This window comes from Nocardia carnea NBRC 14403 (genome assembly GCF_000308515.1).
Taxonomy (GTDB): domain Bacteria; phylum Actinomycetota; class Actinomycetes; order Mycobacteriales; family Mycobacteriaceae; genus Nocardia; species Nocardia carnea.
This window is the reverse complement of record NZ_BAFV01000029.1, coordinates 57,259-114,929: the sequence shown is the minus strand read 5'-3', so window position 1 is coordinate 114,929 and position 57,671 is coordinate 57,259. Positions and strand designations below refer to the sequence as shown.

Annotated in this window: 49 protein-coding genes, 5 pseudogenes and 1 riboswitch (2 of these 55 only partly in view); of the genes and pseudogenes, 17 read left to right on the top strand and 37 right to left on the bottom strand. The window is 67.2% G+C overall.

Annotated features, from left to right (window positions below; all coding sequences use genetic code 11):
- Positions 1-46, top strand: partial view of a LysR family transcriptional regulator gene (locus ON22_RS34575; RefSeq protein WP_051157452.1) — the 3' portion only. It extends 872 nt beyond the left edge of the window; 46 of the gene's 918 nt are visible here — the last part of the coding sequence; the start codon falls outside the window, past its left edge; its stop codon occupies positions 44-46.
- Between the two features lie 220 nt (positions 47-266).
- On the opposite strand, the gene ON22_RS11115 is transcribed toward ON22_RS34575, so the two are convergent.
- Genes ON22_RS11115 through ykgO form a run of 5 tightly spaced genes read right to left on the bottom strand, consistent with a single transcriptional unit; the run spans position 267 to position 4,651 of the window.
- On the bottom strand, positions 267-1,547 hold the full coding sequence (locus ON22_RS11115) for an MFS transporter (RefSeq protein ID WP_051157451.1): 1,281 nt from the start codon (positions 1,545-1,547) through the stop codon (positions 267-269).
- Positions 1,544-2,533 (bottom strand): ABC transporter substrate-binding protein, encoded by a 990-nt coding sequence (locus ON22_RS11110; RefSeq protein ID WP_174375571.1) that lies wholly within the window; start codon positions 2,531-2,533, stop codon positions 1,544-1,546. The genes ON22_RS11115 and ON22_RS11110 overlap by 4 nt, the downstream gene beginning before the upstream one ends.
- Before the next feature lie 17 nt (positions 2,534-2,550).
- Positions 2,551-3,369 carry an ABC transporter ATP-binding protein gene (locus tag ON22_RS11105; protein ID WP_051157449.1) on the bottom strand — a complete coding sequence of 273 codons (819 nt, stop codon included), beginning with the start codon at positions 3,367-3,369 and terminating at the stop codon, positions 2,551-2,553.
- On the bottom strand, positions 3,369-4,484 hold the full coding sequence (locus ON22_RS11100) for a FecCD family ABC transporter permease (RefSeq protein WP_033242077.1): 1,116 nt from the start codon (positions 4,482-4,484) through the stop codon (positions 3,369-3,371). The genes ON22_RS11105 and ON22_RS11100 overlap by 1 nt, the downstream gene beginning before the upstream one ends.
- Positions 4,485-4,528: 44 nt before the next feature.
- Positions 4,529-4,651, bottom strand: a complete 123-nt coding sequence (ykgO, locus tag ON22_RS11095) for a type B 50S ribosomal protein L36 (protein WP_033242076.1) — start codon at positions 4,649-4,651, stop codon at positions 4,529-4,531.
- A 497-nt stretch (positions 4,652-5,148) separates the two neighbouring features.
- Between ykgO and ON22_RS11090 the strand changes: the two genes are divergently transcribed.
- Positions 5,149-5,835, top strand: coding sequence for a TetR/AcrR family transcriptional regulator (locus ON22_RS11090; RefSeq protein ID WP_033242075.1), 687 nt, complete (start codon positions 5,149-5,151; stop codon positions 5,833-5,835).
- Positions 5,836-6,746: 911 nt separating this feature from the next.
- Here ON22_RS11090 and ON22_RS11085 read toward each other — a convergent pair.
- The 4 genes from ON22_RS11085 to ON22_RS11070 all read right to left on the bottom strand — a co-directional run bounded on the left by ON22_RS11085 (position 6,747) and on the right by ON22_RS11070 (position 10,038).
- Entirely contained in the window at positions 6,747-7,169 is a 423-nt protein-coding gene (locus ON22_RS11085) for a DUF302 domain-containing protein (protein WP_033242074.1), read from the bottom strand.
- Positions 7,170-7,173: 4 nt separating this feature from the next.
- Positions 7,174-7,458 (bottom strand): YgaP family membrane protein, encoded by a 285-nt coding sequence (locus ON22_RS11080; RefSeq protein WP_051157447.1) that lies wholly within the window; start codon positions 7,456-7,458, stop codon positions 7,174-7,176.
- 41 nt (positions 7,459-7,499) lie between these two features.
- Complete coding sequence (locus tag ON22_RS11075; protein ID WP_033242073.1) at positions 7,500-7,766, bottom strand: metal-sensitive transcriptional regulator; 267 nt, start codon at positions 7,764-7,766, stop codon at positions 7,500-7,502.
- A gap of 82 nt (positions 7,767-7,848) precedes the next feature.
- Complete coding sequence (locus ON22_RS11070; protein ID WP_043740011.1) at positions 7,849-10,038, bottom strand: MMPL family transporter; 2,190 nt, start codon at positions 10,036-10,038, stop codon at positions 7,849-7,851.
- A 158-nt stretch (positions 10,039-10,196) separates the two neighbouring features.
- Between ON22_RS11070 and ON22_RS11065 the strand changes: the two genes are divergently transcribed.
- Positions 10,197-10,805: a mycothiol-dependent nitroreductase Rv2466c family protein gene (locus ON22_RS11065; RefSeq protein ID WP_033242071.1), complete on the top strand. Its 609-nt coding sequence runs from the start codon at positions 10,197-10,199 to the stop codon at positions 10,803-10,805.
- Positions 10,806-10,819: 14 nt separating this feature from the next.
- Here ON22_RS11065 and ON22_RS11060 read toward each other — a convergent pair whose 3' ends face one another.
- Both ON22_RS11060 and ON22_RS11055 read right to left on the bottom strand, forming a co-directional pair.
- Positions 10,820-12,178, bottom strand: a complete 1,359-nt coding sequence (locus ON22_RS11060) for a wax ester/triacylglycerol synthase family O-acyltransferase (protein ID WP_051157445.1) — start codon at positions 12,176-12,178, stop codon at positions 10,820-10,822.
- An 88-nt stretch (positions 12,179-12,266) separates the two neighbouring features.
- Positions 12,267-13,649, bottom strand: a complete 1,383-nt coding sequence (locus ON22_RS11055; protein WP_033242070.1) for a wax ester/triacylglycerol synthase domain-containing protein — start codon at positions 13,647-13,649, stop codon at positions 12,267-12,269.
- Positions 13,650-13,893: 244 nt separating this feature from the next.
- On the opposite strand from ON22_RS11055, the gene ON22_RS11050 reads away from it, so the two are divergent.
- Positions 13,894-14,820 carry a universal stress protein gene (locus tag ON22_RS11050; RefSeq protein WP_033242069.1) on the top strand — a complete coding sequence of 309 codons (927 nt, stop codon included), beginning with the start codon at positions 13,894-13,896 and terminating at the stop codon, positions 14,818-14,820.
- A 39-nt stretch (positions 14,821-14,859) separates the two neighbouring features.
- On the opposite strand, the gene ON22_RS11045 is transcribed toward ON22_RS11050, so the two are convergent.
- From ON22_RS11045 to ON22_RS11030, 4 genes are all read right to left on the bottom strand, one after another.
- The gene (locus tag ON22_RS11045) at positions 14,860-15,771 is read right to left on the bottom strand and encodes a universal stress protein (protein WP_033242068.1); all 912 of its coding nucleotides are present in this window, start codon (positions 15,769-15,771) and stop codon (positions 14,860-14,862) included.
- A gap of 16 nt (positions 15,772-15,787) precedes the next feature.
- Positions 15,788-16,675 (bottom strand): universal stress protein, encoded by an 888-nt coding sequence (locus ON22_RS11040; RefSeq protein ID WP_033242067.1) that lies wholly within the window; start codon positions 16,673-16,675, stop codon positions 15,788-15,790.
- A gap of 55 nt (positions 16,676-16,730) precedes the next feature.
- The gene (locus ON22_RS11035) at positions 16,731-17,708 is read right to left on the bottom strand and encodes an Acg family FMN-binding oxidoreductase (RefSeq protein WP_033242066.1); all 978 of its coding nucleotides are present in this window, start codon (positions 17,706-17,708) and stop codon (positions 16,731-16,733) included.
- An 89-nt stretch (positions 17,709-17,797) separates the two neighbouring features.
- A complete protein-coding gene (locus tag ON22_RS11030; RefSeq protein WP_033242065.1) occupies positions 17,798-18,334 on the bottom strand; it encodes a flavodoxin family protein in 537 nt (178 codons plus the stop codon).
- 333 nt (positions 18,335-18,667) lie between these two features.
- Here ON22_RS11030 and ON22_RS11025 point away from each other — a divergent pair, with 333 nt between their 5' ends.
- Positions 18,668-19,120, top strand: coding sequence for a CBS domain-containing protein (locus tag ON22_RS11025; RefSeq protein WP_033242064.1), 453 nt, complete (start codon positions 18,668-18,670; stop codon positions 19,118-19,120).
- A 63-nt stretch (positions 19,121-19,183) separates the two neighbouring features.
- Here the strand turns inward: ON22_RS11025 and ON22_RS34570 are convergent, their stop codons facing one another.
- The 3 genes and pseudogenes from ON22_RS34570 to ON22_RS11015 all read right to left on the bottom strand — a co-directional run.
- The gene (locus ON22_RS34570) at positions 19,184-19,528 is read right to left on the bottom strand and encodes a hypothetical protein (RefSeq protein WP_051157443.1); all 345 of its coding nucleotides are present in this window, start codon (positions 19,526-19,528) and stop codon (positions 19,184-19,186) included.
- A 131-nt stretch (positions 19,529-19,659) separates the two neighbouring features.
- On the bottom strand, positions 19,660-20,220 hold the full coding sequence (locus tag ON22_RS34565; protein WP_051157441.1) for a hypothetical protein: 561 nt from the start codon (positions 20,218-20,220) through the stop codon (positions 19,660-19,662).
- Positions 20,217-21,990 (bottom strand): annotated as a pseudogene (locus ON22_RS11015) (putative PEP-binding protein); the annotation flags it as partial. The gene ON22_RS34565 and the pseudogene ON22_RS11015, both read right to left, overlap by 4 nt.
- Positions 21,991-22,470: 480 nt before the next feature.
- Between ON22_RS11015 and ON22_RS11010 the strand changes: the two are divergent.
- Both ON22_RS11010 and ON22_RS11005 read left to right on the top strand, forming a co-directional pair.
- Positions 22,471-23,223, top strand: coding sequence for a hypothetical protein (locus tag ON22_RS11010; RefSeq protein ID WP_063820571.1), 753 nt, complete (start codon positions 22,471-22,473; stop codon positions 23,221-23,223).
- Positions 23,224-23,943: 720 nt separating this feature from the next.
- A complete protein-coding gene (locus ON22_RS11005; RefSeq protein WP_033242063.1) occupies positions 23,944-24,615 on the top strand; it encodes a DUF2267 domain-containing protein in 672 nt (223 codons plus the stop codon).
- Between the two features lie 288 nt (positions 24,616-24,903).
- Here the strand turns inward: ON22_RS11005 and otsB are convergent, their stop codons facing one another.
- Positions 24,904-28,890 carry a trehalose-phosphatase gene (otsB, locus tag ON22_RS11000; protein ID WP_033242062.1) on the bottom strand — a complete coding sequence of 1,329 codons (3,987 nt, stop codon included), beginning with the start codon at positions 28,888-28,890 and terminating at the stop codon, positions 24,904-24,906.
- A 437-nt stretch (positions 28,891-29,327) separates the two neighbouring features.
- On the opposite strand from otsB, the gene ON22_RS10995 reads away from it, so the two are divergent.
- Positions 29,328-30,191 (top strand): universal stress protein, encoded by an 864-nt coding sequence (locus ON22_RS10995; RefSeq protein WP_033242061.1) that lies wholly within the window; start codon positions 29,328-29,330, stop codon positions 30,189-30,191.
- A 77-nt stretch (positions 30,192-30,268) separates the two neighbouring features.
- Here the strand turns inward: ON22_RS10995 and ON22_RS10990 are convergent, their stop codons facing one another.
- Positions 30,269-31,270 carry a zinc-binding alcohol dehydrogenase family protein gene (locus tag ON22_RS10990; protein WP_033242500.1) on the bottom strand — a complete coding sequence of 334 codons (1,002 nt, stop codon included), beginning with the start codon at positions 31,268-31,270 and terminating at the stop codon, positions 30,269-30,271.
- A 26-nt stretch (positions 31,271-31,296) separates the two neighbouring features.
- Entirely contained in the window at positions 31,297-31,683 is a 387-nt protein-coding gene (locus ON22_RS37920; RefSeq protein ID WP_051157437.1) for a pyridoxamine 5'-phosphate oxidase family protein, read from the bottom strand.
- Positions 31,684-32,035: 352 nt separating this feature from the next.
- On the opposite strand from ON22_RS37920, the gene ON22_RS34560 reads away from it, so the two are divergent.
- The 4 genes from ON22_RS34560 to ON22_RS10965 all read left to right on the top strand — a co-directional run bounded on the left by ON22_RS34560 (position 32,036) and on the right by ON22_RS10965 (position 36,334).
- Positions 32,036-32,947, top strand: a complete 912-nt coding sequence (locus tag ON22_RS34560) for a DUF302 domain-containing protein (protein ID WP_051157434.1) — start codon at positions 32,036-32,038, stop codon at positions 32,945-32,947.
- A gap of 120 nt (positions 32,948-33,067) precedes the next feature.
- Positions 33,068-33,715: a response regulator gene (locus tag ON22_RS10975; RefSeq protein WP_033242059.1), complete on the top strand. Its 648-nt coding sequence runs from the start codon at positions 33,068-33,070 to the stop codon at positions 33,713-33,715.
- A 76-nt stretch (positions 33,716-33,791) separates the two neighbouring features.
- On the top strand, positions 33,792-35,531 hold the full coding sequence (locus ON22_RS10970) for a sensor histidine kinase (protein ID WP_033242058.1): 1,740 nt from the start codon (positions 33,792-33,794) through the stop codon (positions 35,529-35,531).
- Positions 35,532-35,563: 32 nt separating this feature from the next.
- Complete coding sequence (locus tag ON22_RS10965; RefSeq protein WP_231508049.1) at positions 35,564-36,334, top strand: universal stress protein; 771 nt, start codon at positions 35,564-35,566, stop codon at positions 36,332-36,334.
- 147 nt (positions 36,335-36,481) lie between these two features.
- Here ON22_RS10965 and ON22_RS10960 read toward each other — a convergent pair whose 3' ends face one another.
- The 9 genes and pseudogenes from ON22_RS10960 to ON22_RS10930 all read right to left on the bottom strand — a co-directional run bounded on the left by ON22_RS10960 (position 36,482) and on the right by ON22_RS10930 (position 44,372).
- Positions 36,482-37,471, bottom strand: a complete 990-nt coding sequence (locus tag ON22_RS10960) for an Acg family FMN-binding oxidoreductase (protein ID WP_033242497.1) — start codon at positions 37,469-37,471, stop codon at positions 36,482-36,484.
- Between the two features lie 430 nt (positions 37,472-37,901).
- Positions 37,902-38,486 carry an Rv1733c family protein gene (locus ON22_RS10955; protein WP_156052216.1) on the bottom strand — a complete coding sequence of 195 codons (585 nt, stop codon included), beginning with the start codon at positions 38,484-38,486 and terminating at the stop codon, positions 37,902-37,904.
- Positions 38,487-38,497: 11 nt separating this feature from the next.
- Positions 38,498-38,944 carry a DUF7144 family membrane protein gene (locus tag ON22_RS10950; protein WP_051157430.1) on the bottom strand — a complete coding sequence of 149 codons (447 nt, stop codon included), beginning with the start codon at positions 38,942-38,944 and terminating at the stop codon, positions 38,498-38,500.
- Between the two features lie 79 nt (positions 38,945-39,023).
- Positions 39,024-39,431, bottom strand: a pseudogene (locus tag ON22_RS10945) (hydrogenase maturation protease); the annotation flags it as partial.
- Positions 39,432-39,847: 416 nt separating this feature from the next.
- Positions 39,848-40,243 (bottom strand): annotated as a pseudogene (locus tag ON22_RS37915) (nickel-dependent hydrogenase large subunit); the annotation flags it as partial.
- Positions 40,241-40,771 (bottom strand): annotated as a pseudogene (locus ON22_RS37910) (ABC transporter permease); the annotation flags it as partial. The pseudogenes ON22_RS37915 and ON22_RS37910, both read right to left, overlap by 3 nt.
- Before the next feature lie 58 nt (positions 40,772-40,829).
- Positions 40,830-41,045: pseudogene (locus tag ON22_RS38370) on the bottom strand (ATP-binding cassette domain-containing protein); the annotation flags it as partial.
- 10 nt (positions 41,046-41,055) lie between these two features.
- On the bottom strand, positions 41,056-41,397 hold the full coding sequence (locus ON22_RS10935; RefSeq protein ID WP_051157424.1) for a chromate resistance protein ChrB domain-containing protein: 342 nt from the start codon (positions 41,395-41,397) through the stop codon (positions 41,056-41,058).
- 797 nt (positions 41,398-42,194) lie between these two features.
- Positions 42,195-44,372, bottom strand: coding sequence for a malate synthase G (locus ON22_RS10930; RefSeq protein ID WP_033242056.1), 2,178 nt, complete (start codon positions 44,370-44,372; stop codon positions 42,195-42,197).
- A 578-nt stretch (positions 44,373-44,950) separates the two neighbouring features.
- On the opposite strand from ON22_RS10930, the gene ON22_RS36650 reads away from it, so the two are divergent.
- The 4 genes from ON22_RS36650 (at position 44,951) to ON22_RS10915 (ending at position 48,227) form a co-directional block, all read left to right on the top strand.
- A complete protein-coding gene (locus ON22_RS36650) occupies positions 44,951-45,109 on the top strand; it encodes a hypothetical protein (protein ID WP_156052215.1) in 159 nt (52 codons plus the stop codon).
- A gap of 64 nt (positions 45,110-45,173) precedes the next feature.
- Positions 45,174-45,722: an HNH endonuclease gene (locus tag ON22_RS10925; protein ID WP_051157422.1), complete on the top strand. Its 549-nt coding sequence runs from the start codon at positions 45,174-45,176 to the stop codon at positions 45,720-45,722.
- 27 nt (positions 45,723-45,749) lie between these two features.
- Positions 45,750-45,998, top strand: a complete 249-nt coding sequence (locus tag ON22_RS10920; RefSeq protein ID WP_033242055.1) for a WhiB family transcriptional regulator — start codon at positions 45,750-45,752, stop codon at positions 45,996-45,998.
- Between the two features lie 561 nt (positions 45,999-46,559).
- Complete coding sequence (locus ON22_RS10915; RefSeq protein WP_063820570.1) at positions 46,560-48,227, top strand: VWA domain-containing protein; 1,668 nt, start codon at positions 46,560-46,562, stop codon at positions 48,225-48,227.
- A 7-nt stretch (positions 48,228-48,234) separates the two neighbouring features.
- On the opposite strand, the gene ON22_RS10910 is transcribed toward ON22_RS10915, so the two are convergent.
- Positions 48,235-48,948: a response regulator gene (locus ON22_RS10910; RefSeq protein ID WP_033242054.1), complete on the bottom strand. Its 714-nt coding sequence runs from the start codon at positions 48,946-48,948 to the stop codon at positions 48,235-48,237.
- The gene (locus tag ON22_RS10905; protein ID WP_051157474.1) at positions 48,945-50,495 is read right to left on the bottom strand and encodes a sensor histidine kinase; all 1,551 of its coding nucleotides are present in this window, start codon (positions 50,493-50,495) and stop codon (positions 48,945-48,947) included. The genes ON22_RS10910 and ON22_RS10905 overlap by 4 nt, the downstream gene beginning before the upstream one ends.
- Before the next feature lie 127 nt (positions 50,496-50,622).
- On the opposite strand from ON22_RS10905, the gene ON22_RS10900 reads away from it, so the two are divergent.
- Positions 50,623-51,981, top strand: a complete 1,359-nt coding sequence (locus ON22_RS10900) for a cation:dicarboxylate symporter family transporter (protein ID WP_033242052.1) — start codon at positions 50,623-50,625, stop codon at positions 51,979-51,981.
- A 75-nt stretch (positions 51,982-52,056) separates the two neighbouring features.
- On the opposite strand, the gene gcvP is transcribed toward ON22_RS10900, so the two are convergent.
- The 5 genes from gcvP to odhI all read right to left on the bottom strand — a co-directional run.
- The gene (gene gcvP, locus ON22_RS10895; protein ID WP_086007710.1) at positions 52,057-54,873 is read right to left on the bottom strand and encodes an aminomethyl-transferring glycine dehydrogenase; all 2,817 of its coding nucleotides are present in this window, start codon (positions 54,871-54,873) and stop codon (positions 52,057-52,059) included.
- Positions 54,874-55,023: 150 nt separating this feature from the next.
- Positions 55,024-55,123, bottom strand: a riboswitch (glycine riboswitch).
- Positions 55,124-55,226: 103 nt separating this feature from the next.
- Positions 55,227-55,805, bottom strand: a complete 579-nt coding sequence (locus tag ON22_RS10890; RefSeq protein ID WP_051157420.1) for a MerR family transcriptional regulator — start codon at positions 55,803-55,805, stop codon at positions 55,227-55,229.
- A 175-nt stretch (positions 55,806-55,980) separates the two neighbouring features.
- A complete protein-coding gene (locus tag ON22_RS10885; protein WP_033242491.1) occupies positions 55,981-56,454 on the bottom strand; it encodes a bifunctional nuclease family protein in 474 nt (157 codons plus the stop codon).
- 199 nt (positions 56,455-56,653) lie between these two features.
- Positions 56,654-57,457: a transcriptional regulator FtsR gene (gene ftsR, locus ON22_RS10880; RefSeq protein ID WP_033242049.1), complete on the bottom strand. Its 804-nt coding sequence runs from the start codon at positions 57,455-57,457 to the stop codon at positions 56,654-56,656.
- 62 nt (positions 57,458-57,519) lie between these two features.
- Positions 57,520-57,671, bottom strand: partial view of an oxoglutarate dehydrogenase inhibitor Odhl gene (gene odhI / locus ON22_RS10875; RefSeq protein WP_030520553.1) — the final stretch only. 334 nt of this gene lie beyond the right edge of the window; only the last 152 of its 486 coding nucleotides appear in the window; the start codon falls outside the window, past its right edge; its stop codon occupies positions 57,520-57,522.

Here is a 57,671-nt window from a genome sequence, read left to right as displayed (position 1 = left end):
CCGAGACCGGCCCGCGAACATGGCGCCGGTATCTGGGCGGCGCTAGACAACGTGGACGGCAACCGGCACGCCAACCAGCAGCACACAGTGTATTTCCGAGTCCGCAACGCCGGAGCCCGGGCCGGACAGTACGTGCTCGCACAGACCGAACCCCGACTCGGCACTGCAGCTGGACCTCCGCCCCGGGCACGCGCACCCCCATTGTCGGCGCAGTACCGTCGAAACCCGGTTCGGGCCTGCGAGTTCGGCGTATTCCAGTCGTATCGTTACCCGGGCCGCGTGCCAGTTCTTGTCGTCACCGGAACGAGGGTCAGCGCAAGAATCGTCGGCAGGCTCAGCGCGAGCGCGAGACCGGTATGGCCCCCGGCCGCGAGGCCGAGGCCGCCGAGCACCGATCCCGCGAACACGCCCAGACTCATACCGGCCGCATTCAGGCTGAACGCGGTCGCGGACAGGTCGCCGCTGCGGCGCGCGAGCGACGTGGTCACCTGGGCGGCCACCACAGCATGACCGAACCCCATCAGGGCAGTCGCGGCCAGTGCGGGCAGCAACGCGGTGGTATGGAAAACTCCGAGCACCGCGAGCAACGCGCCGAGCAATCCGGTTGTGAGCACCACTGCGGGGTGGCGGCCCGTCATCGAATCGGGATCGCGTATCCAGCGGCCGGTCAGATAGTTGCCGAGGAAGAACGAAGCGCCGCTCAGGGTCCACACCAGTGTGAACGCCGATGCCGTGAGGTCGAACCGGTCGTTGTAGAACACCGCGAGGAACGCCAGGTATCCCATGAACGAAGTGGTGCGTAGTGCTGCGACGGTGATGAGCGCGAGTAGGTCCGGCTGCACCCGGAGTGCGCGAAAGGACGCAAAGTAGCCGAGCGAAACCGGGGGCGCCGGCGGAGTGGTTTCACGCGCCCGGGAGCGCAGCAACCCCACCGCGATGAGCACACTGGCCGCCGCGGTGAGCCACAGGGCGCCCTGCCAGCCCTGCCACGACCCCATCACACCGATCACCGGCCCGGCGAGGACCGCGGCCAGCGACTGGATCGCGGTGACCATTGTCGCCGCCCGGCCGATATTCCCGGGGCCGGAGAACCGTGCGGTCGCCAGCGTCAGCAGGGCCGGTGTGAGCAGAGCGGTCGCGATGCCGATGCCCAGGCAGAAGACGGTGAGCGCGGCAAAGCTACCGGTGGTGGCCAGGACACTCGCCGCGGCGAGCAGGATCAGTGCCGCGACGGCCACATACTGCTTCGACCATCGCGCCAGCAACGGCGCCACCGCGATTCCCGCCACCAGCGCGGCCAGGCCGCCCAGCCCGCGCAGAAACCCGATTCCCGACTCCGGTGCACCGGCGGTGGCCGCGATCGGCACCAGGAACGTGGAATAGATCGTGAAGGGGAAGAGGCCGATGATCGCAGCTGTCGACACGGGCCACAGTGCGCGGACCATACGGGAATCGGATATCTGGTGCTCACCGGACGTTTCGAGTTCGGTTGCCCGTGAGAGGTTCGCCGCATCGGCGGCGGAGGTGTTCATCCGATCGTCGATCATCCGGCCGCCACATGGTCACGCAGATAGGCGGCGAACTTCTCCAGTCCGTCGATATTGCGTGGGCTGGATATGGCTTCGTTGTAGTCGAGGACGAAGAATTTGTTGCCGGTCACCGCCGGCAGCGATGCGGTGGCCGGATTGTTCTTCAGGAAATCGATCTTCTCCTGTGCCGGCGCATCCTGGTATTCCAGGATGATGATGACCTCCGGCGCGGATTCCACGACAGCCTCCCAGCTCACCTCGGTCCAGCGCGCGTCGATATCGGCGAAAACGTTCTCCCCGCCTGCGAACCCGATGATTTCGGTCGGAGGCACCTGGCTCGCTGCGGTGAAGGGTTTGTCGGTGCCGGAGTCATAGAGGAATACCTTGACCGGCTGCCCTGCCGGTGCCTGCTGCCGAACCGCGGTGACGCGTTTGCGATAGTCGGCGATCAGATCGGCCGCACGATCTTCGACGCCGAAAATCTGTCCCAGCCGCTCGAGGTCGGTGTAGAGACCTTCGAAAGGCGTATGCCGCTCGGGGAATCCGGGGTAGTTGAAACAGGATTCGGCGTGCATGAAGCTCTGGATACCGAGCGTGTCGAGGATTTCGGGGGTGATCCCGCGGGAATCGGAGAACCCGGAGTTCCACCCGGCGACAACGAAATCTGCTCTGGCGTCGACCACGAGTTCCCGGTTGAGCAGATCATCGCTGAGGAATTCGACCTTCTCGTAGTCCGCGGCCCAGGGTGATTCGCTCACCGGCGGGTTCGCGGGCGGCAGCACGTATCCGTGCACATGGTCGGCCAGGCCGAGCGCAAACATCTTGTCGGCGCTGCCCCCTTCGTAGACCACCGCACGTTGCGGCACGGTGTACTCCACCTCCTCGCCGCACCGCTGCACCGTCGTGCGGCGCCCGGCATCGCCGGCGCCATCGACCTGCGCGCCGCACGCCGCCAGCAAGAATGCACTGGTGACCAGGAGAATCGCACCTCTGTACCGGGGCATGCCGGTCCTGTTCGCCTTCATCGTGTCGGCTCTTTCGTGATCGTGTCCGTTGTGGCCATGGGCACGGTTGCGCCCGGGAGCGTGTAGAGGATCTGCGGCGTGCCGGTCAGCGGATGTGCGACCACGGCGATATCGACACCGAACACCTCGGCGATCCGCTCCGCGGTCAGCACCTCCGCCGGCGGCCCCACCGCCACCAGCCGGCCGCCGGCGAGCACGCCGATCCGGTCGCAGGCCGCGGCAGCGAGATTCAGATCGTGGAGTACGATCAGTACGGTCGGCGCGGCGGTCCGCAGCAATCCGAGCAACTCGATCTGATGGCGCAGGTCGAGGTGATTCGTCGGCTCGTCCAGAATGAGGATTCGGGGCTGCTGGACGAGGGCCCGCGCGACGAGCACGCGCTGCCGTTCACCGCCCGAGAGGCCGAGTATGCCGCGGTGCGCCAGATGCTCGATATCCATCTGTGCCATCGCCTCACGGCACAGTTCGCGCTCGGCCGAGGTCAGCGGCTGGTTGCCGTATTTGAACGGCGCCCGGCCCAGCGCCACGACTTCGGCGACGGTGCAGTCGAACTCCGTGCCGCTTTCCTGGGTGAGCGCGGCGATCCGCTGCGCCGACTCCCGCCGCGACAAGTCCGCGAGAACCTGCTCACCGATGCGTATGGTGCCACCGCTGGGCGCGAGAGCGCGGTAGAGACAACGCAATATCGTGGACTTCCCGGACCCGTTGGGCCCGATGAGACCGAAGACTTCGCCCGGCGCGGCCTCGAGATCCACGCCCGCGACGATCTCGCGGCCGTCGACCGTCACCGCGAGATCGGCTATCCGTACCTGCACTATGCGCCTCCGAAAACGTAGCCTCTGCGGCGCATCAGGACGATGAACACCGGGACCCCGATCAGCGCGGTCAACACCCCGACCGGGAGTTCGCGCGGAGCGGCGACGGTCCGCGCCAGCAGATCCACCCACACCGTCAGGATCGCCCCCGCGAACGGCGCGATCAGCAGCAACCGAGTGTGCCCGGCTCCGACGATCATCCGAGTGATATGCGGAATGATGAGCCCGACGAATCCGATGGTGCCGCTGACCGCAACCATCGCGCCGGTCATCACTGCGGTCGTCGCGAACAAGCCGCGGCGCGCCCCGGCCGTATCCACGCCGAGACTTGCGGCGGTCTCGTCGCCGAGGGACATGATGTCCAGCACGCGGCTGTACCGGAACAACAGCACGGCACCCATCACCGAGATCGCCGCCACCACCGGTAAAGAGCCCCAGGTCGCGGCACCGAACGAGCCCATCGTCCAGAACAGCACGGTGCTGGTCGCCTCACTGCCCGGTGCGAAGTAGATCAGCACGCTCATCACAGCCTGGAAGCCGAATGCGAGTGCCACGCCGGTCAGCACCAGCCGCAGCGGGGTCACCCCCATACGCCGGTAGGCCACCGCGTACACCAGCGCGGTCGCGCCCAGCGCACCGAGGAAGGCGCCGGCCGAGACGGCGTAGATCCCCAGGCCCGCCAGCGCGCCGAACAGCGAAACCGACACCGCGCCGACAGACGCGCCGGAAGAGACGCCGAGGATGTACGGGTCCGCCAGGGAGTTGCGGACCAGTGCCTGGATCACCGCACCGGCGACGCTCAACCCGGCACCGACGACGGCGGCGAGCAGCACGCGCGGCGTACGGATCTGCCAGACGATCTGATACCGGGTCGCCTCCTCGGCGGCCACGGCCCCGTTGGTCACCGAGGCCCAGAGGAAGCGGGCGGTCTCGGCGGGGTGGATCGACGCGGACCCCAGCCCGATCGCCACCAGTATCGACACTGCCAGCACGACTGTGAGCAGCACCAACAGTGCCGTGGCCCCGGCCCTGGTCTGCCACCGTCGCACGGTATCCGGAACAGCCGTTTCTCCGGCCCAGGGGGTCACCGCGCGATTCGCCGCCAACTCACACATCCAACGAACTCGAAGAACACCTGCGCGCCTACCCCGCTCGCCACTCAGCCCTGGCGACCCTTGAAGCGCGGATTCTTCTTGTTGATCACGTAGAGCTTGCCGCGGCGCCGCACGACCTGCGCTCCGGGCTGGTTCTTCAACGACCGAATCGATTTCCGGACCTTCATCGACGCTCCTTACGAAAACGGTTTTCATTACAATATAGGATTCGAGCGGTCGAGTGGCTACGAGAGGTCCGGGTGGAGCAGGTGGACGCAACAGCGGTAGTCGGTGGTGGACCTCGGCTGCGGCCTGTCCACTCGCTTCGACCGTCTCGACAACGGCCGCCTGTGTTGGTTCGACCTCGACCTGCCCGACACCATGGCCGGCGAGCGCTGGCCTCGGGTGATTGAACGAGCCTTTCAGCGCCGGGCATGCGACGCGATCCGTGCCGCGCCCCGGCTACCTGCACCGCTCACTTCACCGCTCGCCACGGGTAGCGCGAAGCACAGGACTTCGGCAGAAGTCCGGCAGAAGTGGCGTGAGAAGCCGCCGTCGACCAGGTTGCCGCCGGAGGAAGTTCCGGTCGTCACCAGCGTTGCCCAATTCGCTATCAGATGTCTCCGGTGCAGTAGGCACACCCCAACCCCTGCTGCCGGCAGCGCCCTGCGCACAATGGACACTCGTGACGAACCCCCCGCCCCGCAGACGCGGCCGACCGGTTCGCCTCGACCGCGAAACGATCCTCGCCACCACCCACCAGATGCTGTCCGATGACGGCGCCGAGACGTTCAGCATGCGGCGGATCGCCGGTCGCCTCGGCGTCAGTACGGCCGCGATCTACCACCACTTCCCCACCAAGGGCGCGTTGTTCTTCGCCGTTCTCGACGCCCGTGCCGAGGAACTCCGGCGCCCGGAACTCCCCGCCGACCCGCGAGACCGGCTGGCCGCGATCATCATCTACCTCGTCGACACCCTGCAGGAACTTCCGTGGGTGGTCGACATTCTCGTCACCGGCGAGACCTACGGTCGCGCGGCGATGTGGATCCTCGACGAATTCGTTGCCACTGCGCGGACGCTGGGAGCCACCGATACCGAGGCGGCCTACATGTACTCGGTGTTGTGGCGTTTCACGCTCGGCGAGCTCAGCGCCCGCAGGTCGGCCGAGGAGCGCTCGGCTGCCGCCGGCCGCGGCAGATCACCAGCGCATTGGACGGAATCCGCCACATCGGAGCAGCTCGGCGACTTCCCCTCGGTGGTTCGCCTGATGCCTCAGTGGACGGCCGCGATGGAAAGCTACGACTCGGCGAAAGCCGCCCGCGACATCATCGACGGCTTGGTCGCCAACCTCGGCAGGCCGAACACCTACTGACACCTGCCCGGCCGCAACGCGCGGCGGACCGAACAGGCCGACAGCCGACCGTACAGACGTGAGGAAGGCTCAGCCCACAAGCGCTCCCCGGGGCCCGCGAGGTCGGTAAGAGGACAACACCACGGTTTCTGGACGCGCGACCGGCCACGCCGAAGGGCAAGGGTTTCATCGGGCATCGCCCCGACTCGGCCGCAGTACGGACTCCCGGCGAAAGCGGCAAAACCCCTACCGAGAGCGGAATATGGAGCCGCAGCAGCAATCCGCGGATCTTTTTCGGCCGAGTCGGTGCCCCCCGCTGGGCAGCGGATCACGATGGCTGAGCATGGCAGGGGGGCGGCCATCTCGGCACCTACCCCACGTAGTCCATCATCAATCGATATAGAGCGAGTGCTGGCCGACAGAGCGCGTGGACGTAGTGGTCCCACTCCCCCTCCCGTCTCGAAGACATGTCACGCCAGCCGGTCCTCGCCCCCGCTACGGTCTTTGGGGGCCGCCCGCCAAGGACGCTCCAGAATGCCCAGAAACCAGGCAGCACCCCCGCTCCCGAAGATTGCGAATGATTAGCTGCCACGAAAATTCGTCGGCGTGTCGTCGCGACGACACGCCGGAAGAACATACTCGGTGAGTTGCGCGGCCACATAGTGAGCCGGTAGCCGGCCTGATCGCCAGTGATTACGGAGGCCCCTCACCTGGCGTTCCATGTGAGGGGCCTCTGTTCGAAAAGAGCTGCCAGAAGCTACTTTTCAATCACTGAACATCACTCACTCGAACTTGGCCTTGGCCTCGCGGCGGCGGTGCAGGATCGGCTCGGCGTAACCCTACCGGCTCTGTTTCCCCGCCTGACGGCGGTGCCGGGTTCTGCCCACGGTCATCCGGCCGGGGAAGGCACTGGATAAGAAAGGTATGTCTTGTCAGTGCGGGGTTACGTGCAGCGAGTCGATGGCCGCCCGGAGTTTCGTCGAGGCCTCGTCGGCAACGGCTCCCAGCGATGATTCTCCGGTGACCTGGACCATGACGTTCGGATTCATCGCTTCGACGAATACATCGGTGGCGTTTCCGGGGACACGGCGAACGATGACGTTACAGGGCAGCAGAAGCCCGATCTGGCGATCGATTTCGACGGCGCGGTGGGCCAGCGGCGGATTGCACGCACCGAGGATGAGGTAGTCCTCCATCTGGTGGCCGAGTTTGGCCTCGAGGGTGGCGCGCATATCGATTTCGGTGAGTATGCCGAACCCTTGCTCGGACAATGCTGCGCGTGTGCGTTGCACGGCGTCGTCGAAGGTGGTGGCCAGGGTCGTGGAAATCGCGAGTGCGGTGTTGGTGTCGGTCATCTGCTCAACTCCTGTTCCGGTGGGTGGCTGTGGCCGCGCGGATTCGAATGCGCGGGTTCGGGCAGGTGGTGGAACCCGCGGGAACGCCGAGACGTGTCATTATCAAGGTGGCCGGGCACCAGCCGACCCCGCTGTAGAGCAGCAGGTTCCCTCCGACGAGCATGGTCAGGACCAGCCACCACGGCGACAGCGCGGCCGCCAGGGCGGTACTCACCAGGACCAGGATTCCGGCAAGCAACGGGACCAGGCGGTCGATGGTCCATTCGTGGTGGTGTACAAGGGTCGGCATATGTTCGTCCGTCCTCTGCTGGGGTCCTGGGCGCGCTGGGGTCAGGCCAGCGCGAGGAACAGTTTCTCCAGTTCGTCGACTGTCATCGGGTTGGTGTCCGTGTCCTCGCGATCGAGGCATTCGCGCAAACCGGTGGCGACGATCTTGAAACCGGCGCGGTCCAGCGCACGGGAAACAGCCGCGAGCTGCGTGACCACATCTTTACAGTCGCGCCCGGCCTCGATCATCGCGATGACACCCGCAAGTTGTCCGTGGGCGCGTCGCAGCCGGTTGAGTACGGGAGCGATGGTGTTCTCGTCGCCGATCATGGTGTGTTTCTCCTTTTCACTTTCCCCACCCGATGATACCCCCAGGGGTATTACACCGGGGTGAGGTAGGACGCACGGGCCGTCAGTGGTGCGCGAAACTGATGCGCGGCAGCGATCTGCGCAGCCAGCGAGGCGACCACCAGGCACCGTGGCCGGTCAGTCGAAGAATGACCGGTAGCAGCACCAACCGCACCACGAGAGCGTCGAGCAGGACTGCGACGCCGAGGATGATGCCCATCTCCTTCGGGGGCAGCGGCTGCGCCAGGGCGAAGGTGAAGAACACCGCGACCATGACCGCGGCCGCCGCGAAGATCACTCGCCCGGAGTGTGCCAATCCGTCGATATGGGCGGCTTTCGGGTCCTCGGGGTGCTCGTAGTGTTCTTTCGCGGTGGCCAGCAGGAACACGGTGTAGTCCATGGCGATCGCGAAGATCATGGCGAAGAAGAACACCGGGCCCCAGCCGTCGAGGAATCCCTGCGGGGTGAAGCCGAGCAGACTCGCGCCGTGACCGTCCTGGAAAATCAGTTTCGCCACACCGAAGGCGGCGGCGGTCGACAGCAGACTGACCAGGGTGCCCAGCGCCGCGATGAGCGGAGCCTGCAACGCGACCAACAGCAGTACGAAACCGAGTACGAGAATCACCCCGACGATGATCGGCAGGTAGGAGTCGAGCGCGTGCTGCAGATCGAGGTTCTCCGCGGGAGCGCCACCGACAATCGACTGGTCGGGTAGCCGTTCCCGCAGGTCGCCGAGGATTGTGCTCATGCGGTTGTCGGAAGGGTCGACTTCCGGCAGGGCCTGCAGCATCACCAGACCCGATCCGTCAGCGGCGGGCTGGGCGGGAGTGACCATCGCCACGCCGTCGATAGTCGCGGCCAGGCGCCCGGCTTCGGCCGCGTCCTCGGCGGGGGCGATGATCTGGAGTGCGCCCGGTGCGCCGGGGCCCAGCTGCCGTTGCACGAGTTCGTACCCCTGACGCACCGGGGCGTCCGCCGGCACGACCTGGATCGAAGGCATCGCGACCTTCAGCCCCAGCACCGGGATCGACAGCCCGATCAGCACCGCGAGCGCGGCGACCGCGAACGGCCATGGATGGTTGTGCAGCATCTCGCCCCATCGGGCGAAACGCGGGGACCGGTGCTGCTGCTTCTTGGCGTAGGGGAGCGAACCTGCGTTGATCTTGGCGCCGAGAGCACCCAGCGTCGCGGGAAGCAACGTCAGGGTAGCGGCGAGTACGAACACCACCGCCAGCATGATGCCGACAGCCATCGTGCGTACCGCCGGAGCCGGAACGAGTAGCACCGCCGACAAGCTCACCAGCACTGTGATGCCCGACAGCACAACGGCTTTTCCGGCGGTGTCCATGGTCTCGGCGACTGCCCGCCGGGTATCGGCGGTTCTGGTCAGCGCGTCCCGGAAGCGCGCGACGATGAACAGGGCGTAGTCGATCCCGAGCGCGAGGGCGAACATCATCGCGAAGTTCATTGCCCACACCGAGATGGGCGTGATCTGGTTCAGCAGCACCAGCCCACCGGCCGAAGCCACCAGACCGGCGACGGTCAGCAGCAGCGGCAGCCCCGCCGCGACCAACGACCCGAACGCCAGCACCATGATCGCGAGGGTCACCGGCCAGGAGAACAACTCAGCCTTGATCATCGCGTCGTGGTTCGCTTTGTTGAAATCACTCCAGAGTGCCGACGCGCCCGTCGGATAGACCTCCACTCCCCCGCCGGACAACGCCGTCAGAGCCGCCTTGTGGTCGTCGACCGCACGGACCATGTCATCTGTGGATGCGTTCGCACCTGCGATGAGGATCCCGGTGTGACCGTCGGGGCTGATCGTCATTCCCGGCTGCGGTGCGATCACGGGCCCGAATCGGTCGTCTCCGGCGAACACCTGAGCGACCTCGGCGATCACCCCGGCCATCACCGGACCGTCGACGGTCTCGGTGCCGGAATGCACGACCACCTGCACAGCGGCCGAGGAGTTCCCACCGAAATGCTGCTCGGCGACTTCACGTACCCGCACCGACTCCGACCCGTCGGCCTGCCAGCCTGCGCCCGCGAGCGAGGTGAACACACTGGGTGCAGCCGCGCCGAGTGCGATCAACACAACCAGCCACACCCCGAAAACCAGGCGCGCGCGCCCGGCCATGGTGGCCCCCAGTCGCGCGAGCGGTCCGCCCGCGCGCGGGAGCGATGGTTGCGGGGCGACCGCGGTCACAACGTACGTCGACGCATCGACTCCCCGGTTCTCGGTTTCTTCACTCATCGGCACCCACCTCGTCTATATACCCCCCGGGGTATTTATCGCAGCCAACTATACCCCAGGGGGTATAGTTGGGTCATCGGGCTACTCGAGCGTCACGCTGCGCGGACGCACCGAACGAGCTGTTCCGGCCCACGAGCCGCACTGAAGGAGGAACGACCATGATCGCGATCGATCTGTATCTCGACCCGGTGTGCCCGTTCGCTTGGGTTACCTCGAGCTGGCTGCTCGACAGTGCGGCGAGTACACATCAGGTCACCCTGCGGCAGATGAGCCTGGCGGTGCTGAACGAAGGCAACGATGCCGAAACCGGCCACCGGCCTATGATCGAGCGCTCGCGCCGGGTCGGCAGAATATTCGCCGCGGCGGCAGAAAAATACGACGAGGCCGTTTTCGCCACGCTCTATCGGGAATTCGGGGTACAGCTCCACCTGAAAGGCCGACCGGCGGAAGCCGCCTCGATCAATGCATTGTCCTGCGCCGGACTCGATCCGGCGTTGACCGGCGCACTCGACGACGCGGCCTACGATCCCGCGGTGGCCCGCGCTCATCGAGCGAGTCAGGACGCGCTCGGTGGTCCGGGCGGCAGCCCGATCATCTCGATCGCCGGGCGCGGGTTCGCCGGGCCCGTCCTCACCGCGCCGCCGCACCCAGACCAAGGCCGCGCCCTGCTCGATGCTCTCCTCACCACAGCCACAGTCCCGGAATTCGCTGCTCTCCAACGCCCCTACCAGGGATCTCCGTCCTTCTCGCCCGCCGCAGACCGGTGAGTCGCCGACCGGTTCTATCCCTCTCCATACGGCCGACCGGAGAAATCGCCACCACGGCCGGCACGGGCGGCGAGTTCACCGACGGCGCCTCGGATCCCGTCCGCCAGCACGTCGATATCGGGGGTCGTATCGTAATCACCGGTAATTCCGAAAACCAGGTGATCGTGGTAGCTGAGAATTGCGATCGCGGTGCGCAAGCGCATCGCGATCGGCACGGCGGGCACCAGTTCCAGCACTTTATGGCCTTGAAGTGTGAGCTCGTGCCGCGGACCGGGCACATTGGTCGCGACCGCGGCGATACCACGCTGCGGAAACCGCGTGGCGAGCCGCAGCGTCCACGCCACCGCGGCGAACGGAAGCCATTGCGCCAGCCCCAGAACCGTATGCTCGGCGCCCGCCGCTCCACCGGATTTCTGGGCCTGCATGGTCGTGTGGATGGCGCGGAGGCGGTCGACAGCGTCGGTTCGGTCGATCGGCAAGTACGGCAGAACCGCCGAGACCCGGTTGTCCAGGACATATTTCGCGTGCTCGGCCCGCATGGACACCGGCACCAATATGCGCAGTCCGTGCGCGGCCGGTGTCTCCCCGCGCCCCAGTAACAGATCCCGGTAACCCGCGGTGATCGCGGCAAGGACTACGTCGTTGACAGTGACCCGGTACTTCGCGCCGATATCGGCCACCCTCGGCAGCGACACCCGCACCGCGGTATACCGGCGCCGATGCCCGATCGGCCCGTTGAGCGAGGACACCGGACCCGGTTCGACCACAGCCGCACCGACTGGAACCAGACGGCGAACCGTATCGAAAGCGATTCCCGGCACCGACACCGGAAGCTTCAGCAAGGACGAGAGTTTCGCGGGCTGGTTGGCACGACGCGGAGGTACCCGCTTGCCGGCGGTCGCCGGCGGCGGATCGCAGAGCTTTGCGAAGACCGCCACTCCGGAGATTCCGTCCACCAAGCTGTGGTGTGCCTTCAGAATCAGTGCCCAACGGTTCTCGGCGAGCCCCTCCACCACGACGCACTGCCACAGTGGGTGGTCGCGGTCGAGGCGCTCCTCGATTTCGGTGGCCACCAACTCCCACAGCGTCTTCTCGTCGCCCGGACGTGGCAGAGCCGTCCAGCGAATATGGTGGGCGAGGTCGAAGGCAGGGTCGTCCTCCCACTGCGGGGCGGTCACATCGAGTGGGGCGCGGTGTACTCGCTGCTTCAACCGCGGTATCCCATCGAGCCGCCGCCCCAGTGCCACAGTGAAAGCGGCGCGTACGGGTGGTGGACCATCGAGGATCGCGACAACCGCGATACCGAGGCTGATCCGCCAATCGGCATCCTCCAATTCGATGAAACCGGTATCGAGTGCCCGGAGTTCGGTCATGGCGCACTCCTGTCACGAAGGAATTGCCGCACAGTCGGCACGTCGCCGATAGCCGTGACACAGACATTCGATCGCCTGGTCACCGTCGTCACCTGGCAGCGGTAGGCACGCCGGAACCGAGTGCCAGCACGGCGCGGAACCCGGAATCGAGGCAAGCGGTGAATTCCGGCAGATCCGGCACCGCCGCCGTATCGGCATTGATCCCCACACGGCATGTTCCGAGGTACGAGATCAGTGTCGCGTTGAACGCGGTGCCGATGGTCGGACCGAACGCATGAATGCTCTCCACCTCGGCCCCCGCGAGATAGAGCGGGACAGGCGAGCCCGGTACATCGGAGGCGACGAAATCGACATGCTTCAGCATCTGCGCCAGCGCACCGCTGGGCAGGCGGTTGAATACGGCGGCCACCGCATTGGACAGCGCAATGGCAGGTTCACGACGCCAGCGGTCGACGAGACCGTGCACCTCCCACATCAGGTCCAATACATCGTCGGTATGGACCGGAATGCCGAATCTCGCCAAAGTGATCCGGTTCCCGCCGATCGGGTCGTCTTCGGCTCGGATGCTGATCGGGACCGTCACCCGTAGCCGGTCTATCGGTGCGCCGTATCGAGCGTGGTAGGTACGTAATCCCAGCAGGAGAGCGGTCAAGAAGGCATCGTTGACGGTACATCCGGCCGCCAGTGCGGATTCGGTCAACGGTTCGAGAGGTACTTCGAGTACCGTCAACCCCCGACCGAGACTGCGTTCGGTCATCACCGGAGACATCGTGGTGACCACGGGACGGGTCAGGCGTCCGAGCGAGAAGGCGAGGGCCGCGCCGCCGCGCGCGGCGGCGACCGGGTTCCACGCCGCTCGTCCGATCGCCGCCATCGCCGATACTCCGCCACGAACCAGCCCGTATCCGGTCGACCAGTTCCACACCAGCGTATCGGCGACCTGGCCGGCCGCGGAGCCGTGATGCCCACGAACCGGTCCCCGTTCGGTGTCCTCGCGCGAGATGTCCAGTATCTGTCCGGCGATCTCCATCCCGCCGACGCCGTCGGTCAAACTGTGGTGGACCTTGAGAACAGCGGCCGTGCGCCCTTCGGGTAAACCGGTCAACAGGGTCAATGTCCACAATGGGCGCGCCGGGTCGAAGGCTGTCATCACCTCGTTCCGAGCGAACTCCAGCACATCCCGCCGGTCCGCCGCGCCCGGCAGCGCGCCGCGGCGCAGATGCCAGGACAGGTCGAAATTCGGGTCCGGCTCCCAGCGGGGCGGCGCGAGACCCAACGGCACCGTGGACAGGATGTGCCGGAACCGCGGGACCACCCGGGTGCCCCGATCCACTACCCGCAGCACCGTGTCCCACTGCGGTTCCGCATCGAGAACGAGCACCGAGACGATGGTCGACCGGAGTACGGGATCCTGTTCCATACTCCAGGTGAACAGGTCCGACTGGGTCATATGGGAGGCACCGGAACCCATCCTCAGCTGCTTTCGTCGTGAGCGATCGGTAAGTACGTCGTGATCCTCACTGTTCCCCCACCGGCTGATCACCGGCAGAGGCGAAGGTCACCGATCCCCGCGTCGAAGGCGCCACGCTGTTCACCCGATGGACCGGACTGTCACCTTTCGGCCCCCGGGTTCATGACAAACGACAGGCGTGCCGGGCGGAGACGAGCTTCTAATCTACGAATACTGTGCCCGTCGAGCCGAAGGGACCCACGACATGGTCACCCACCGCCCGGACCGACCGCACAATCTGGCCTCCGCTGCCGTCGTGGTGGGCACCGACGGTTCCGCCGCCTCCCACCGAGCGGTGCGCTGGGCCGCGGAAACGGCGGCCCAGCGTGGCCGGACCCTCCACATCGTGCACGGGCTCGATCTCACGGCCGCCGCGGCCGCACTGGGCTCCTTCGACCTGCTGGCCCCCGGCATCACCGACAATATTCGCCGGCGCGGGGCCGAGTACATCACCTCGGCAACACATCTGGCCAGGTCGGTCGCTCCCGGCGTCCAGATCCGCCCCGAGGTCTGCGAAGCGGAACCTGCGCGACTACTCATCGCGCGATCGGCCGACGCCCATATGGTCGTCCTCGGTGCGGCCGGCGACAGTGGGACTTTCACCCACCTCGGCTCCACGCTGCTCGCCGTCGTCGCACACGGGCGAGGGAGCATCGCGGTGGTCCGGCATCGGGGAACCGAACTCCAGCCGGGCGGCGGATACCCGGTCGTGGTGGGCATAGACGGCAGTCCGCGGAGCCAATCTGCCCTCGCGGCGGCATTCCACGAGGCTGCCGAGCGCAAGAGCCGGCTCGTGGCCGTACACGCCTGGTGCGATCAGCGTTTCGATCGCTTTGCCGGATACCCGAATACGATCACGGACCCGGTGGTGGCCACCGCGGCACAAACCCTCCTGTCCGAGCAGCTCGCCGGTTGGCAGGAGAAGTATCCCGATGTCCCGGTCATTCGCAAGGTCTACCCCGCCGGACCGGTTCATCAGTTGATCGGCTGGTCGAGGTTGGCGCAACTGGTCGTCGTCGGCAACCGCGGCCGGGGTGGATTCCGCGGCCTGTTGCTGGGATCCACCGGCAATGCCCTCGTCCAGCACGCGCACTGCCCGGTCATGGTGACCCATACCGAACAGCACCGCTGATTCCCGCATCGAGCCGGCATACAGTCCCGCGGTCACCGTTCAGGGGGCGTCGGGTGCGCGGACGATGATCATCGGAGCATCTACGGCGTGAAGTAACGCATTGCTCGTCGAGCCGAGCAGCATTCCCGCGAAACCGCCACGCCCGTGACTGCCCACGACGACCAGTTGCGCATCGCCCGAGGCATCGAGCAGCGAGCGGACCGGCCGGTCCGCCGTCACGATCCGCTGGACGGGTACATCCGGATAGCGCTCGCAATACCCGGCGAGGTTCTCGGACAGCTCCGCTTCGGCCGATGTTCGGGCGCTGTCCCAATTGCGGACCGGGATATCGAGTCCGCTGGTATCGCTCCACGCGTGCAATGCGGTCAGCCCGACCGACCGTCGCGCCGCCTCGTCGAAGGCGAGTTCCACCGCCGCGACGCTGTTGCCGGTGCCATCCACGCCCACCAGCACCGGCAGGCCGGCCGACACCACATCCAGTGGCGTGTCGGCCTGGATCACCGCGACCGGGCAGTGGGCCCGGCGGGTGACGGCCGTACTCACCGACCCGAGCAGGCCGCGTCGGAAGGCGCCCAGGCCGCGACTGCCGACCACCAGCATCCGCGCCGCGGACGACTGCGCGATGAGCGCCGGGGTAATGAGCAGAGCGGTGGTCTCGGTGCTGACGGCGAGTTCGTCGCCCGGTACCGCCGTCCGGGCCACGTGCGCCGCCTCGGCGAGAATTCGCTCACCGCGTTCGTACATCCGGTGCAGATCGTTCTCGGTCGCGATCGCGTCGGGCCCGAAACCGGACGGTATCGTCCACGAATTGACCAGGTGTAACCCGCAGCGGTGCATACTCGCTTCGAGAGCTGCCCAGGCAACCGCCCAGTTGGAACTCGGTGAGCCGTCCGCGGCCGCTACTATCGGCGGCTCCGAGTGTGTCTTCGGTCCGGGTCCGTGGTCTGCCATGGCTTTCCCTTCCGCGCTAGTTCCTCATGGGTTCACCGTGCACGACAATGAGCGGGCATTCCGCCGCGTACAACAGCGCGACCGTCGTCGTCCCCAGAACGGTCCCCGGGGCTCCGCCGCGGCCGCGGCGACCCACAACCAGCAGCTGAGCCCACGCCGATTCTGCGGTCAGCGTCCGTGCGGGCGCGTCGGTGCGAACGACCCTTTCGACCTCCACCCGGGGATATCGCCGTGCTGGACCGGCCATCCACCGCGCGAGCAGAGCATCGTCGGTGGGCCGTCTATCGGCGGGAACTTCGATTCCACTGGTATCGCTCCAGACGTGCACCGCCACCAACCCCACTCCGCGCCGCGATGCCTCGGTGAAAGCGGTCTCCAGCGCGACCAGGCTGTGCGGGCTCCCGTCGACCCCGACCGCCACCGGACGGCTACGTGAGACCGGATCGGTTCCGGACTGCCCGGATATGACCGCGACCGGGCACTGTGCGTGTGCAGCCACCGCGGAGCTGAGCGAACCGATGACCGTCGGGCTGATCCCGCCGCGGCCGCGCCGGCCGACGACCAGCATCGCCGCCCGCGCCGAACGATCCAGCAGGGTCGGGGTGGCCGTTTCGAAGGTCACTTCGGTCGTGATCGGCACCGAACCGCCGGCTGTCGCGCGGGCCGTTCGCACCGCTTCGTCGAGTACCCTCTCACCGTCCGCCCGCAGCCACTCGATCTCCGCCACGTCCGGCACCGATATCCCCGAGCGTGGTGGCAATGCGCACGATGTGAGGAGGTGCAGCGTCCTGCCCCACAGCTGGGCCTGCAGCCCGGCCCACGCGGCGGCACGCAGTGGCGGCAGTGAGCCGTCGACACCCACCAGGATCGATGTGCCGGCTTCCTCGGCCGGGACCTTTGTCATCGGTTGCTCCGTCCTGGTCCGGCCAGGTATCCGGACTTCACCTACTGATGAGGGATCAGCGCATGGGCCCGATCACCTCGTCGAGCGGCCGGCGCGGCGAGACCGGGATATCGTCCGCGCCCGCCCGCGCCGCGCCGATCCGGACGACAAGCTGCGGATAGCCGACGCCCTCGAGGATCCGGCCGCGCACCATCTCGCGGGTATCGGGCAGTTCGAACGGCTCGGTCATCGGGCAGGTCGCCATACCGAGCATCGTCGCTGTCAGCAGCACAGCACTGCTCGCTTCTCCGGCCCTCAGCCGAGCAAGACGATCGTCGGAGTCGGTGTGGATCAGCAGGATACTTCCACCCTCGGTCATATCCCGCACACCGGATTCGCGCAGTGTGGCACCCGCGAACTCACGGATGAGCGGATCCGCGGCGACGGGCACGGCGTTCCGTGCGGGTACACCGTCGGGTGCGGCGTGATGGCCGCTCCACATCGAGAGTTCGGTGCGATAGTCGGGGTCGGTCCGGTGTTTCTCGGCGGCCCGCGCGAACGCCGCCACCAGCACCGGACGATCCGCGTCACCAGTGATCTCACGGACATCGGCGCCTTGTTCGGTGGCCGCGGCAGCGAGCGTGGCGAGATCACCGGCCGGGGTCTCCCGAGCCGAAACCCGCCGCCGGTCGGTATGTCTGCGGTTTATCGCGCGTGCCGGCTCTTCGTCCTCCGCGGTCGGAGTCGCGCGGGCGAATTCGACCGCTGCGAGGTGCTCGGGGTCTGCGGGGTTCGGCAGCCGGTGAACGATGGTTCGCCATCCCATCGATCGGGCCGCGACGCGGAAATGGTGCAGGGCCACGCCGCAGCTGAGGATTTCGTCGCGCCCGTCGGGGTCGGTATGCGGCAGCCGCCGGCTGTCGTCGGCGTACAGGTGAACGGTCCGGTCTCCGATTCGCCACTGCCACGGTTGGGTGTTGTGCACCGAAGGTGCCCGGACGGCCAGTGCCAAGGCGGCACGCACGGCCTCTGTGTCCGGATGAATCCCGGCCATGATGGGTCCTCGCTCTCGGATGGGTGTCTTGTCGGGGACAGTCGGCGGCGGTCAACGCCGCGTGTAACCCTCGGGACCGCGCCGCCTGCCTATCGCGACTGCTGTGCGCGACGATCGGCTTCTTGGGACGCCAGGTGCGCTGCCCATGACCTGGCGCGATCGAACTCACCCGGTGCGAGAGGTCCTGTGAGCCCGACGACGTAGAAGTCGATCGGGCTCCGGACGAGTTCGTACCCGGCCCGGCGCAGCCGCTTGCCGATACCGCGGGCCGCGGATCCGGGAAGCCGGCCGGGGCGTTGCATCTTGGTCCCGAACACCGCCGCCCGCGCACCGGAGGAGGCCCGGGGTTCGGCCTCGAGCCACTCCCGGATACCGACCGTGCCTCCCGTAACGTCCGGTCCACCGAATCGTTCGGCTGCCTCCTGCCGGGTCCGGGGCCGACTCATGCCGAAGGCATGGGTAGGACCGCCGACGACGAGAAGGTCCACGGGCGAATGGGAAGCAGGCCTGGGATGGGCCACGTCCACCGATTCGACTTCGGCGAATTCGCGCAGCCCCCGGGCGATGGCGACAGCCGCGGCCTCGGTGTTGCCGAAAACGGACTCGTAGACGACGCGTGCACGCATACCGGATCTCCTCGCTCGGTGAACAGCGGCTGTGTCATATCGCGTCTCCGAACGCTAATCGTGGAATCGTCGCACCTACAGTGCCGAACGATGGGTTGTCGAGTGACTTTGGGTCATCGAACCCACCCACCACAGACACAGCGCAGACAGCACCGGAAAATGGCGCAACACCGTGAGAAGTAGGCGATACGTCGAGGTCTCGCGGCGGAACGAAACCCGTTTCGCATCGACTACCAAAAGACCTGCCGCAGAGTACCTAGTCCCCTGATACCGCCCGATCCCGGCAGCAAGGATCGGGCGCATCACCGAAAACGTCACCACAGCGAGGTAGCAGTGACCACCGCACAGGCTGTGATGCACGAAGAAGTAGCCCATATAGGAGTGCGTGACACGCTGGGCACCGCCGCGCAGCAGATGCGGCAACGCGGCATCGGAGCGCTCCCGATCTGCGACGGCGAGGACCGGCCGGTAGGCATCGTCACCGATCGCGATATCGTCGTCGACTGTGTCGCACTGGGACACAACCCCGCTACTGCCACCGCCGGCGAGTATGCCCAAGGCGACGAGCTGCACACCGTGGAGACCGGTACCGATATCGGCGACGCTCTGGCGCTGATGGAGCGATACCAGATCCGCCGGCTCCCCGTCACCGACCACGGTCGCCTGGTAGGCATCATCACCGAAGCCGATCTGGCCCGGGAACTGCCGGAGCAGCAGGTCGGGAAGTTCGTCGAGGCAGTATGCGAACCGCAGTTGCCCGTCCAGGCCGAAACGCCCACGGTCTAACTGTCGCCGCTGCGCAGAGGTTCGGGCAGCCGGAGTCCGGGGTGGCGCACGTCGGGGCCCGCTTCATCGGCGAGACGATCCCAAACCCGGTGGGCCGCTGCCACCGACAGCGCCGGTATGTGCCGCCAGTCCGCTGGCCAGTGTGGATTTCCCGGAACCGGGTGGACCGCCGACGAGGACGAGTCGCACCGCCGCCCGCCGCAGATGCCCCACCGCGATCCGGAGATGCCGGTGCGCGCGGTCACCCGCGGAGGCATCGCCCTGCCCGGCGCGGATCGCGTCGACCTTCGCACGGTAGGCGACGTAGTGGTCGACCAAGGATTCCGGGGCGGTGTCGCCGGATCGGCGACGGTATTCCCGCACAAGGTATTCCGCGTGTTCGAGGTAGCCCAGGAACTCCAGGTCCATAGCGAGGAATGCGATATCGTCCAGACAGTCGACGTAGCGCAGCCGATCGTCGAAATCCAGGCAGTCGAGAATTCGAAACCCGTCGGACAGTTCGAAGATGTCCTCGGCGAGGAGGTCGCCGTGGCCGTCGACTACCGTTTCGCGGCGATGCGGGTCTCCAGCAGCGACCGCCGGCCGGACAGGTACCGCTGCGCCAGTGTCCTGATCGTGTCGAGCACCAGCGGGTCGAGGACATCGCCCCGCTGGTGCCGCATGCTCGCCATGAGCTCGTTCCACCGCTCCCCCAGCGCCTCGACGGTGCCGGCGCGGTCGATATCGGGTCCACGCGGGGCCGTGGCATGAAATGCCACCAGTGATTCCACCAGGCCCGGCAGGTCGGTAGATCCATCCGAGCGGCCCCCGAGCCGGTTGGACAGCCGGGATTCCTCGGGCAGGCGGCGCATCACGATCACCGGTTCCTCCGGACCCCCGGTGGGGTCGGTGAGGTGGGCGACGCCCAAGTAGATATCGGGGGCGAGTCTGCGATTCAGTTCGACCTCACGCGCACAGGCCCGCTCTCGCAGTTCCGGGGTGCCGAAATCGAGGAAATCGGTCGTGATCGGTTTCTTGGCCTTGTAGGCCCGGTCCCCGCACAGCACGACCACACCGGTGTGCGTTTCCCGCAGCTGCACGAATGTTCGCCCGGCGGTCATCGGGGACCGGTGGCCGCACGGGCGTGGTCGAGAAGTAACCGTCGCTCGGCGGCGTCGATCGCCCGACGCGCGGCGGGGACGGCGTCGGGCGTGACCGATACCGAGGTGATCCCCATTCCGATCAGGTGCTCGATGAACTCAGGGTGGCTGGACGGCGCCTGCCCGCACAGCGAGGAGGTGATCCCCAAGTTGCGGGCCGCGGATACGATATTCGAGACGGCATCCAGAACAGCGGGGTCGGCTTCGTCGAACAGCGGGGCGCATTCGGCGGAGTCGCGGTCGACTCCCAGGGTCAGCTGGGTGAGGTCGTTGCTGCCGATCGAGACTCCGTCTATCCCCAGGCCGACGTATTCGGGGAGCCAGTAGAGGACCGAGGGGACTTCGGCCATCACCCAGCGATGCATACCGCGCTGATGGCGCAGCGGACCGGCGTCCACCAGTTCCAGGCACGCTTCGAGTTCCCACCGGGTCCGGACGAACGGAATCATCAAGTGCAGGTTGGGGGTTCGTTCCCGGACCTCGGCCAGGGCAGCGAGCTCCAGCTGGAACACCTCGGGATCCTGGGTGTAACGGTAGCAGCCGCGGTAACCGATCATCGGATTGTGTTCGAGCGGCTCGTAGCGTTCCCCGCCACCGAGCGCCCGGAACTCGTTGCTGCGCAAGTCGGTTGCGCGGTAGATCACCGGGCGCGGGGCGAACGCGGTGGTGATATCTGTCAGGGCATCGACCATGCGGTCGAGGAAGGCGCGTTGCTCGCCACGAGCGATCACTTCGCGCGGGTGCATGTTGTCCAGCGCCCGAGTCAGCAGTATCTCGGCGCGCAACAAACCGACACCGTCGGTATCGGTGGCCGCCGCGCGCCGCGCGGCTTCGGGAAGGGCGATGTTCGCATACAGTCTGGTGGCTGTCGGGGTGAGTGGGGCGTGTACGGAGGTGTCCTGGTCCACCGGCACGGTGCGTATGGGAGCACATTCGGGTATACCCGCGCGGACTTCGCCGGCCGAGCCGTCGACGGTGACAGTGTCACCGTCGGTGAGCGCGGTGGTGGCCGATCGTGCCCCGACCACGCAGGGTACGCCGAGTTCGCGGGCGACGATCGCCGCATGGCAGGTCATTCCGCCGCTGTCGGTGACCACCGCGGCTGCCCGGTTGATGGTCGGCAGCCAATCCGGATTGGTCATCGGGGCAACCAGGATCTCGCCCTGCTGCAGGGCTTCCCCCTGGTCGGGGGAGGACAATACGCGTACGGTCCCACCGGCGGTGCCGGGCGCGGCACCCAATCCGCGCACGATCACGGTTGCCGGAGACAGATCCGAGGTCGAAGTAGGGTGCGATTCACGCAGAGTGGTGACGGGCCGGGCTTGCACCAGCCACAGTGTGTCCTCGTCATACACCCACTCGACATCTTGGGGTCGGCCGCCGTGGTGCTGCTGTACCGCCAGCGCGAGCTCGGCCACCTCGACGGCTTCGTGCTCGGTGAGCGCCGCGGTCGATGTGTCGGAGTCGGCGAGTTCGACGCGGCGGTCTCCGTCCGGCCCGGCGACGATGGCGAACTCTTGCTGCCCAGGCCGGTGTTCGAGTAGATGCGGCCCGGCGGTGTCGAGAATATACGTATCGGGACGAGTCGTCCCGGACACCACGACCTCTCCCTGGCCGCGAGCGGCATCGATCACGATCCGATCCCGGCGGCCGGTGGCCGGTGGCCGGGTCCGCCGTGAACGCGACCCCGGCCCGGCGCGCGGCGACCATCTGCTGCACCACCACAGCCATGTATCGGTACCGGCTGCGGTGAACCACTCGAGCACGGTGTGTACGGCCGGTGCCAGCGGATCACGCGAGTACGGCACGAGCGGCCCTCTTCGTGGCGGCGACGCCGGCCGAGGTGATACAGCAGGCTGGGCGGTCGCGCCTCGATCGGCACGGGGTGGGACGAGGTGGCTCGCCACGTGCTCACGCACAGGGTTACGGGCGCGGGTACGTGCGACTGCATGAGTTCCAGGGTGGTCGATATCAGCTGCGCACGATCAGAGGCGTCATGCCCGAGTCACCGGGACCTAGGTCGTGTCTCCCAATGATCTGAGCCATTCGAGGATTAGCGCCATGGTGAGCCCTGCGCGGTAGGTCACGGCCTAGGACCCGGCACACGTAGTCGGGACCGAAGACCGCATACCCGGGACCGTCGGCCCTGGCCTGCGCGGACCGGTGTGATTGGACTGGGGGTGACGAACCGATTCCACAAAAGGAGCCCCTATGCGCCCGGTATTGCTCTCCATCGCCACCGCGGTCTCCGCGACCGGAGCGGCCCTTCTGCTGAGGCACCGCATGCTGCGGTGGGGCGCGACCGACGACGAGGTCTCGGCAAGCTATCCCGGCGACGACTTCATCGGCCGGCCGCGTTCACGGTCGACCATGGCAACCACCTTGCCAGCTCCCCCGGCTGCGGTGTGGCCGTGGCTGGTTCAAATGGGGGCCGACCGAGCCGGATGGTACAGCTGGGACCAGGTGGACAACGCGGGCCGTCCCAGCGCCACCGAGGTCGTCGACGAGTGGCAGGATCTGCGCACCGGCGATCGGATCTCCGCGACCACCGATGGCCGCTTCTTCTTCACTGTGGCCGCCGCCGAGTACCCGTCGACTCTGGTGCTGCGCAGCGATTTCACGCTTCTCGGCGGTCAGCCGCTCGCCCCCTCCGAACCCGACCCGCATGCCTTCGCGCGCGGAGTATGGGGCTTTCACCTGCGCGAACTTCCCGATCATCAGACGCGACTGGTGGTCCGAACGGTTGGGCGGGACGGCCCCCGGGCGATCACCGCGGTGTTCGACACACTGTTCGGCGAACCCGCTCACCTGATCATGCAAGCACGCCAGTTCCACAACCTCGCACAGCGGGTGCGATCCACCTCGGCAAGTAACATCCCAGCCGAGTCGGCCACTGCCGTAGCGACGCGGCCCCCACAGGTCACCGGCGAGACCGCGCCGACGCCGGCCCCGGACATCCGGTAGCGACCCCCGCCGCGGGGCACCCGGCACAGGACCCGTCCGCTACCTCGAAGATTACGGCCGCACCAGGTGAAGACTGAACGCCCGCCCGCCTGGCTGCGCGTACACCGATCGAAGAAGTGACGTTGGTACTTGATCTGGACGCCGCTATGCGGAGGTTGCCGAAATGGCGTACCCGATATGCACGTGGGCATGGTGGTGTCTTTGGCGAGGGGGCATCCTGGTGCCGAAGAGTGGTCTTCGGCGTGAACTCGGTCCCGCAGGTCGCGTGTCGGATTCGGTGCCGTCGCCGAAAGGCTCTGCGCGGTCACCGGAATGGTGGGCGTCCGCCCACGGGTTGCCGCAACGCTGCCGACCGACCACCGGGCCGGTGACGGGCCGTAGCGGCTCGTTTGCTGCCACTGTCTCGCCGATCGGCTCCAGCGTCCGAGGGGTCCGGGCGTTCACCACGTCACGCAGGGCCGCGATATAGGCGACGACGCCAGGAAGAAAATCCCTATCGTGGATCGCGCTGCCGAGCACCACCGCAGTCGGCAGGCCCTTGCTCCAGGGACCATCGACCCGGTGGGCCGGATCGGGGCGCGAGATCCCGGCAATCGGCTGTGGTCAGGACCATCGCCCCGGCCATCGTCGACTTCCGGCCCTGCACGGATGTGGTGCGGGAATCGAGGCTGGAAGAGCACCCCACCGGTGTTCTCGGACGAACCGCGAGGAGGCGACCGCATGGCGCACCGCAATGATCCGTTTGCCGCAGCAATTCACACGACGCATGCATGGTTGAATGCTGTCGCCGACGAACTGGGCACCGAGGACCGCCAGTTCGCCTTCCGTACGCTGCGCGCGTGGATGCATGCCGTCCGCGACCGGATCGGGGTGTCCAACTCTGCCCATGTGAGCGCGCAGTTGCCCGAGCTCCTTCGTGGCGTGTGGTACGAGGGCTGGGTTCCCGCCAGAGTGCCGGTCCGGCACGGCGTCGCCGCGTTCATCGATCAATTCGCCGAACAGGCGCGCATCGACCGCCGCGAGGTCGTGCCGACCGCCGGGAAGGTCACCCGGGCACTGGACCAGCTGTTCGCGCCTGGTCAGCTGAGCCGGGTCTTCGCGGTGCTGCCCGGCCCCCTCGGCATCGCCCTGTGGGGGGATTTCCTCGGCGCGGGCCACGAGACCGACCACGTGTCCCGCTCGCCGTCCCGGCGACTCGCACACGGCCGGGACCACGATCTCGCTCATCAGCTCCGAGTCCTGGGCGAGGCGGTGGCGGTGCTGGCTCGCGGACTCGAGCAGTTACCCGCGCTGCCCCCGGACGAGCAGCGGGCTGCCGCCGCGGGACAATCGGCGCACCGCATTCTGCTGGCCGAGGGGCTGGTAGAGCAGAGTACGACGGACGTGAGCTGAAACGGTGCACCCGACAGGACCGACGTGCCCGGCTGGTTGCCCGGTCACTCCACAATGCGCCCGGCGCGACCGGAACGAATCGGAAGAGGCCGAGTGACCATGCAAGCTCAGGTCGGGGATTGGCCGATCGTCGAAGGACGCCCACTCGGTGGCGGCGTTCACCGGGGATTGATCGAAGAGGTCCACGGCGCCGAGGAAGAGATCGTCACGAATCATTCCCATCGATACACTACCGGCCGACGACGCGCAGCTGACAGTACCGAGGTGTTCCGGCCGGGCAATTGCTCGTTATGCATCCGTCGGCGGGGCGGGACGATCCTCCAGGCGAACGGTGCTCCCCGGCGACAGGCGTACCGCCTGGTCCCGGCAGACGATATCGATCGGCGGCGCGTCCCCGGGTTCGGAACCTATCTCGACTCTCCTGCCGCCGACTCGCACCATCAGCCGATGGCCCCGGTACAGCATGGGAAACGACAGCGTACCCAGCGTTTCCGGCCAGTAGGGGCAGAAAATGAGCCGGTCACCACGTACCTCCAACCCGGTGAAGCAACGCTGGAGCAGGTCGACACTGCCTGCCATCGCGGCCAGGTGGATTCCTTCGCTGGTGGTACCGCCCTGGATATCGGCTACATCTGATTCGACCACCCGTACGAAGAATTCCAGGGCGCGTTCCCGGTTGGCGCGGGCGAGCACCCACGAATGTACGAGGGCGCTCAAGGTCGAGCCGTGTGATGTCCGGCTGAGGTAGTAGTCGATCGTCCGGGGGATCATCTCACCCGGCAGCTCGTAGCCGAGGCACGCGAACAGTTCGCGCAGTTCGTCCGCCGAGAACAGATAGAACAGCATGAGCACATCCGCTTGTTTTCCCGCGCGGTATCGGCCGATATCGTCGTCCTCGGCTTCCAGTATCCGGTCCAGCCGCTGGATATCGCCGTAACGGCGCCGGTAGTGGTCCCAGTCCAATTCCCGTAACCGGTCGTAGCCCTCGAACTGACTGATGACACCGTCGTGGAAGGGCACGTACATCCGGTGGGCGACCTCGCGCCACCGCGGTAGTTCTCCGGAAGCCACACCGAGGCGCTCGAGCAGTTCGGCGCAGGCACGGGGTGGGATCACCTCGAGTGCTTCGAGTGCGCAGAGGATCGTCCAGGCGGCCATGACATTGGTGTAGGCGTTGTTGTCGACACCGGCTCCCGGCGCGTGCGGGTAACCGGCGTGGAATTCGTCCGGGCCGATCACGCCGGTGAGTACGTAGCGATCGAGCCGCCCATCGAAATCGGCCAGCGCCGCCCAGAACCGGGCTGTTTCCACCAGCAATTCGGCGCCCCGCTCGGTGAGGTACTCCAGATCGCCGGTCATCTGGTAGTACTGCCAGACGGTGTAGGCGACGGCGGCGCCCACATGGTGCGCGCGCCGGCTCGGATCCGGATTCCACCGGCCCGACAGCGGATTGAGGTGGAGCTGCTGGCTTTCCTCGCGCCCGTCACTTCCGGACTGCCAGGGAAACATCGCTCCGACCAGCCCCGCCGCGGCGGCCGCCCGGCGGGCTTCGGGTAGGCGCCGGTACCGGTAGCGCAGCAGTGACTGGGTCAACCCTGGAAATCGTGGGGTCAGGACGGGCAGCACGAACAGCTCGTCCCAGAAGACATGGCCGCGATACGCCTCACCGTGCAGGCCGCGCGCGGGGACTCCGGCATCCAGGTCGGCAGTGCTCGGCGACAGGGTCTGGATCAGATGGAGCAGATGCAGGCGCAGGGTTCGCACCGAATCGTGGTCGTCCAGGTCGATACGTAGACGTCCCCAGATCCGGTCCCAGGCCGCGGCGTGTCCGGCGAACAAGGTTTCGTAGTCCTGAGCAGTCTCCAGGCCTCGTGCTGCCGCATCGTCGGGGCCGGCCGAGGCGTGATCACGACCCGTGCACAACACCACGGTCTTCTCCAGGACCACCGGCTCACCCTCCCGGGCTTCGACGGTGAACTCGTGGCCGACAGAGCTTTCCCCGCGCACAGTCTCCGGGGCTCCCGCGCTGCCGGATCGCAGAATATTGCGGATGGCGACGGTTATCGGTACCTGCGAACTGTTGGTCTGTGTCGCCAGCAGCGCCGAATCGCCGGACAGCCGGGTCGTGCGCACTGCACCCAGATGGCGGCCGGACAGGTCGCGGTAACGCTCGACGAGGCTGTTGGTCACCGATCCGTCCACGGTCGAGCGAAGGCACAGCGTCCCGGTCCAGTTCTCGGCGGTGATCGTGGTGGCGAGTGCGGCCAGGTGGGGCCGGTGTATGGCCACGAAACGCCGCTGCTCCACTCTGGTCATCCGCCCGGAGTCGTCGCGGAACCGGAACCTCCGGGTCAGCTCGGCGCGACGGATATCCAAACGCTGGTGGTAGTCCAGCAGTTCCGCGGTGTCGAGTTCGAACCAGTCGCCGTCGGATATCCGGAAGGTGACCGGCAGCCAGTTCGGCACATTCACCAGGCTCTCGTTGTCGATCTCCCGCCCCGCCACCCGGTCCCGGAGCCGGTTGTAGAGGCCGGCGATATAGGTTCCGGGGTAGTGCGATTCGCCCGCTCGGCATTCCGGCGCCGCGCCGCGGGTGGCGAAGTAGCCGTTACCCAGGGTGCCCAGCGCTTCTCGTAGCTTCTCCTGCCGCGGCTCGTAACCCTCATAAACCAGTGACCAGGTCTCCGCATCGGTTACGGCCGGCGCAGCGCGCACGAGATGCACGAGCCGTTCCAGGAAATTACCGACCCGGCGCGGCCCGGCCAGCGAGTAGCGGGCGGCGGTGTACCTGTCGGTGTTCTCCACATCGCGCACGACCAGGGCGAGCCCGTCCGGTTCGATCGCGTCGAAGGCGTCCTCGTCGGTCACATCATCGCCGAGATATACCGGAAGGACGGCACCCTCGAGATGCCGCAGGATCCAGCGCACCGCGTCGCCTTTGTCCCAATCGACGTCGGGCCGCAACTCTACGATTTTGCGACCGGTGCTCACCCGCAGGCCGGCGGTACGCCCGATGTTGCGCACTGTGGCCATCACCTGTTCAGCGACCTCGGCGGCTGCGGTGCGAAAGTGCACGGCGACCGCGAACCGCTTGTGCTCGACGACTACACCCGGAACATCCCGCAATCGTGCCCTCGAGTTCTCGGCGGCATCGGCCAGCGCGGATTCGGCCCCGGGCACCACATCGTGCACATGCCGGGTACCGTCCGGGGACATCAATTCGAACCCGTGACTGCCGGCGAGCCAGACGCCGGGTACGGGCATTCGTTCGCAAAGATCGTCGAGGCCGCGGCCGCTGATCACGGCGACCGGGTAGTGAGCGGCCAGTTCCGTGAGTGCGGTCGCCGCGCCCTCCACCATCTCGGCGGCGGAAGGGTCGGTGACGATCTCGGCCAGGGTTCCGTCGAAATCCATGAGCACAGCCGGCTCGGCGATACCCAGCAGGTCGGTGACCCGGGGCCAGAACTCGAACGCGTCCGGCACCTCACCGACACGGCGGAAGCCTCCCCGCACTCCTATTCGCATGGCATCGTCGACGGATACATCGGCGCCTGCTGCCACCAATCGCCCGCCACGGCCGATCCGATCGATGCCGATGACGAGTGCGAAACCTCCGGCTCGTCCGGCCGCCACTCCCGCCTCGGCGTCCTCGACGACCACCGCCCGGGCCGGGGCGACGCCCAGGCGCGATACCACCTCACACAGCATGGCGGGATCGGGCTTTCCCGGCAGTCCCAGCTCCGCGGCATCCACCCCGTCGACCCGGACCTCGAAAAGGTGGGCGATACCAGCGGCCGCGAGCACCTCCGCACAGTGCCTGCTGGCCGAGAAGACGCCTGTACGAATCCCCTGGAAGCGGAGCCGACGCACCAGGGCGACTGTCGATTCGAATGGCGCCACCCCGTCGCGGGCGAGAATCTGGCGGAACAGGTTGTCTTTTCGGTTACCCAACCCGCATATGGTCGCGGCCGTATCAGGATCGGCGGGTTCACCGCGAGGCAGCTGGATATGCCGAGCAGCAAGGAAGTCTTCAACACCGGAGTAACGGGGTTTTCCGTCTACATATTTCAGGTAGTCCGCCCCGGTGAACGGCGACCGATCCTGTCCGGGACCCGCCGGCCGCGCTGCCAGGAAGGCGTCGAAGGCCTCGGTCCAGGCGGCAGCGTGAATGGACGCACTGTCGGTCACCACACCGTCCATATCGAAGATCACCGCGTCGTATCGGCGGATATCGAGCTGCGGTGCCGAATCGTGGGCCTTCGGCTCGATATGCATGGCACCTACCTGTCTCCAGCAGCCCGCGGCGCCTCCGGAGGTCAGTGGACCGGCCTGGCCACCTCGAGGATCTCGTCTACGCCGCGTTGTGGTGTACGTAGCGCTGACGGCGCCTCCGGACGTCCGATGACCGGACTCGAAGGCAGTCGAGCGCCGACTGTGGGCTGTCACCCGCATCCTCGCCTGCACTTGATCCTCCCTGATCGATGCTGCGTAGCGGGAGTGCCGAAGGTCCCGAGGCCCGTAACGTCCCGGTCTCCGATCAGACCGGCCACGCCGGAAAACGACTTCGGACTCATGGTCGCGGGACCAAGGTCCGCATCGGCGATCTCCTCCGGCCTTCTACCGTCGCACTATCGGCACCAGCCGGAGCGGCAGGGAAACCGCGGCCCGACACGTCGAGATTCCCGAGCCGCGAAGCGAGAGGAATTCACCCAGTGAGCACACATACCGAACCCGCCGTCGTCGTAGGCATCGACGGTTCCCCCGTTTCTCTCGGGGCCCTCCGCTGGGCCGCCCGGGCCGCCGCCAGGTACAGCGCCCCGCTGCACCTGGTCTACGCCGTCGGTGCACCCAACGATTTCGGCGCCGGCCTCATGGCCTTCGACAATCAAGCAATGCGCGCCGACGGTGCGGCTATCTGCTCATCCGCCGAGAAGCTCGCCCGGGAAGTCGCAGGCGACCTGCAAATCAGCACCGCCGTCGTCGATCCGGCGCCCGCAACCACCTTGATCGAGCTATCTCGCTCCGCCCGGATGGTTGTCGCCGGAACACATGGGTACGGCGCTTTGGGGCGTGGGCTCCTCGGATCGGTGAGCACGGCCTCGGCCCGGCACGCGCACTGCCCCGTCGCCATTGTTCCGGAAGCCTATGCCGAACAGGGCGAAGAACGCGCCGGCCTACCCGTAGTGGTCGGGGTGGACGGCTCGGCACGCAGCGCGGAAGCGATCGAGATCGGCTTCGAGGAAGCCTCCCGCCACGGCGTCGGACTGGCGGCCGTCACTACCTGGTCGGAGTTCTTCCGCTACATCTCCCGCGCCGAGATGCAGGAGGAGGCACGCGCAATCCAGGCCGAAAGCCTGGCCGGTTACGGCGAAAGATATCCCGATGTGCCGGTCACCCATGTCGTTGTCGAGGAACGGCCCGCACGGCGTCTGCTGCGCGAAGCAGAGGGTGCGCAGCTGGTGGTCGTCGGTAGCCACGGCCGCGGCGGCTTCGCCGGGATGACGCTCGGCTCGACAAGCCAGGCCGTGCTCCACGGTATTTCGGTGCCACTGATCATCGCCCGGCGGCGCCTCTAGTTGTCGGCCCCGAGGGGCAGGCCGCGCGATTGCCCAGCCGCAAAATCAGCTGGTCCGCTGCGGTGCCGGGATACCGGTCAGGGCATCAGGACCGCCGCCCCGTCGAAGTGTCCGTGCGCTAGGTCGGATAACGCGCGGTCGGCTCGATCGAGCGGATAGGGATGCGTCGTCACCTGCAGCCGGTGTTCTTGCGCGAAGGATATGAACGCCCGCGCGTCGGCCCGGGTATTGGAGGTGACACTGCGCAGCTGCCGTTCCCGGAACAGGTGCCGCTGGTAGTTGAGGGGAGGAATATCGGTGAGGTGGATACCCGCCAGCGCCAGAGTGCCTCCCGCACCGAGCGCCTCCAGCGCGGGCGGCACCAACTCGCCGGCCGGTGCGAAGAGGATCGCGGAATCCAGCGGCTCCGGCGGCGGGTCGGCGGCGCGCTGGGCCGACGATACGCCGAGGCCGAGCGCCAGTTCGCGGGCAGCGGCACCTCTGGTCATGACGTGGACACGGGCGCCCCGCGCGCGGGCGACCTGCGCGGTGAGATGGGCACTGCCGCCGAAACCGTAGATGCCGAGCACACCCCCGTCCGGTAAGGCCGCTCGGCCGAGCGCACGGTAGCCGATGATTCCGGCGCACAGTAGAGGCGCCAGATCACAATCGTCGTACCCGGTCGGCACCGGCAAAGCGAAATCTGCCGGTGCGGTGACATATTCGGCATATCCGCCGTCGGCGTCCCACCCGGTGTAGCGCGACCGCGGGCACAGATTCTCCGCACCACGCCGGCAGAATTCACAGACTCCGCAGGTGTAGCGCAGCCAGGGGATACCGATGCGATCCCCTACCGTGAACCCGGCATGTTCCGCCCGGCCGGCGTCGGCGACCTCCGCGACGATCTCATGGCCCGGCACGACATGTGGGCGGTGCACCGGGAGATCTCCTTCCACCACATGTAGATCGGTCCGGCACACACCGCAGGCCAGCACCCGCGCGCAGAGTTCACCGGGCCCGGGCTCCGGGACCGGCTCACGGCGTTCGGCGATCGGACTCCGGTCGATGGCGCGCGGAGAGTCCACCCGCCATGCTCGCATGGCGTTGGGCGCGTTCACCTGCCGGTTCACGCCGCGACCTCTGCGATCACCCTGGTTCCGGAGACGAGGGTGGGTTCGATGCCGATCACCGCGCCGGTTGCCGGGTCGTCCCAGGGGCCGAGCCGGCGTGCATACTCCTCCGTCAGTTCGTCCGCAGCGACAGTGTGAGCCGCGCCGATGACCAGCACCGACCATCCGGTCCACTGCACAGGGTCGATATCGTCGACTTGATAGGCGAGGACCAGCCCCGGTACGAGCCCGGCGGCCGGGCGAGTGCAGATGATGATCGCCCCGTCGGCACCGATCACATGGGCCACCGGACGCACCGCGGGTAGCGCGTCGTGGGTGAACACGATCCGGCCGAACGGCGCGGCCGCGAGCAATCGCAACGCCTCCGCCCGCTCGATTCCCACGGCTCGCCGGGGGCCCGCGTCGCGAGCCGGGAACCTCTCCGAACCAACCACCTGTTCTTCACCGCTTCCTCGGTAGACCCTTCTCTCGATAGCACCACCGAGCGGAGACTCCGGCCAGGGTCGAATGCCCTTTCCGTAATGCGAGAAGTCCTGTCCTGAGCGGGTACAGCACACCCACCGTAGTTCGGGTTCACTGTTCGATCCGGTCGCAGCGGCGCAGGTGCCGCAGCAGCCGAAAGTCCCGATCGCGAAGGTCGCGTGGCACTGTGTATCCGGCGTGACGATTCGTAGCGTCGAGAATGCCGGATGATGCCGCCAGGATTGCTCGATGTACACGACAAGGAGGCGAATCATGCGCTATCGGGTCAGCCTCGGCGAGTCCGGTCCGCACACGGTCCTCGCCGTCCTTCGCACGGTACGGACCGACCGTGCCGGAGACGATATCGGCAACGGTATGGCCGAACTCCACGAGCTGGCCCGCGAACTCCGTCTCACACCGGTCGGCCCGCCGCGCACGACCTACCACGGCGACTTCCGCCCCGGATCCACAACCGAGGTCGAATTCGAAGTACCCGTTACCGGGCCGGCCGGAGACACCGGCACAGACTTCACCCTCCACCACGCCGATCGGCAGTCCTACGCACACACCTACCACCGCGGTAACTACGCCGGAGTGGGAGCGGCGTACCGAGCGATCGACGACTGGATCCGAGACTCCGGCCGGCACGCCGTCGGGCCACCCACGGAGATCTATCATGTGGCACCGGACGAGACGGTTGCTCCCGCCGAACTGCTCACCGAGATCCAGGTCCCGGTCACCTCGGTAGTTCTGGCCGTGCGGGTTCGCGGATTCTTCGACACCATCGTCGGCACAACCCACGAGGTATTGCGTGACCAGGGCTTCGAGATCGCCGGCGAGTGGGACGTCCGGAAGACGCTGACCGGGCCGTCGGACACCCGGTCCGACGGCTATCTGATCATCGACGCGTACCATCCCGGCCTGGCCCACTCGATGATGGCAGCAGCCGGCAGACTCGCACCTCTGCTGCCATGCAGCGTGACCCTACGCGGAGACCGCGCACACACCGTCATCGAAACGATCGACCCGGACCTGCTCTGGAAACAGGGCGGTCTCGCCGAGCTGGAGCCGCTGGTCCCGGAGATCAGGGAACGGCTGGAGTTGCTGCTGCGAGCCGTGGAACGCCGATGCGCACAAAACGACGAGGCCCCGGAGCGGCCCACACGGGTCCCGACACAGCCCTGAACCCGCCTTCGGTGCCTGGACAAAGGGGCTTCGGTCCCCGGAACCGGAGGCTTCCGGCATCACCCAGACTCCGAGCCGACTCCGTAGGCTGTAACGATCCACACACGAGAGAGGTAAGCCATGATCAGGGTTTTCTTGGTCGACGACCATGAGATCGTGCGCCGCGGCGTGGCCGACCTGATCGAGTCCGAACCCGATATGGAAGTCATCGGCGAGGCCGCGAACGCCTCTCAGGCGCTGGCCCGTATCCCGGCCCTGCGACCCGATGTCGCTGTCCTCGATGTGCGGCTGCCCGATGGCAACGGTATCGAACTGTGCCGGGAACTGCTCTCCGCCGGCCGCGGGCTGCGCTGCCTGATGCTGACCTCGTTCACCGACGAGCAGGCCATGCTCGACGCCATCCTGGCCGGCGCCAGCGGCTACGTCGTCAAGGACATCACCAGCCTCGACCTGACCAACGCCATCCGGCAGGTCGGCGCCGGGAAATCGCTCCTGGACAATCGCGCCGCGGCCACGCTCATGGCGAAGTTCCGGGCCGAAGCCGAAGCCGCCACCGGACCGCTGGCCGGCCTGACAGACCAGGAACGCACCCTGCTCGCGTTGCTCGGCGAGGGACTGACCAACCGGCAGATCGCCGGCCGGATGTTCCTGGCGGAGAAAACGGTGAAGAACTACGTGTCACGATTGCTGACCAAACTGGGCGTCGAACGCCGCACGCAGGCGGCGGTCATCGCGTCGAAGATGACCCTGCCCGACAAGAAGATGTAGTTCCGGTAACACCTGTCCCCGGTTCGCTTTCGCCGGCGCATTGGCCGGGACCGGAGTCGGTGGAAGAATGCAGTGCATGAAGCGGCGGGCGTCCCCGGCCGGCGATCGGCCACCGGTCACCGAAACGCTGTCACAGCTGCGCCTGCGCGAGCTACTGGACGAGGTACAGGACCGCATCGCCCAGATCGTCGACGTACGCGACCGGATGGACCGCCTCATCGAGGCCATGCTGTCCATCACCACCGGGCTCGACCTGGACGAGACACTACGGTCCATCGTGCACACCGCCATAGAGCTGGTGAATGCCGGGTACGGCGCTCTCGGCGTGTACGGAACCGACAAAACGAGCGACCAACTGGCCCAGTTCATCTATGAGGGTATCGACGACGACACTCGCGTCCTGATCGGTGACCTCCCTCGTGGTCACGGTGTGCTGGGGCTGCTGATCCAAGACCCGAAGCCCATCCGCCTCCCGAATATCTCCGGCCACCCCTCTTCTGTCGGCTTCCCGGCACACCATCCGCCCATGCGCAGCTTTCTCGGCGTGCCGGTGAAGGTGCGCGACGAAGTGTTCGGCAATCTCTATCTCACCGAGAAGATCGGCGCCCGCGAATTCACCGAGGACGACGAGGTCGTGGTGCAAGCGCTGGCCGCGGCCGCCGGCATCGCCATCGAGAACGCGCGGCTCTACGAACGTTCGCAGGCGCGCCACAGCTGGCTGGAGGCGACCCGCGACGTCGCCACCGAACTGTTGGCGGGTGGCACACCCCAGGAAATTCTTGATCTCGTGACCCGACGAGCCCTGAAGCTCACCGGGGCGGTCTGCACGTTCGTGGCACTACCGGAAGATCCCGACCTCCCCGGCCCGGATGTGGGTCAACTATCCGTTGCCGCCGCCGCGGGTGAGAGAGCCGACGATCTGCGCGAACAACGGTTTCCCCTGCACGGATCCGGGGCCGGCCAGGTGTTCCGGCACGGTCGCACGGTCACCCTCGAAAGCCTTCCGGGTGACTTCCTACCGGATATGAGCACCGACTGGGGGCCTGCACTCGTCCTGCCGCTGCTCGTCGGTGACGAAGTGATCGGCCTCCTCACCGCGGTACAGCCCGCCGACCGGAACCCACTCGACCCCGCGGTCCAAGCGATGATGTCGGTAATCGCCAACCAGGCCGCGCTGGCGCTGCAACTCGCGGAAACCCAGCAGCGGATGCGGGAACTGGATGTGGTTGCCGATCGCGACCGGATCGCCCGCGATCTGCATGATCACGTGATTCAGCGGCTGTTCGCCGTCGGCCTGGGCCTGCAGGGCACGTTGCAGCGCGCTCGCAGTCCGGAAGTGAAAGCGCGTTTGACCGAAACGATCGACGACCTGCAATCCATCGTGCAGGATATCCGCCATTCGATCTTCGATCTGCACAGCAGTGCGTCCACGACATCGGCCGACTACCGCAAACACCTGCACAGTATCGTCACCGAGTTGACCGCCGATACGGATCTGCGCACCACGATCCGCCTCGCCGGACCCCTCACGGTGCTGACGCCGCCCCTGTCCGACGATGTGGAAGCCGTCCTGCGCGAGGCGGTCAGCAATGTCGTCCGGCATGCTCACGCCACCACTGTTTCGATCGAACTGCGCGTCGACGACGCGGTAACCGTCGAGATCACCGATGACGGCATCGGCCTGGCACCCCGGATCGACCGGCGCAGCGGACTGGCAAATCTGACCGCCCGCGCGGAACGCGCAGGTGGTCGCTGCCTGGTGACCGGCAACCCCGCCGGCGGAACCGTTCTGCGCTGGAGTGCCCCACTCCCATGAACATCGCGGGCAACGACACCATGGAACCATCCGTGAGCGAGGCGATCCGCCGGCGCGGCAACGAATCCCTCGAAGCGGCCCGGCAGACCGCACTCCGCATCGACCCCTCGCTCACTGTCGAGACCGAACTCTCGGATCTGGGCCCCGCTCGTCTGCTCATCGACCGATCAGCTGCCGCCGACCTGACCGTCATCGGCGCCACCGGAGCGGGGTCCACGCTCGTGCACCTGGGCTCGACCCTGCTCGCCGTCGCCGCCCACGGCCACGGCCACGGCCACGGCCACGGCCGGATCGTCGTCGTACGCGGCGCCGGCCATGCGACAGGTCGCCGCGAGGGTCCGGTCGTCCTAGGCCTCGACGGCTCGCCGAGCAGCGATGCCGCCGCGGCCGCCGCCTTCGCCGAAGCCGGCTTGTGCCGAATACCGCTGGTCGCCATCCATACCTGGCACGACCTGCGATTCCATTGGTTCGCCGGGATGCCCGAAATGATCAGCGAGCCGCCCCTCGCCGAAGCAGCCGAAGCCCGGTTGAACGACTGGCTGGCCCCCTGGACCGAGAAGTACCCCGAAGTCGAGAGGGTCCGGAAGTCCTATCTGGCCGGACCCGACCTGCACCTGATCCACTGGTCGGAATCCGCGCGACTAGTCGTGGTCGGCAGCCGGGGCCGCGGCGGGTTCCACGGCCTGCTCATGGGGTCCACGAGCAATATCGTGGTACAGCGGGCCCACTGCCCGGTCCTCGTCGCCCACGCGGAGCAAACTCGGCAACACCGGCTCGGGGAAACATCGTCCCCGCCGCGCTGATGACCTCACCGCCGCCAAGGGCTGCGCATGGTATCCGGCGATCATGCTGACTCGTCCGAGCACTACCCGGCCGACACAGAACAACCGATGAGACCTCGGGCGAGCTCCGGAAAGGCACGCAACGTTGAGCAGATCCGAGCTGTTCGGTCAGGTGGTTGTCATGGCGAGGATATCGCGAAGAGGCAACCGAGGAGTCCGCTCCACGGGGCGGTCCTGCTGCGGTGGTGCACCGATCCTGACCAAGACTTGCGGCAACCGGTGCCCGCCTCCGATCAGATCCCGGACCACCTCGCGGCTGCGAGGTACCTCGGTCAGATGAGTCAGCGGACAGGTCGCGTACCCGGCGAGCGTCGACTCCAGCAGCACCGTCGACAGCGCCTCACCACAGCGGACCAGCTCGTCGTGGCCGTCGGAGGAGGTGGACAAGACCAGGATGGCGGCACGGTCGGTATCGGCCCGCTCCTCATGCTCGGATTCGGCCCCGCGAGTCGGGAATTGCCGGCCGACGCCCACCCGCTCCTGTTCGCCGGAGGATGCCAGTGCGCTCCGGGGCACTCCCGCTGCGCTGATCACATGTCCGGTCCACCAATACAGCTCGGCATGGTAACCCGAGTCGTAGCGGCGCAGCGACGCGGTCATTCGCGCGGCGTGCGCCAACGCGGCGCGACTGTCCTCGGGCAGCACGTCCACCTCAGCGTCATAGGGATCGACAGTGGACGTCAGTACTGTTTCGAAATCGGGCCAGCCTTCTGGCACGCCGAACGGCCTCCGGTCGGTGTAGCGACGGTCGATCACCTCACCACGGGCGAGTTCGGCCTCGGTGACGATCGGCGAGCGATGGAAAATGCTGTCCGCCAGATGGTTCCGGGCATTCGGATCGGGGAAGCGGGCGATCGACGACCGCCACCCCGCCGACACCATCGCCGCCCGGAGATGATCCAGGGCAGCACCGCAGCTGATGAGCATCTGCCGGCCGCTGGGGTCTGTCGTCGGCAGCATACGTTCGGGCACCGCGTACAGGCGCAGCACTCGGCCGTCGTATCGCCACAGCCACGGCTGGCTGTTGTGCAGCGAAGGAGCCCTCCCGGCGAGGAGGACAGCCTGTTCGACCGTCGTATCGTGGGGCCCATCTGTCATGGTCACGACGCTATACACCCGTTCACGGCCCGCCAGGAGTCTTTGGTCCCCGATCCACATGCCGGTGGCCACGCCGCCGGGGACGGGCAAACCGTACCGGCCCTGCCGCACGTGTGGCAGGTACACGCAAGCCATCTGCTTCCACACAGATAGGCCCGATACCAACGGGTAGACCACCACCGGAAGCGTCCACGCGAAGGTGTTCCCGGCCGCCGTGGCGGCGAACCAGCGTCGGCGCAGCTTTCGGGACGCGTCACCGACCGTGGCCGACAGCGGCGGCGTACCGGTCGGCGTCCTCTGATCCAAGGTCTCCTGAGGACTGCCGCTGCGCTGCACGATCGTTGCCATGTGTGGTCCCGGGTCGTTGCGAAATGGGCACACCCTGCGGTCGGCAGTACCGAGCCTCCACAGATACAAGTCCCGCTGTATGTCAGGGTGAGTTCTCGGCGATGCCGGTCACGGCGCGCCATTCCTTGTCCCACTGTGTGTTCCTGCGCCGGGACAACGCCCATGAGACCGCGCACACCGTGCACCAGGCACCAGCGGCGCCGAGCAGAAGAACCGTCAGCGCGGTCGTGACACCGGCAGTTGCCGCAGCACCGGAGTCTCGGGGCGGATCGACCCGAGTGCCGTGCTCGTCGATCCAGAGCGTGATCCGGTCACCGGCCGAAGCCGAGGCGGCCACCGGCATCTGCGCTTCGCCACTGCGGCCGTCGGCTTTCCAGACAACTCGCGCTTCGCCGGAATCCACTCCGGTCGCCTCGGAAACGCTCGCGATTTCGGCCTCGACGGTCGACCTCGTCGCATGTTCGGTGCGTACAGCCGCGGCGGTATCGGTATAGACGGTGGTGCCCAGCGCTCCAGCGATCGGGACCAGTAGCGCCACCGCCAGTACCGCGACGATCCGGAGGGCCTCTTCGAAGCGATCGCACGGGCGCATCAGCACGCTCGGATTGCTCGGTCGCAACGCCCAAGTCCGGGTGAGTGCTGCCCACGGTTCAGGCGCACTCGGCACGGACTCCATCGTCACTGCCGATGAGCGAATGCATCGCCTCGCGTCCGCGTGGGTTCCCACGTCGAGACCGCCCAGATCACCACCACGTTCAGTGCGATCAGCACAATCGACCACCACGGGTAGTACGGCAGCCACATGAAGTTGGCGAGCATCGACAGGGCCGCGAGTACTATCGCCCCGATCCGCGCCCATCGTGCACCGGTGAACAGTGTCGCACCCACCAACACCATCACGACGCCGAGGACCAGATGCAACCAACCCCATGCGGTGAAATCGAACTCGTACACGTAGTTCTGCCCCTGCACGAAGATGTCGTCCGTGGCCACCGCCGACAAGCCTTGGAAGAACTCCGCAATCCCGACGGCGACCAGCACTACCGCAGCGCCGAACGAGGCCCCTCCGGCGATCCGCTGTTCTCTGGACCGATTCTCGTAACCGGTCTCCACACTCTGGGCCATGGCTGTCCTTTCTCAGGAATGATCCGTAACACCGAGTGTTGTGGAGGACACATACCACCGACCAGGGCATTTCGTCACCTCACAGCCACGAACGCAACGAGCTTCCCTTCGTTGGCGACGTACAGCGGGTCCAGGCCGCGAGATGGTGGTTCCGGCCGGCCGGACAACGCGACCGCTCCAGTTCTTCGACCACCGCCACGGCGCCGGACAGACCGATGCCGAGGTCCAGCCGGTCGGCGTCGACCCCGAAGACCACCAATGCGTCCGGTAGCGCGCCCAGTGCACGCCCCAGTCGCACTGCCTCGGCGACACCGAAGGCATGCGAGCTGGTCGCCGACACCACGCCCTCCAGCATCTTCGCGTCGACGCGCTGGATCCGGCCAGGGTGAGCGATGGTGCGGGCGACAGAATCCACGACGATCGCCACATCCGCGCCACGCCACAGGTCCAGCAGCTGAGTCAGTTCGCCCGGGCACGTCGCCACGTCGACCCCGGCAGGTGGAGATCATCTATCGACGCGGCCACGGCGGGTCCCAGCCCGTCGTCGTGCCGAAAGCCGGTGCCGACGCCCACGACCACCGCCCGCCACATGGTCAGCGGCCAGTCACGTCGAGCACGAGAAAATGCGCCGCGCACGAGATACACGGGTCATAGTGCGGTCTCGACGATGCGGTGCAGGTTGCACGCCGGGTGGCAAGCTTCGACTTCCCCGTGGCCGATATCGGCTGCGAACTCGTCGCGGTCACCGATCCGGCGCACTACGCCATCGAGACCGGCGAGGTGCGGACAAGCGGTGGTCCGGCGTTCCCCGCGGCCGGATTCGCCAAGCATCTCAGCGAGCGGCAGGTCCGGCATTCCACGGCGCTGCATGCCACCCTCGACGGCCGGCAATACCTGACCGGGCAGCAGCGCATTGCCCGCCTTTTTCAATGCCAGGCCCTGCTCGACGAGGGCGCGCTCGGTGCGCGCGAGCGCGACCGCGTCCGGGAAGCCGAGGAAGTCGGGCAGGTGGAGCAGGAAAATATGCAGGCAGTGGCGGGCGATCCATTCGCCGCAATAGAGCAACCGCCGCAATGCGCGCAGCGGCGGATCCAGCTCGGCCCCGCATACCTGCTCGAGCACGTTGCACGCGCTGACCTGGTAGGCCACCGGGCAGATCCCGCAGATACGGGAGGTGCTGTCCGGCGGTTCGGTGAATGCCCGGCCGCGCAGCAGCGCCTCGAAGAATCGGGGCGGTTCGTAGATCCGGAGCTCGGCAGATTCCACGACGCCTTCGTGCACGACGATGGCCGGGAGCAGGGCGGTGCGGACCGCGGAGCGGCGGTGCGGGACGAAGGCGGTGGTGGCCGGCATTCCCAGTGCGAGGCGGGTTTCGATCGCGGGCCGATGATGGCGCACGTCCTCGGCGAGCCGCACCAAGGTCAAACCACTGGCCTGCATAGCGGTGGCGATGACCATGCCCGAGATAGGAATCATCACCTCGGCCCGAACCGCCAGGACCCCGAACACGGTGAGCGCGACCAGCACCGGAAGCGACCCGGCGGCGATCGCGATGGTGGCCAGGATCCGGGCGCGGGGCACGGCACGGCCTCGGCGCCCCGCGACCTGTCCGGCGATCAGCAGCATCACCGCGATCCAACCGACCATTCCCACAATGGCAGCGTGCGCGAACAGCAGCAACAACACCGCCCCGACCGCCGCCAGCTGCACAGCGGCCCGGATAGCCGCGGTCACCAGATCGCGGGTCAGGCCCAGCCGCTGATACGCCGCAGCGGCCACCGCGGCACCAACCAGCGGAACCGCGGCCGCCACCTGCCACCAGGTCATCGCTGCGGCGTTCACGAGCGATCACCAGCGGAGGTGCGGCGGCCGCGGTCGAGGGTGATCACCTGGCGGCAAGACGACGGATCTGGGCGGAGTCATGGCTGACCAGCACCACTGTTCCACCCGCGGTGGTGAATCCGGCCAGGGTGTGTTCGATCGCGGCTGCGGCGACCGGGTCCAGGGCGGCGGTGGGCTCATCGGCCAGCAGCACCTGCGGATCCATCGCCAATGCCCGGGCCAGACATACCCGGGCGGCCTCCCCTCCGGAGAGCCTGGCGGTGGCGCGGTCAGGGGCCGGACACGGCCATTGTGTGGGTGTCGTCGCCGATCATCGACAGCCCGCGCAGCACAGCGTCCAGGCCCGGTGCTTCGGGGGCGTCGAAGCGTTCGTCGTCGATATCGGCCTCGTGCACGATCTCGGCGATCCGCCACAGCACCGGGTCGGTGAGATCGTGGCGACACAGGATCGTTTCGAAGCTGCAGTCCCCACCGTGGTGGCCGAGTTCGACACCGCGCATATCGAACGGTGTCGCCTCCGCCGGCACGTCGGCCGGGTCGGAGACGAACACGAACTCCGCCTCCGGATCGATCTCACGGAGGATCAGCCAGGCGCAGGCGGCGCGGTCAATCCCGCGTACTCACCGTCAGCGCCGTCTTCGGACTCCTCGCCGGACTGGTCGGCCTGCCCTTGAACTGACCGCACCGCCTCCCCTACCCATCCGACACGTGACGACAGTGCGACCGTGCAGATATTGCAGCAACTCAACCGTGGACAGAGGCACGCCCGGAACAACCGGCGAAACTTGTACAACGTGCAGACTTTCGATTCCGGCTGAACGTCGCCCGGAATTCGCACCCGGCGAGAGGTCCTCTACATCGCCCGAGAGGTTATCGAACATGGCTATCACTACATCCAGCGAGAACCGGATTGCGTGCCGGCGTGGGCGATGACGAGATCCCTGTCTACCCACACCGGACCTGCACCCGCTTCGCGGAGTTCTGCCGTGCTCCAGAATGCCCCGAAACCAGTCAGCACCCCCGCCCCCAAAGATTGCCAAAGGTTAGCTTTCGCGACGATTCGTCGGCGTGTCGGATCGACGACACGTCGGAAGAACATGATCGGTGAGTTGCGCGCGGCCGTGCCGGTCACGGAAGCGGTTGACGCTCGGACCTCATTCCGGTAGACCACTGACGCAGTGGCCGATCCACTAATTTTGAGCGACGCACCATCGGCGCTGGTAGGGCATCTCTTTCCGACACCGACTGACCGCCCCGCGTGTGACCGTTTTTGTGACCGTTTTGAGCGTGGCGAGCCGGTATCCAAGCTGATCTCCAGTGATTACAGAGGCCCTCACCTGGCGTTCCAGGTGAGGGCCTCATCTCGAAAAGAGCTGCCAGAAGCTACTTTTCAATCACTGAACATCACTCACTCGAACTTGGCCTTGGCCTCGCGGCGGCGGCGGTGCAGGATCGGCTCGGTGTAGCCGTTGGGCTGCGTGGTGCCCTCCAGGATCAGTTCCTTCGCGGCCTGGAAGGCGACGCTCCCGGCGAAATCCGGGGCCATCGGCCGGTAGCCCGGGTCACCGGCGTTCTGGCGGTCCACCACCGGCGCCATCCGCTCCAGGCTGGCGATCACCTGGTCGGTGGTGACCACGCCGTGCCGCAGCCAGTTGGCCATCAGCTGGCTGGAGATCCGCAGTGTGGCGCGATCCTCCATGAGCGCGATATCGGAGATATCGGGGACCTTGGAGCAGCCCACGCCCTGATCGATCCAGCGCACCACGTAACCGAGGATCGACTGCGAGTTGTTGTCCAGCTCCTGCTGCTTGTCGGCGTCGCTCCAATTCGTATCGGCCGCCAGCGGGATCTCCAGGATCTCGTCGACACTCGCGCGGGCGCCGCCCTTGGCGATCTCGGCCTGCCGCTTGAACACGTCCACGAGGTGGTAATGGGTGGCGTGCAGGGTGGCCGCCGTCGGCGAGGGGACCCAGGCGGTGGTCGCGCCCGCCTTCGGATGCCCGATCTTCTGTTCGAGCATTCCGGCCATCAGGTCGGGCATGGCCCACATACCCTTGCCGATCTGCGCCTTGCCGGGCAAGCCCGCGGCGATACCCGTATCGACGTTCCAGTCCTCGTAGGCCAAGATCCAGCGCTGGGTCTTCATCTCGGCCTTGCGGATCATCGGACCCGCCAGCATCGAGGTGTGGATCTCGTCGCCGGTGCGGTCCAGGAAGCCGGTGTTGATGAACACCACCCGGTCGGCGGCGGCATCGATACATGCCTTCAGGTTCACCGTGGTGCGGCGTTCCTCGTCCATGATGCCGACCTTGAGGGTGTTGCGCGGCAGGTCCAGCACATCCTCGACGGCGGCGAACAGGTCGTTGGTGAACGCGACCTCGTCCGGGCCGTGCATCTTCGGCTTCACGATGTACACCGCGCCGGTGCGGCTGTTGGACAGCGCCACATCCGCGCGCAGCGAATGCTTGGCGACGAGGGAGGTGATGATGCCGTCCATGATGCCCTCGGGCACCTCGTTACCGTCCGCGTCCAGGATGGCGTCGCTGGTCATCAGATGCCCGACGTTGCGGACGAACAGCAGCGAGCGGCCGTGCAGCGCCAGCTCGGAACCGTCGAGCGCGGTGTAGACGCGGTCCGGGTTCATGGTGCGGGTGAAGGTTTTGCCGTTCTTGCTGACCTCTTCGGTGAGATCGCCCTTCATCAGGCCCAGCCAGTTGCGGTAGCACAGGGTTTTGTCGTCGGCGTCGACCGCGGCGACCGAATCCTCGAAGTCCATGATCGTGGTGACCGCGGATTCGATGACGACATCCTTGACACCGGCGGTGTCGGTGCTGCCGATGGGCGATTCGGGATCGATCTGGATCTCGATATGCAGACCGTTGTGCTTCAGCAGGATCGCGGTGGGCGCGGCCGGGTCACCGATATAGCCGACGAGCTGGCCGGCATCGGCGAGGCCGATCGTGGTGCCGTCCTCCAGCCCGACCTCGAGCTCCCCGTCGACGATCGTGTACGAGGTGGACCCGATATGCGAACCGGTGATCAGGGTGACGGCGTCGTCGAGGAAATTACGCGCCCATTCGATGACCTTGTCACCGCGCACCCTGTTGTAGCCGGTGCCCTTTTCCGCGCCGCCGGTCTCCGGGATGGCATCGGTGCCGTAGAGCGCGTCGTAGAGCGAACCCCAGCGCGCATTGGCGGCGTTGATGGCGAAGCGGGCATTGCTGACCGGGACGACCAGCTGCGGGCCGGCCGTGCTACTGATCTCGTCGTCGACGCCGGTGGTGCCGATCGTGAAATCCGCGGGTTCGGGGCGCAGGTAACCGATCTCGGTCAGGAACTGCTTATACACCGAGCGGTCGTAGTTCGCGCCCGGATGCTCGCTGTGCCAGGCGTCGAGTTTGCCCTGGATTTCGTCGCGTTCGGCCAGCAGGGCCCGGTTGCGCGGAGCGAATTCATTGATGATCCGCTCGGCGCCGGCCCAGAACGCGGCGGAATCGACGCCGGTGCCGGGCAACGCCTCGTTCTCGACGAAGTCGTGGAGAACGGTGGCAACCTCGAGCCCGCCGACCTTTTTCCGCTCTGTCATCTACTTGCCTCACTTCCGCGAATACCGGGTGGAAAGTCGATGGATATGTTACCGACCGGTAGTGCTGCTTCGGCCGCCGGGTGAGAGCGCGGGCGGGTGCCGCTGTCCGCCCCGGACTCTACTCCGTTGCCCACCGGCGCCCGGCACTTCGTAACGGCACCCGCGACACCGGGTCCGGACGAGTCCGGGCCACCCGCAGCGACGTGGATCAGCGGGCATCGCGTCGCTGCGGTAACCACCGCCGTCTCGACATCGGACGGCTGGTTATGCCCCCTCCCGACTGCCCTTGCCCTCGAACACATGGTGGGCTTGTTCATCACGAAGCTGCCCGTGCGGGTCCGGTCCGACCCGGGCCGTTCCGTAGCGGAGAGCGCCCCGTGGGCCGCCGGACGTCCGGAGAACATCCGTCGGTTCGTACGGCCACCGGCTCCGGCCGACATCGACCGGGCAACCTTCACGAACGGCCGGAAGCGCCGTCCCGGAAAAAATGGGCCGACAACCGCTACTGCCCTGTGCCACCATGTATTCCACCGGCCGCCACAGGGGCGGCCGACGATACTCGGAAGGGAGGAGTGGTCTTGTATCCCATCGCACCGGCGAACAGCACCCGGTCACGGCAGCGCACCGTAGCGCAGTGCCCGTCGATGCCGGCACTGCCGGTGGACGCCGAACAGTCGCGGCAGGCGAAACCCGCCGGCGATCGCTGGATCGACCGGCTCCTCCCGCAGCGTCGCTGACGCGTTCGCATTCTCCCCTGTTGAAGTCCGGGTCGTTCCCGGCTGTCGAAACCTGGTGATTCCCATGCCGATTCCTGCTGTCGCCGAACCGGTGGCACTCACGCCGGACAATTGGATACACAGTCGAGTGCTGGTGCTCAACGCCAGTTACGAGGCACTGGACCAGGTCACCGCCGACCGGGCGGTGGTGCTGCTGATCGGCGGAGTCGCCGAATCGGTCGTGATCCGCCGGCCGCATTTCCCGATCCGCTCCCGGCACACCGAGGTCCTGCTGCCCGAGACCATCCGGCTGGTGCGCTACCGGTACCTCGCCCACATCACCGTCCGGTCGCCGGGCAGCCGGGCCACCCACGCCGCGGTGTTGCGGCGCGACGGTAATCGGTGCGGGTACTGCGGCGACTGGGCGCCGACCGTCGACCACATCCGGCCGCGCAGCCGGGGTGGACCCAACACCTGGGAGAACCTGATCGCCTGCTGTGTGCCCTGCAACACCGGTAAGGCCGACCGCACCCCCGAAGAGGCGGGAATGCGGCTGCTGTGGGAACCCCGGGCACCGCAACCGCTGGCCCGTGAACAGCGGCGGGTGTGGAAGCACCTGGCCGCGACACCCTGAACCGATCCGCGAGAGGAGGGGATCGATATGACCGTCGAAGTGCTGGCAGATCTGCTGCCCATATCCGACAGCCACGGCTGGCATCGCGCCGCCTGCCGCGGCGACCCGAACCACGAGGCGTGGTTTCCGTATCCATCGCAGGACTTCGAGTACGCGCGTGCTGTCTGCGGCCGGTGCCCGATCCGGCCGGACTGCCGCGGCTTCGCCGAACGGACCGGCCAGTCCGGGGTGTGGGGCGGGCACGAATTCGACCGGGGAAAGATGATCCGCGAGTAGGGGTGCGATCCGAAGCGATGCCGGAGGTGGTGGACGAGTGCACCGCCTCCGGCTCGTAGGTCGCCATGATGTCGGTGATCTCATTGACAGTGCGGGCGGGGAGTGCGCTACGCGGTGCGGGCATCGGCCCGACGCGGGATCAGAGGTCGGCGCGGTCGAGGCGGGTGTCCGGCCGGTTCTGGTGGTCGTGCATCGCGTCGTGGGGTAGTGACTGCCGCGATACCCGCTGTCGGGGACGGTCGTTCGGGGGTCGGAATATCGAGCACCGGGCTCGGCTGCTGTGTGATCGCGGGACACTCTGCAGGGTTGGGGTCGGGGTCTTCCAGCAGGACGGGAATCGAGGTCTTGCGGTCGCAGTAGACCATCTGCAAAGAGGCGGGCTGTAATTTTGGAGACGCTCCGCGGCTCGAGGGTGGAGCCCTGTTGTGCCCGGTTCTTCACTCCTCCGCTCCTCCGCTTCGGTCCCCCGCTCCGTCGCTCCAGAACCGGGCGGGCCCCACCCCGGGGTAGCGAAAAGGGTCCGGAGGCGTAACGGGGTTGCGCTCCTTAGACTGGCTGGCCGTGGGTACCCATCGCAGCACCGGCTCTTCCCGGGAAATCAGCAAGGGGCCGGTGATCACCGCGGTGGTGGTCGTGGCCTTGCTAGCGGTCGTTGTCGGCTGGTGGCAGTTACGCCCGGATTCGGCGGAAGGCACCGCGGCCGGTGGCACCTGCGCGGAGGGGCAGGCCATCTTGGATGTCACCGTCGACCCGGAGATCGCCGACCCGGTCCGCACCATTGCGGCCCGCTACAACGAGACCCGGCCGGTGGTTCTGGATCATTGTGCGGAGGTGGTGGTCACCGAGCGGCCGGCCACGGATATGGTCGCCGCCTTCACCTCCGGTGCCACCTGGAATCCGGTACTCGGACCACGGCCGGCACTGTGGATCCCGGTGTCCAGCAGACAGGTCGAGTCGATGCGGGTGCCCGGTCTGGTCGAGGGTACTCCGCGTTCTATCGCGTCGAGCCCGATCGTGCTGGCCGTCCCCGAAGTGCTGCGCCACGCGCTCGCCGCCGCCCAGACCTCCTGGGCGGACCTGCCCCGGCTCCAACAGGGATCACTCGAGGCCATCGGCCTACCGGGGTGGAACGGTCTGCAGCTGGCCCTACCGCCGGGCGACACCACATTGGCGGTGGCCACCGCGGTCGCGGGCGCGATCTCCGGTACCGAACCGCTGACCGAGGAGGCGGCGACCGGCGGGCAGGCGGTCTCCGCGGTCTCCGCGCTGGCAGCCGCCGCACCGGAGCTCACGGACACCTCGGCGGCGATCACGGCATTGTCCGCGGACGCACCGGCCGAAGCCGCGATCCACGCGGTGCCGGTGACGCAGCGGCTGCTCGCGGCGAACCCCGGCGCCACGTCCTACCTACCGACCGGGGCGGCACCGGTGGCCGACTACCCGGCCACGCTGATGTCCGGGCCGTGGGTGGACAAGGCCGAGAACCTGATCGCCGGCCTGTTCGCCGAATACCTGCGCAAACCGGAACAGCAACGTGATCTGATCGCGGCCGGTTTCGCCGCCCCACCGGCCGCCCCGGTCGCCACCCCACCGCGGGTCGCGCTGGACCGGCTCCGCGCCGTTCTCGACAACCCGGTCCTCGGCGTGCACGCGACCGCCCTCGTGGATGTTTCGGCATCGATGGCGACCACCGACGGCGAGCAGAGCCGGCTGACCAATGCCGTCGGCGCCCTGGCCTCGACCGTCAACGTGATGCCCCCCGAATTCGGCCTGGGGATATGGACCTTCGGTGCAAATACCGGCGGCAGCCCGTACGACGTGGTCGTCGATACCGCGGCGCTCACCGACGAGCACCGCGGGACGCTCATGGGTTCATTGGGCGATATCGAGGCGGCGGCAGCGAATACCGACGAGTGCTACCCGGCGCTGCTCGCCGCCTACCGCACCGCGATCGAGAACTATGCCGCCGACCGCACCAATTCGATCCTGTTGGTCACCGACGGCCCGGAGGACAGTTCGGATATCACCGGCGAGGACCTCCTCACTCGCATCGAGGAGGCGGGAAACTCCGCCACCCCCATCCGAATCGACGTCATCGTCGTCGGCGGTGCGGGCTCCGATTCGCTGCGCATGCTCACCGAGCGCACCGGCGGCAGTTACCGGGCGCTGCCGAGCAGTAACGATCTCGCCTTCGGCACCGCGATGGTCGAGGCGCTCACCACGCCCTGAACACCGCTCATCCGAGCCGCCCGTCGCGGGCGTCCTGCCAGCGATAACGGGTGCGCGGGCGGCCGGCCCGGCCGTAGTCGGAGCGCCGGTCCACCACACCGTCCTCGGCGAGCCGCTCGAGATACCGCCACGCGGTGATCCGGGAAACACCGACCGACATGGCGACATCGGCAGCGGTGAGCCCGTCCGGCGCCGCGCGGACCGTGCGGGTGATCTCGTCGAGCGTTCCGGGCGCGACCCCCTTCGGTGTGCCCTGGTTCCGCGCCGGGGTGCGCAGCACCGCCAGGGCACGATCGATATCGGCCTGGGTCGCGGCGGACTCTCCGGTGAGCAGCGCCGTCCGGTATTCGCGGAAGCGTTCCAGCTTGTCCCGAAAAGCCGCGAAGGTGAACGGTTTCAGCAGATAGAGGACCACGCCGTGGGCGACGGCGGCATGCACCAGAGCCAGGTCACGGGCCGAGGTGATGGCAATGACGTCCGGCCGCGGCCGCTGCCCCACCAGGGTTGCCGCGACCTCGAGCCCGGTCATATCGGGCAGGCCTATATCCAGCAGCACCAGATCGACCGGTGTCTCCGTGGCCGCCGCGGCAGCCACCGTCCGCAGCGCATCCCGGCCGGTCCGCGCGATCCCGACGGCCCGGAAGCCGGTGATCCGATCGAGATAGGCCTGATGCGCTTCGGCGATGAACGGCTCGTCCTCGACGATCAGCACGCTGATCATGCCCCCGCCTTCCGTGGAATGCTCACCGTGACCGTACTTTCCGGCACGGTCGCGGTCGTGATGGCGCCACCGTGCCGGACCACCAGCCCGTGGACCAGTGCCAAGCCCAGTCCGTGATGCCGGCTCTTGGTGGAGTAGCCGCGTTCGGCGGCCCGCGGGAAACTTTCCGGGGACAGGCCCGGGCCGCTGTCGGCCACCCGCACCAGCAGCGTGCTCGCATCCGCGCGCACGGTCACCTCCACCCACGCGTCGGCGTCACCGGCCGCGGCGTCGATCGCATTGTCGATCAGATTACCCACCAGCGTCACCGCTTCCCGGCTGGACAGCGGGGCCACCGAATCGAGACCGGTCTCGGCGGTGACGGTGAGTTCGATATCGCGCTCGGCGGCCTCGTTCACCTTGCCGAGCAACAACGCCGCCAGCACCGGATCACCCACCTCGGCCAGGAGCCGATCGATGAGTGCCTGGGACAGCTCGAGTTCGGCGGTCGCGAATTCCACCGCCTCCCGGTAGCGGCCGAGTTCCACCATGGTGATCACCGTGTGCAGCCGGTTGGCCGATTCGTGCGCCTGTGCCCGCAGCGATTCCGCGAAACCGCGCACCGAATCGAGCTCGCCGAGAACCGTGCGCAACTCGGTGTGATCACGGATGGTGGTCACCGTGCCGTTCGCGCGGCGGCCCAGATCGACGATGTCCTGATTGACCAGCAGTACCCGGTCGGCGGTCACATGCGTTTCGTCCCGGACCGTCCTGGCCGGCCCGCGCAGCGAAACCGGCAGGTCGGACCTGGTTACCGGCCCGGGCGGCAGATCCAGCAGTCTGCGGGCCTCGTCGTTGACGACCTCGGCCTGTGCACCGGTCGGCCCGAAAACCAGCAACCCCTCGTGCATCGCGTGCAGGATGGCATCGTGGTGCTCGTACATGGCCCACAGCTGTGCGGGCGCCAGTCCCCGGGTCTGCCTGCGCAGCCTGCGATTCAGCAGAAGCGATCCGGTGGCCGCCACGAACAATCCCAGGGCTGCCACGCCGAGGACGATCGGCAGCTGTTCGGCGAATCGGTCGCCGATCGCGGCCCGGGTGACGCCGGCGGAGACCAGCGCGACCACCTGTCCGTCGTCGCGTACCGGTGTCACCGCGCGGATGGATGGCCCCAGACTCCCCGTATACGTTTCGGTGAACGTGGCACCGGCCAGCGCCCGATCGATGTTGCCGGTGAAGGGCCGGCCGATCCGCGCCGGATCGGTATGGGTGAAGCGGGTCCGGTCGGGAGCCATCACGACGATGAAATCCATCCCGGTGGCCCTGCGGATGCGTTCGGTCACCGGTTGCAGGAGCGCGGTCGGATCCGGCGACCCCACCGCCGCGGCGGTGGACGGCGCGGCCGCGACGGTCACGGCGGTATCGGTGACCTCCCGAGTGGCGGTGCGGTCGCTGTCGCGACGGGCGTCGAGCACCGCGTAACCCGACCAGAGTCCGGTGACCAGCGCCAACAACACCAATTGCAGGGCGAACACCTGTCGGGCGAGTGACCACCGGCCGGAACGCACCACTACCTCCACCTGAACGAAATGCACTAAACAGTGACGGAAGTCACGCGTTGGTCCACCATTCTCCATGGGCCGCGGTGGCCGAGTCCACCGCACCCGCTCACTACAACCGGGAGGAGATCAGGTCATGGACGACCGGACTCGCACGCGACGCGATCGCACCCACTGGCTCTATCTGGCGGTTATCGTCGCCGTGGTGGCCGGAATACTGGTCGGCTGGCTCGCGCCAGGAACCGGCCGGGCACTGGCACCACTGGGCACCATGTTCGTCGACCTGATCAAGATGATGATCGCGCCGGTGATCTTCTGCACGATCGTGCTCGGCATCGGTTCGGTACGCGCGGCCGCAACGGTCGGCAAGGTGGGCGGTTTGGCCATCGCGTACTTCCTGGTCATGTCGACGGTGGCCCTGGGCATCGGCCTGCTGGTCGGCAATCTGCTCGATCCGGGGACCGGGCTGGATATCGCCGGCTCGGCGGGTCAGGGCACGCAATACGCCGAACAGGCGCATTCCGCCGGTGGCACGGTGGAATTCCTGCACGGCATCATTCCCACCACCCTGGTCTCGTCGCTCACCGCGGGGAGCGTGCTCCAAGCTCTTTTCGTCGCATTGCTCGTGGGTTTCGCGGTACAGGCGATGGGCTCGTCCGGCGAGCCGATCCTGCGCGCGGTCACCCTGATCCAGAAGCTCGTCTTCCGGATCCTGGTGATGATCCTCTGGCTCGCCCCGATCGGAGCCTTCGGAGCGATCGCCAATGTGGTCGGCAGGACCGGTCTCGACGCCGTCGTCCAGTTGGGGACCCTGATGATCGCGTTCTACCTGACCTGCCTGCTGTTCGTCTTCGGTGTGCTCGGGGTGCTCGTCCGGCTGATCGCCCGGGTCTCGATCTTCAAACTGTGCCGCTATCTGGCGCGGGAGTATCTGCTCATCGTGGCCACCTCGTCCTCGGAATCGGCACTGCCGCGCCTGATCGCGAAGATGGAGCATCTGGGGGTGGAGCGCACCACCGTCGGTGTCGTCGTGCCCACCGGCTACTCGTTCAACCTGGACGGCACCGCCATCTACCTGACCATGGCGTCGATCTTCATCGCCGATGCGATGGGGCAGCCGCTGAGTCTGGGTGAGCAGCTGGGCCTGCTGCTGTTCATGATCGTGGCGTCCAAGGGCGCTGCCGGGGTTACCGGCGCCGGGCTGGCCACCCTGGCGGGCGGTCTCCAGAGCCACCGGCCGGAACTGCTCGACGGTATCGGTTTGATTGTCGGTATCGACCGGTTCATGTCCGAGGCGCGGGCGCTCACCAATTTCTCCGGCAATGCGGTGGCCACGGTGCTCGTGGGCACCTGGACCGGAACCATCGAACCTGCCCGCGTGCGTGACGTCCTGGATCGCAAACTGCCGTTCGACGAGCAGACGCTGGTGGACGAACACGAAAACGCACCGGCTCCGGCAACGGGGACCGAACCGAAGCCGCTCGTCCCGGCCTGACGCCGGGATCGCGCCCACCGAACCCGGCCGCTTCGGGAACCCCGCGTCCCTACCCGGGACGCGGGGTTCTGCCCATCAGTCGGTGTAGGCGTCCAGCGGCGGGCATGTGCAGACCAGATTGCGGTCGCCGAACGCGCCGTCGATCCGGCGCACCGCGGGCCACACCTTGGCCCGGGTATGCGCGACCCCGCGCGGATACACCGCGACCTCCCGGCTGTACGGATGCTCCCAGTCGGCGACCAGGCACGCCGCCGTATGCGGGGCATTGCGCAGCGGGCTGTCGTCCACCGGCCACTCCCCCGCGGCGACCCGATCGATCTCGCCACGGATGGCGATCATCGCGTCGGCGAACTCGTCGAGTTCGGCGAGATCCTCGCTCTCGGTGGGTTCCACCATGAGAGTGCCCGCCACCGGGAAACTCATGGTGGGCGCATGGAATCCGTAGTCGGCCAGCCGTTTGGCGACATCGTCGACGGTGACGCCGGTGCGTTTGGTGATCTCGCGCAGGTCCAGGATGCATTCGTGCGCGACCATATCGCCGGCACCGGTGTAGAGCACCGGATAGTACTCACCCAGCCGGCGGGCCAGATAGTTCGCCGACGCGATCGCGGTGAGGGTGGCGCGGCGTAGACCGTCTGCGCCCATCATCCGGATATATGCCCAGGTGATCGGCAGAATCGACGCTGACCCGTAGTTCGCTGCCGAGACGGCGTGCGAATCGGTGACCAGTGGATCCCCGGGCAGGTACGGCACCAGATGCGAGCGGACCGCGACCGGGCCGACCCCGGGGCCGCCGCCGCCGTGCGGAATGCAGAACGTCTTGTGCAGATTGAGGTGGCTGACATCACCGCCGAACCGGCCCGGCCGGGCCAGTCCGACCAGTGCGTTCAGGTTCGCACCGTCGACGTAGACCTGGCCGCCGGCGTCGTGGACCAGCGCGCACAGGTCGGCGATCTCGTGCTCGTATACGCCGTGCGTGGATGGATAGGTGATCATGATGCAGGCCAGCCGGTCGGCGTGGTCGGCGATTTTGGCGCGGAGATCATCGAGATCGACGTCACCGTTGGCCCGGCATTTCACCACCTCCACGCGCAGCCCGGCCATGGCCGCCGAGGCGGCGTTGGTGCCGTGGGCGCTGGACGGGATGAGGCAGGTATCGCGGCCGGTATCACCGCGGTCGAGGTGGTAGCGCCGGATGGCCAGCAGGCCCGCGTACTCGCCCTGGCTACCGGCGTTCGGCTGCAGGCTCACCGAGTCATATCCGGTGATCTCGGCCAGCCAGCGCTCCAGATCGTCGATCACGCGCCGCAGGCCGGGCGCATCGGTGACCGGCGCGTACGGGTGCAGCCGGGCGAAGCCGGGCCAGGTGATCGGCTCCATCTCCGCGGTGGCATTGAGTTTCATGGTGCAGGAGCCGAGCGGAATCATGCTGCGGTCCAGCGCGATGTCCTTGTCCGACAGTGCCCGCAGATAGCGCAGCATGGCGGTTTCGGTGTGATAGCGGGTGAACGCCGGATGGGTCAGGAACTCCGAGGTGCGATCGGCGATACCCGCGCCTACGGGTTCGGCGGGCGCAACGCCGAACGCGTCCAGGACCGCGGCGATATGGTCGCCGGTCGTCGCCTCATCACAGGCGACGGCAACGTGGTCGTCGTCCACCAGGCGCAGGTTGATCCCGCGTGCCGCGGCCTTGGCGACCACGCTTTCGGCATGCCCGGGCACCCGGACCAGGACGGTGTCGAAATATTTGTCGTGCACGAGCGCCTCCCCCAGCGCAGCCGCGAGCTGCTCGGCATGCCCGTGTACCCGCCGCGCGATGGCCCGCAACCCGTCGGCGCCGTGGTAGCAGGCATACATGCCGGCGACGATCGCGAGCAGCACCTGCGCGGTGCAGATATTGGAGGTGGCCTTCTCCCGGCGAATATGCTGCTCCCGGGTCTGCAATGCCAGCCGGTAGGCGGGCGCGCCGTCGGCGTCCTTGGACACCCCGACCAGGCGGCCGGGCAGCTGCCGGGCCTGGGCGGTGCGCACCGCGAGATAACCGGCGTGCGGGCCACCGAAGCCCATCGGCACACCGAACCGCTGGGTGGTACCGAAACAGATATCGACGCCCTGCTCCCCCGGCGGCGTGATCAACGTGAGGGCGAGCAGATCCGCGCCGGCGGCGACCAGCGCACCGCGCTCATGGGCCTGCGCGATGATGCCGGTCCAGTCCACCACGCGCCCGGACGCCCCCGGCACCTGCAGCAGTACACCGAAGAACTCGCCGTCGGGCAGACCGTCACCGGCCAGATCGGCCTCGACGATGTCGATACCGAGCGGTTCGGCGCGGGTGGTGAGCACGGTGCGGGTCTGGGGGAAGAGATCGCTGTCGACCACCAGGCGGGTTCCGCGGCCGCGGCCGACCCGGTGCATCAACGTCATCGCCTCGGCCGCCGCGGTGGCCTCGTCCAGCATCGACGCGTTCGCCACGTCCATACCGGTCAGGTCGGTGACCATGGTCTGGAAATTGAGCAGCGCCTCGAGCCGGCCCTGACTGATCTCGGGCTGGTAGGGCGTGTAGGCGGTGTACCAGGCCGGATTCTCCAGCAAGTTGCGTACCAGCACAGGCGGGGTCAGGGTGTCGTAGTAGCCGAGCCCGATCATCGAGGTGGCCACCGTATTGGTAGCCGCGAGCTCGGCCAGTTCGGCCAGCACCTCGTGCTCGCTTGCGGCCGGTGGCAGGCCCGCGAGCGGGTCGGTCTCTGCCGCAGGGGGGTAGGTGTCGAGGATTCCGGCGGGCAGCGCGGCCGCAGCGAGATCTTCGGCGGATGCTATACCGATCTCGGCGAGGATATGCGCGAACCCGGCGCCGTCGGGTCCGATATGCCGGTCTGCGAAGCTCTGGGTCACCACGACTCCCTGGTAGGGCGGCCGACCATACGGTCGGCACAGGGCCCTCCCCCTCTGTCGCGGCGCCTGAGAGCTTCGGCGGCGGGCCAGCGGACCGATCGCCTTTCACCTTGGGCGGGTGGCCCGGAGCCACCACTTTCCAGAGGCGCCGGCTCCCGTACGGTCCTGGTGCCTGAGAGATTGACGGGGAGGTGCTGCTCCTTCGGCGCCCGGATCCTCAGCGGATCCGGGGCTCTCCCGCACGGCTACGGCGCCTGGACATCTTAGCCCGGTGGCCGGACCGAGCGGGAACGCACCCGGGATGTGCTCTCGTCCGTGCCGGTGCCCGCGGCACCGGAACTCCGCGGAATGCGTTACCCGGTTTTGCGGGTCATACGTACTTTGCGCCGGTAGGATAACTCGTCCTCGGGCCGGTCGGTGGCCTCCTCCGCGCGTTCCGCGGGAAAAGCCGCGATCGCGCCGGTGAGCTCGCGCATCGCGCTGTTGACCGCGATACCGAATACGCCTTGCCCGCCCTGCAGTAAATCGACGACCTCTTCCGGCGAGGTGCACTCGTAGACCGAGGTGCCGTCGGAGAACAGGGTGATATTCGCCAGATCCTGTACGCCGCGGCTGCGCAGATGATCGACCGCGATCCGGATGTTCTGCAGCGAAATACCGGCGTCGAGCAGACGTTTCACGATTTTCAGGACCAGGATGTCCTTGAACGAATACAACCGCTGGCTACCCGACCCGGCCGCGCTGCGAATGGAAGGTTTGACCAGACCGGTCCGCGCCCAGTAGTCCAATTGCCGGTAGGTGATACCGGCGACCTGGCACGCCGTCGGAACCCGGTATCCGACCAGGTCGTCGGGGACCGAATCGTCGGGGAACAAACCGGGTTGTATTTCGTAGCGCCGAGGCGGGCCCACTTCCGACCGCATATCCCGCATATGCTCTGCCACTGAACTACTCCCTTGCTCCGCCGATCTGTGCCCATACCCGACGGCCCGGCGTCGAATACGAGGCTACTCTTCCCATTCTCTCGGCCGCAGAGGTGCCGATCCAAACGCGACGCGCGGTAACAGTCTCGACCTGTAGTTGAGGTCTAGAAAACAATCGGGAAACTCAACTGTCGGTCGCTTTGAAATCGTCCGGGGATACCGACTCGAGGAACTCCTTGAACTTTTCGACTTCGTCCTCGCGTTCGTCGGGCATCACCAGACCGGCTTCCTCGAGCACGGATTCCGCCGCATAGATCGGGCAACCGACGCGCAACGCGATGGCCACCGAATCGGAGGGGCGCGCCGAAATCCGCACCTCGTTCTCGAACACCAGATCCGCGTAGAAGGTGCCCTCCTTGAGATCCACGATATGAACCTCTTCGAGGGTGTGCCCCAGATCGGCGATCAAAATCTTGACCAGATCGTGGGTGAGCGGCCGGACCGGAGTAACACCCTCCTGCTCGAGCACTATCGCCGTGGCCTCCGCCTGCCCTATCCAGATGGGCAGATACCGCTCACCGTCGGCCTCCCGCAGCAGCAGGACGGGCTGATTCTGTGGCTGCTCGACCCGGATGCCGATCACGCGCATTTCGCTCATCGCACTGCCTCCCATACTCCCCGGCCGCCCGCCCTCGCCGATGCAGGGCTCGCCGTACCACGAGTCTAGGCGAATTCCGGGCGCTGCCGCGATGGCACACGGACACCGGAATCGGTGTGTTGCCACCGGCGTCGGCGCCGGCGATCCCGCCGCAGGTCAAGCCGATACCGCCGGTGTCGGTGGGTTCGGCACGGGCGATTCAGCCGCCCAGTGAGTTGCGCACCGAAGCCTTCACCAAGCTCGCGTGCAAGGTGAGCGACAGTGCGGCGAGTTCCCGCACGGTCTCCTCGGCGCGGGCGCGGGCGCCCGCATCGCGACTTTTCGCGATCGGTGCGGCGATCTGCGCGACCAGCGCCGCCTCCCGGTCCGCGGCGAGCTTGAACGCCCGCAGATGCCGGGCCTCCAAACCGAATTCGGCCATCGCCTTCGCCGTAGTGGCCAAGGTCACCGCATCGGCGTCGAAGAAACCGGCGGGGCCCGGAGTGATCAGATTCGCCCGGATCAGATCGGTGAGGAATTTCTCGTCGATACCGGCCTGCTCGAGCAGATCCTCGCGGGTCACCCGGATCTCGTGATCGAATTCGAGCTCGTCGGCGGTGATCCGGCCGGGCTGGACCGCCAACCGGCGCGGCGGCCGCGGTGTCGTCGCGCCCTCGTCCGCCATATCCTGCCCCGCATCCGGACGGGCGGTGCGCGCCCGCGCACGGGCCTCGCGCACCCCGAGCGTCGCGGCTCCGCTGTCGATTGCCTCGAGTTGTTCCTTGATCACCTTCAGCGGCAGGTACTGGTCACGCTGCGCGGTCAGCACGAACCGGAGCCGCTCGCAATCGGCCACCGAGAATCGGCGGTAACCCGAGGGGGTGCGTTCCGGGCGTATCAACCCCTCCGCTTCCAGGAAACGGATCTTGGAGATGGTGATATCCGGAAAATCCGGCCGCAGCAGATCGAGCACGGAGCCGATCGACATCCCTCCGTGCGCCCATTGCTGCGCCGCGCCTGTCATGACTTCGAGTCTTTCATGCCGAAGCGCCGATCACCCGGATCGGCGCACCGATCATCACTTGTTCACAAACTACCGGCCCCGGCGGCCGAACCGGCCTCCTGCGTCCGCGGACCGGTGAGGAACACCAGCCGGAACTTTCCGATCTGGACCTCGTCACCGTTCTGCAGTTCCGAGGAGTCCACGGGCTCCCGGTTGACGTAGGTGCCGTTCAGGC

What these genes read in the sequence shown, in the direction of transcription:
- ON22_RS11115 (WP_051157451.1), bottom strand. Translation starts at nt 1,547, where the DNA reads ATGATCGACGATCGGATGAACACCTCCGCCGCCGATGCGGCGAACCTC.
- ON22_RS11110 (WP_174375571.1), bottom strand. Translation starts at nt 2,533, where the DNA reads ATGCCCCGGTACAGAGGTGCGATTCTCCTGGTCACCAGTGCATTCTTG.
- ON22_RS11100 (WP_033242077.1), bottom strand. Translation starts at nt 4,484, where the DNA reads ATGTGTGAGTTGGCGGCGAATCGCGCGGTGACCCCCTGGGCCGGAGAA.
- ykgO (WP_033242076.1), bottom strand. Translation starts at nt 4,651, where the DNA reads ATGAAGGTCCGGAAATCGATTCGGTCGTTGAAGAACCAGCCCGGAGCG.
- ON22_RS11085 (WP_033242074.1), bottom strand. Translation starts at nt 7,169, where the DNA reads ATGACCGACACCAACACCGCACTCGCGATTTCCACGACCCTGGCCACC.
- ON22_RS11080 (WP_051157447.1), bottom strand. Translation starts at nt 7,458, where the DNA reads ATGCCGACCCTTGTACACCACCACGAATGGACCATCGACCGCCTGGTC.
- ON22_RS11075 (WP_033242073.1), bottom strand. Translation starts at nt 7,766, where the DNA reads ATGATCGGCGACGAGAACACCATCGCTCCCGTACTCAACCGGCTGCGA.
- ON22_RS11070 (WP_043740011.1), bottom strand. Translation starts at nt 10,038, where the DNA reads ATGAGTGAAGAAACCGAGAACCGGGGAGTCGATGCGTCGACGTACGTT.
- ON22_RS11065 (WP_033242071.1), top strand. Translation starts at nt 10,197, where the DNA reads ATGATCGCGATCGATCTGTATCTCGACCCGGTGTGCCCGTTCGCTTGG.
- ON22_RS11060 (WP_051157445.1), bottom strand. Translation starts at nt 12,178, where the DNA reads ATGACCGAACTCCGGGCACTCGATACCGGTTTCATCGAATTGGAGGAT.
- ON22_RS11055 (WP_033242070.1), bottom strand. Translation starts at nt 13,649, where the DNA reads ATGGGTTCCGGTGCCTCCCATATGACCCAGTCGGACCTGTTCACCTGG.
- ON22_RS11050 (WP_033242069.1), top strand. Translation starts at nt 13,894, where the DNA reads ATGGTCACCCACCGCCCGGACCGACCGCACAATCTGGCCTCCGCTGCC.
- ON22_RS11045 (WP_033242068.1), bottom strand. Translation starts at nt 15,771, where the DNA reads ATGGCAGACCACGGACCCGGACCGAAGACACACTCGGAGCCGCCGATA.
- ON22_RS11040 (WP_033242067.1), bottom strand. Translation starts at nt 16,675, where the DNA reads ATGACAAAGGTCCCGGCCGAGGAAGCCGGCACATCGATCCTGGTGGGT.
- ON22_RS11035 (WP_033242066.1), bottom strand. Translation starts at nt 17,708, where the DNA reads ATGGCCGGGATTCATCCGGACACAGAGGCCGTGCGTGCCGCCTTGGCA.
- ON22_RS11030 (WP_033242065.1), bottom strand. Translation starts at nt 18,334, where the DNA reads ATGCGTGCACGCGTCGTCTACGAGTCCGTTTTCGGCAACACCGAGGCC.
- ON22_RS34570 (WP_051157443.1), bottom strand. Translation starts at nt 19,528, where the DNA reads ATGGACCTGGAGTTCCTGGGCTACCTCGAACACGCGGAATACCTTGTG.
- ON22_RS34565 (WP_051157441.1), bottom strand. Translation starts at nt 20,220, where the DNA reads ATGACCGCCGGGCGAACATTCGTGCAGCTGCGGGAAACGCACACCGGT.
- ON22_RS11010 (WP_063820571.1), top strand. Translation starts at nt 22,471, where the DNA reads ATGCGCCCGGTATTGCTCTCCATCGCCACCGCGGTCTCCGCGACCGGA.
- ON22_RS11005 (WP_033242063.1), top strand. Translation starts at nt 23,944, where the DNA reads ATGGCGCACCGCAATGATCCGTTTGCCGCAGCAATTCACACGACGCAT.
- otsB (WP_033242062.1), bottom strand. Translation starts at nt 28,890, where the DNA reads ATGCATATCGAGCCGAAGGCCCACGATTCGGCACCGCAGCTCGATATC.
- ON22_RS10990 (WP_033242500.1), bottom strand. Translation starts at nt 31,270, where the DNA reads ATGCGAGCATGGCGGGTGGACTCTCCGCGCGCCATCGACCGGAGTCCG.
- ON22_RS34560 (WP_051157434.1), top strand. Translation starts at nt 32,036, where the DNA reads ATGCGCTATCGGGTCAGCCTCGGCGAGTCCGGTCCGCACACGGTCCTC.
- ON22_RS10975 (WP_033242059.1), top strand. Translation starts at nt 33,068, where the DNA reads ATGATCAGGGTTTTCTTGGTCGACGACCATGAGATCGTGCGCCGCGGC.
- ON22_RS10970 (WP_033242058.1), top strand. Translation starts at nt 33,792, where the DNA reads ATGAAGCGGCGGGCGTCCCCGGCCGGCGATCGGCCACCGGTCACCGAA.
- ON22_RS10960 (WP_033242497.1), bottom strand. Translation starts at nt 37,471, where the DNA reads ATGACAGATGGGCCCCACGATACGACGGTCGAACAGGCTGTCCTCCTC.
- ON22_RS10950 (WP_051157430.1), bottom strand. Translation starts at nt 38,944, where the DNA reads ATGGCCCAGAGTGTGGAGACCGGTTACGAGAATCGGTCCAGAGAACAG.
- ON22_RS10930 (WP_033242056.1), bottom strand. Translation starts at nt 44,372, where the DNA reads ATGACAGAGCGGAAAAAGGTCGGCGGGCTCGAGGTTGCCACCGTTCTC.
- ON22_RS10925 (WP_051157422.1), top strand. Translation starts at nt 45,174, where the DNA reads ATGCCGATTCCTGCTGTCGCCGAACCGGTGGCACTCACGCCGGACAAT.
- ON22_RS10920 (WP_033242055.1), top strand. Translation starts at nt 45,750, where the DNA reads ATGACCGTCGAAGTGCTGGCAGATCTGCTGCCCATATCCGACAGCCAC.
- ON22_RS10910 (WP_033242054.1), bottom strand. Translation starts at nt 48,948, where the DNA reads ATGATCAGCGTGCTGATCGTCGAGGACGAGCCGTTCATCGCCGAAGCG.
- ON22_RS10900 (WP_033242052.1), top strand. Translation starts at nt 50,623, where the DNA reads ATGGACGACCGGACTCGCACGCGACGCGATCGCACCCACTGGCTCTAT.
- ON22_RS10890 (WP_051157420.1), bottom strand. Translation starts at nt 55,805, where the DNA reads ATGCGGGATATGCGGTCGGAAGTGGGCCCGCCTCGGCGCTACGAAATA.
- ON22_RS10885 (WP_033242491.1), bottom strand. Translation starts at nt 56,454, where the DNA reads ATGAGCGAAATGCGCGTGATCGGCATCCGGGTCGAGCAGCCACAGAAT.
- ftsR (WP_033242049.1), bottom strand. Translation starts at nt 57,457, where the DNA reads ATGACAGGCGCGGCGCAGCAATGGGCGCACGGAGGGATGTCGATCGGC.